Genomic DNA, 57,671 nt, shown 5'->3' with positions numbered 1-57,671 from the left:
CGACTCAATATTTGCCAGGTCGCTGGAAGTGGCGCGTTCCGCCGCCCAGCGGGCGATGGCCGGTTCCACCAGGTTTCGCACTTCACTCATCGCGCTGATTAAGCGCGGGTCGTAGTCATGCTCCAGCACCCATTGCAGCACCTCAGTATCGAGGTAGTTCCACTGGTTACGCGGGGCGACAAACGCGCCGCGATAACGCTTCATTTCAATCAGCCGCTTTGCCATCAGCGCGCGGTAGACCTCGCGGATGATGTTGCGCGAGGTTTCAAACTCTTCGCACAGCTCAGCTTCGGCGGGTAACGCCGAACCGGGGACATATTTGCCGCTGATAATCTGGCGGCCCAGCGAGACGATAATGCGGTCGGTTTTATTCATGGTCATAACGCGTCCTTAGCAACGGTTTCTCTGCCACTACTTTATCGCCTCTGCCGCAATTTCCCTCAACATTGAAGTACAAATATGCTGACTTCCCCGCAAGAGATGTCGCAATCGTAGTACAATCACTTTGTGTTGTACTACAATTTGGATCACAAAAACGACAATTGGTAAGCAAATTGTTATCAGAACGGCGCGCGGGGCAAAAAAAACCCGCGCAGAGCGCGGGTCGGGGAGAGTGGGACAGGTTTAGTTGAGGGCGAACTTCTCGATCGCGTAAGCAACGCCATCTTCGAGGTTGGTTTTGGTGACAAAATCTGCCGCCTCTTTCACCGACGGAATAGCGTTTTCCATCGCCACGCCAACGCCTGCGAACTCAATCATGGCGATATCATTTTCCTGATCGCCAATCGCCATAATCTCTTCCGGCTTGATGTTTAACACATCGGCAAGGGCTTTAACGCCGGTGCCTTTAGTGACGCTTTTATGCAGGATTTCCAGGAAGTAGGGCGCGCTTTTCAGCACCGTATACTTCTCTTTCACCTCTTGCGGAATGCGGGCGATCGCCTGGTCGAGGATCGTCGGCTCATCAATCATCATCACTTTCAGGAACTGGGTCTGCGGATCCATCTTCTCCGCTTCACAGAAGACCAGCGGAATAGTGGCGACAAAAGATTCATGCACGGTATAGGGGCTGATATCGCGGTTTGCGGTGTAGAGCGTGTTGCGATCCAGCGCGTGGAAGTGCGAGCCGACCTCGCGGGAGAGTTGCTCCAGATAGAGGTAATCGTCATAGCTCAGCGTAGTTTGCGCCACGGTACTGCCGTCGCTGGCATTCTGCACCAGCGCGCCGTTATAGGTAATGCAGTAGTCACCTTCCCGCTCCATATGCAGCTCTTTCATATAGCTGTGTACGCCAGCGTAAGGGCGTCCGGTGGTCAGCACGACATTGATGCCGCGTTCGCGCGCGGCGGCAATCGCATTTTTTACCGCAGGAGAGATAGTGTGGTCGGGCAGCAGCAGCGTGCCGTCCATATCGATTGCAATAAGTTTGATAGCCATGAGATCCCCAGATGAGAAGTGTTTGACCTCATGCTAACGCGATTCCGCTCAAAAAACAGCAGCGCGCCGGGGAGAAAAGGGGGAGAGAAAGGGGGATACGGGATCCCCCTTTTAATGCAGGATTACCTTAGATATCGATATTCGCCGCTTTCAGGGCGTTCTCTTCGATAAAGGCGCGGCGCGGTTCAACGGCATCGCCCATTAAGGTAGTGAAGAGCTGATCGGCTGCAATCGCATCTTTCACGGTAACGCGCAGCATGCGGCGGCTTTCCGGATCCATGGTGGTTTCCCACAGCTGATCCGGGTTCATCTCGCCGAGGCCTTTATAACGCTGAATGGAGAGACCGCGACGGGACTCTTTCACCAGCCACTCCAGCGCCTGCTCAAAGCTGGTCACCGGCTGGCGGCGTTCGCCACGCTCGATATAGGCATCTTCTTCAATCAGGCCGCGCAGCTTCTCGCCGAGCGTGCAGAGACGACGGTATTCACCGCCGGTCACAAACTCGTGATCGAGCGGATAATCGGTATCCACACCGTGGGTGCGCACGCGAATAATCGGCTCGAACTGGCTCAGCTCGCTGTTCACCCGGACATCATATTTCCAGGTGCTGCCGTGGGCTTCATTCTCATTCAGCACGGTAATCAGCTGAGAGACCCACTGCGTAACCGCGCGCTCATCGGCGAGATCCGCTTCTGCCAGCGTCGGCTGATAGACCAGCTCTTTCAGCAGCGCGCGCGGGAAGCGACGCTCCATGCGGCCAATCATCTTCTGCGCAGCGTTGTATTCGGACACCATTTTCTCCAGCGCTTCACCCTGCAGCGCAGGCGCGCCTTCGGTGGTGTGCAGCGTTGCGCCGTCGAGCGCGATAGAGATCTGATACTGATCCATCGCCTCGTCATCCTTGATGTACTGCTCCTGCTTGCCTTTCTTCACTTTGTAGAGCGGCGGCTGCGCGATGTAGACGTGGCCACGCTCAACGATTTCCGGCATCTGACGGTAGAAGAAGGTCAACAGCAGCGTACGGATGTGCGAACCATCGACGTCCGCATCGGTCATGATGATGATGCTGTGGTAGCGCAGTTTATCCGGGTTGTACTCGTCGCGACCGATGCCACAGCCGAGCGCGGTGATAAGCGTCGCCACTTCCTGAGAGGAGAGCATCTTGTCGAAACGCGCTTTCTCGACGTTGAGGATTTTACCTTTCAACGGCAGGATCGCCTGGTTCTTACGGTTACGGCCCTGTTTGGCAGAACCGCCCGCCGAGTCCCCTTCCACTAAGTAGAGTTCGGACAGCGCCGGGTCACGCTCCTGGCAATCCGCCAGTTTGCCTGGCAGACCAGCCAGATCCAGCGCGCCTTTACGGCGGGTCATTTCACGTGCTTTACGCGCCGCTTCACGGGCACGTGCAGCATCAATGATTTTGCCGACGACGATTTTGGCATCAGCCGGGTTTTCCAGCAGGTATTCGGCCAGCAGTTCGTTCATCTGCTGTTCCACCGCCGATTTCACCTCAGAGGAGACCAGTTTATCTTTGGTCTGTGAGGAGAATTTCGGGTCCGGCACTTTTACCGATACCACCGCAATCAGGCCTTCACGGGCATCATCACCGGTGGCGCTGACTTTGGCTTTCTTGCTGTAACCCTCTTTATCCATATAGGCGTTCAGCGTACGGGTCATCGCCGCGCGGAAGCCTGCAAGGTGGGTACCGCCGTCGCGCTGCGGAATGTTGTTGGTAAAGCAGTAGATATTTTCCTGGAAACCGTCGTTCCACTGCAGCGCTACTTCAACGCCGATACCGTCTTTTTCGGTGGAGAAGTAGAAGATATTCGGGTGGATCGGCGTTTTGTTTTTGTTGAGGTACTCGACAAACGCCCTGATGCCGCCTTCATAGTGGAAGTGGTCTTCTTTGCCGTCGCGCTTGTCGCGCAGGCGAATTGACACGCCGGAGTTCAGGAAGGAGAGCTCACGCAGGCGTTTCGCCAGAATTTCATATTCAAATTCAATGACGTTGGTGAAGGTTTCGTAGCTCGGCCAGAAACGCACCATGGTACCGGTTTTTTCCGTTTCGCCCGTCACTTCCAGCGGAGCCTGCGGCACGCCGTGAGTGTAGATCTGACGGTGAACTTTGTTATCGCGCTGGATAACCAGCTCCAGTTTCTGCGACAGGGCGTTTACTACTGAAACGCCAACGCCGTGCAGACCGCCGGAGACTTTATAGGAGTTATCGTCGAACTTACCGCCCGCATGCAGTACGGTCATGATCACTTCCGCGGCAGAAACGCCCTCTTCCGGGTGAATACCGGTCGGAATACCACGCCCATCATCCTGTACGGAGACAGAGTTATCGCTGTGAATGGTGACGATAATGTCTTTACAGTACCCTGCGAGCGCTTCGTCGATAGCGTTATCTACTACCTCGAATACCATGTGGTGCAGACCGGTGCCGTCATCCGTATCGCCGATATACATACCCGGGCGCTTACGCACTGCATCCAGCCCTTTGAGGACTTTGATACTGGAGGAGTCATAAGAATTCGACATCAACGTTTCTCGCTCATTTCAACTTGGGTTAATCGGCTATTTTACCCTTTTCCACGGTGAACATCTTCGAATTTTTGTCCGACATGTCCATAACGTGTTCAGCGCTGATGGCGCTGACGAAAACCTGTGACTGGGTGGCTTTTAACCGGCTGGCTAACAGCCCGCGCTTTTCGTCATCAAGCTCCGAGGCAAAATCATCTATCAGGTATAAACAGCGTCGCCCGCTTTCACGCGTTAAGAACTCCCCCTGCGCCAGGCGCAGCGCGCACATCAGGAGTTTTAACTGTCCGCGCGAAAGGGTGTCTTCAACGGGCGCGCCATCCGCACGAATGCGGAAATCCGCTTTATGCGGGCCGTGCGCGGTGTAAGTGAGCATGCGGTCGCGCTCAAAACTGCGCGCCAGCACCTCTTCATAATCGGTCTCTTTCTCCCAGCCGCGCTGGAAAGAGAAGGTCAGGGAAAATTCCGGTAAGAACTGCCGGCAGGTGTCGGCCATATCTTCCGCGATAGCGGCGCTGTACTCCGCGCGCCAGCGGCTGATCTGCTCGGCGAGCGGCACCAGCTCTTTGTCCCACGGACGCAGCTGGCCGTAATGGCTCACCTGGCGTAAAGCGGCGTTGCGCTGTTTTAACAGGCGCTTGAGATTGCTCCAGGCGGTAAAAAAGCCGCTTTCGTTGTGGAAGCATCCCCAGTCGAGAAAGGCACGACGGTATTTCGGGCCGCCGTTAAGCAGGGTAAACCCTTCGGGCGTAATAAGCTGCATCGGCATCAGCAGCGCCAGCTCTGCCACTTTATGGCCGTCGGTGCCGTCGATGCGCACTTTGCTGTCGCCGAGCTTATCTTTGGTCAGGCCAATGGCGATTTCGCGTGATTCGGCCTGCAAACGCCCGTGCAGGACAAACGCCTCCTGCTCATGGCGAATAACGCGACCAATTTGCAGGCTGCGAAACGCCCGGCCATGCCCGAGGGTGTAGATCGCCTCCAGCACGCTGGTCTTCCCGCTGCCGTTAGCGCCCACCAGAAAATTAAAGCCAGGGGAGAGCGCGAGATCCGCGCTTTCGATATTGCGGAAATCTTTTATCAGTAAGCGGGTTAGCGACATGATTCACTCATTACCAGGGCGTATCGTCGCAGTTAGCCTGTCAACAGCCAGCGCGCAGCAACCGCAGCGTACTGAAGTACGTGAAGATTGCGGGCGCTGCCCGAAGCCAGAGTAACCAGAAAGATAGCCCGCTATTTTCTACAACCGCATTGGCATAACGACATAGGCTGCGCTCTGGCTCGCCGCGTCTTCAATCTGCACGCTGGAAACGGAATCGGTCAGCAGAATGCGCACGTTCTCGCACTTCAGCGCGTTCAGCACATCAAGCACGTAGCTGACGTTAAAGCCGATCTCCATTTCGCTACCGCCGTAGGTGACATCGAGAAACTCTTCCGCTTCTTCCTGCTCCGGGTTATTGGCGGTGATTTTGATCTGGTTCTCGCTGACGTAGAGGCGCACACCGCGGAACTTCTCGTTAGAGAGGATCGCCGCACGGGCAAAAGCCTGCTTCAGCGAATCGCAGCCCGCTTCCAGCGTTTTGTCCGGGTTTTTTGGCAATACGCGGCGATAATCCGGGAAACGACCATCTACCAGCTTCGACGTGAAGATAAAGTCGCCGACGTGGGCGCGAATGTTATTGCTGCCGATCTGCACGCGCAGCGGCGTATCGCCACCGTCGAGCATACGCATCAGCTCAATCACCCCTTTACGCGGCACGATCACCGAATGGTTCGGCAATGTTTGCCCAATCGGCATCGAGCAGACGGCAAGACGGTGGCCGTCGGTAGCAACGGTACGCAGCTCTTCACCTTCGGTTTCAAACAGCATGCCGTTTAAGTAGTAACGGACGTCCTGGTGTGCCATCGAGAACTGCGTCGCTTCGATCAGGCGCTTCATGGTGGCCTGCGGCAGCGTAAACTCCACTTCGCTTTGCCAGTCATCCAGGTTAGGGAAATCTGCTGCGGGCAGGGTTGAGAGGGAGAAACGGCTGCGCCCGGAACGGATCAGCATGCGCTCACCCTCCAGCTGCATCGCAATTTCCGCCCCTTCCGGCAGGCCGCGACAGATGTCGAAGAATTTACGTGCCGGTACGGTTGTCGCGCCCTGTTCATGGGGCTGGACAAGCGCCACGCGGGCAACCATCTCCATTTCAAGATCGGTGCCGGTCAGCGAAAGCGCGCCGTCGGTAACCTGAAGCAGCAGATTACCGAGAATAGGCAACGTCGGGCGTCCGCCCAGCGGGCCGCTAACTTGTTGCAGCGGCTTTAATAAGTGTTCACGTTCAACGGTAAATTTCATAGCGTCACGAAGAGAGAGTTCGGATTAAATTGGAAAAATCTTCTTTGATATCATGGCTTTCTTCACGCAACTGCTCAATCTTACGGCAGGCATGCAGTACGGTGGTGTGGTCACGGCCGCCAAAGGCATCGCCGATTTCCGGCAGGCTGTGGTTGGTCAGCTCTTTCGCCAGCGCCATCGCCATCTGGCGCGGGCGGGCAACGGAACGGGAGCGTCGCTTCGACAGCAGATCTGCCACCTTAATCTTGTAATACTCCGCCACCGTCTTCTGAATATTGTCGATGGTGACCAGCTTCTCCTGCAGCGCCAGCAGATCGCGCAGCGCTTCGCGCACGAAATCAATGGTGATGGCGCGCCCGGTAAAGTTGGCGTTGGCGATAACGCGGTTCAGTGCCCCTTCCAGCTCACGCACGTTGGAGCGCAGGCGCTTGGCAATAAAGAAGGCCACTTCGCCCGGCAGACGGATATCGTTCTCGTCGGCCTTTTTCATCAGGATCGCAACGCGGGTTTCCAGCTCCGGCGGCTCGATCGCCACGGTCAGCCCCCAGCCGAAGCGGGATTTGAGACGATCCTCAACACCATTGATCTCTTTCGGATAACGATCCGAGGTGAGAATGATCTGCTGATTGCCTTCCAGCAGGGCGTTAAAGGTGTGGAAGAACTCTTCCTGGGATCGCTCTTTATTGGCAAAGAATTGAATATCATCGATCAGCAGGGCGTCAACGGAGCGGTAGTAGCGTTTAAACTCTTCGATCGCATTGTTTTGCAGGGCTTTTACCATGTCCTGGACAAAGCGTTCGGAGTGCATATACACCACTTTGGCATTCGGCTTACGCGCCACAATGCCGTTACCCACCGCGTGCAGCAGGTGCGTTTTACCGAGACCCGTGCCGCCATATAAAAAGAGCGGGTTGTAAGCGCCGCCGGGGTTATCTGCCACCTGACGGGCCGCCGCGCGGGCCAGCTGGTTCGACTTACCTTCGACGAAGTTATCAAAGGTGTGTTTGACGTTGACGTTTGAGCGGTAGGTCGGTTCCGCCGGGGCGGGCACGTTGTCCCAGCCTGAACGGGCGACAGGCGCGGCGCGCGGAATCACGATCTGCGCCGCCTGAGCGGGCGCAGCCACGGTGGCAGGCTCTCTCATTGTCTGGTTGGCCGGACGAGCGCCCACTTCAAAACGCAGCTGTGGCGCATCCGCCCCGCAAAATTCATTAAGCAGACCGTTGATATTATTAAGGTATTTGTCTCTTACCCAATCAAGCACAAAACGGTTTGGCGCATACAAAGCCAGCGTGTTGTCACTCAGTTCCGCCTGCAACGGGCGGATCCACATACTAAATTCAGTGGCTGGTAACTCATCCTGCAATCGGGCAAGACACTGCTGCCAAAGCGAAAGTGACACGGCGGACTCCACTCGAACGTAAATCGATAAATAGTAAAGACAGAGACATTAATCTTTTTTGACACACATCGATAAGACCCAGCGGGGTGATGTGCGAACCGCTGTTTACGGTTTTTGCCCCAGAGCGATCGTGGATCGCGATCGGGACCGCGGATCATAGCGTAAACCGCCGAAGAGATCTTCTGTTTCTCACAGATTCTTCACGATTTATCCACAGGCCGATCCGGAACGCGCTAAGTGTAAACGATCCAGGCGCGGGTGCGGGAAGATTTAGGCCGCATATTGGAAAATTAAATGGTTTTCGCCGAATAATCCCATAAACGATCTAAGGAAGATCCAGGCGGATCCTTGCGCTTTGCCATTTGCCCCGTATAATTCTGCCCCCGGCGCGTCTTACTCTTTTCAGGCGCCGGAAGCCGCTTAGTTTTTGCGCAGATCTGTGCAAAAATACGTGCGCTATAAGGAAAGAGAATTGACTCCGGAGTGTACAATTATTACAATCCGGCCTCTTTAATTACCCATGGCTTGCGCGCCGGTCGTTCGATATTCGTTCGGGCATACGCAAAAGTCAGTGAATTTATTCAAGTTTAGGTAGAAATCGCCATGAAACGCACTTTTCAACCGTCTGTACTGAAGCGCAACCGTTCTCACGGCTTCCGTGCTCGTATGGCTACTAAAAATGGTCGCCAGGTTCTGGCTCGTCGTCGCGCTAAAGGCCGCGCACGTCTGACCGTTTCCAAGTAATAAAAGCTAACCCCTGAGTGGTTAAGCTCGCTTTTCCCAGGGAGTTACGTTTGTTAACTCCCACTCATTTCACATTCGTCTTCCAGCAGCCACAACGGGCTGGCACGCCGCAAATCACCATCCTCGGCCGCCTGAATTCGCTGGGGCATCCCCGTATCGGTCTTACCGTCGCCAAGAAAAATGTCAAACGCGCACATGAACGCAATCGGATTAAACGTCTGACGCGTGAAAGTTTTCGTTTGCACCAACATGACCTGCCGGCCATGGATTTTGTGGTGGTGGCAAAGAAAGGGGTTGCCGACCTCGATAACCGTGCTCTCACGGAAGCGTTGGAAAAATTATGGCGCCGCCATTGTCGCCAGGCTCAAGGGTCCTGATAGCCCTTATACGGGTCTACCAACGCCTGATTAGTCCGCTACTCGGGCCGCACTGCCGTTTCACCCCTACCTGTTCTCACTATGGAATTGAGGCCTTGCGCAGGTTTGGGGTGTTAAAAGGCAGTTGGTTGACAGTGAAACGCGTATTAAAATGCCACCCTTTACATCCGGGTGGCGACGATCCCGTCCCGCCAGGACCTTCTAAAACCAGAGAACACTAACGATGGATTCGCAACGCAATCTTTTTATCATCGCTTTGTTGTTCGTGTCTTTCATGATCTGGCAAACGTGGGAGAAGGAACAAAATCCTCCTCCGGCGCAGCAGCAGACCACGCAGACTACGACCACCGCAGCGGGTAACGCAGCCGACCAGAGCGTTCCGGCCAGTGGCCAGGGGAAACTGATTACGGTTAAAACCGACGTGCTTGAGCTGACCATCAACACCCGTGGTGGTGATGTTGAGCAGGCACTGCTCCCGACGTACCCGAAAGAGCTGGGTGCGACCGAGCCGTTCCAGTTACTGGAAACCACGCCTGAGTTTGTCTACCAGGCGCAGAGCGGTCTGACCGGCCAGAACGGCCCGGACAACCCGGCTAACGGCCCACGCCCGCTGTATAACGTCGATAAAGATGCGTTTGTACTGGCAGAAGGCCAGAACGAGCTGGCGATTCCGCTGACCTATACCGATGCGGCAGGCAACACCTTCACCAAAACCTTCACCCTGAAACGCGGTGAATATGCGGTGAACGTTGGCTACAGCGTGAAAAACGCCGGTACAACACCGCTGCAGGTGGCTACCTTTGGTCAACTGAAGCAGACCATCAAACTCCCTTCTCACCGCGATACCGGCAGCAGCAACTTTGCGCTGCACACGTTCCGCGGCGCGGCGTACTCCACGCCGGACACCAAGTATGAGAAGTACAAGTTTGACACCATCGCCGATGACGAAAACCTGAACGTCAGCTCGAAAGGCGGCTGGGTTGCGATGCTGCAACAATATTTCGCCACGGCGTGGATCCCACGTAACGACGGCGCGAATAACTTCTACACCGCGAATCTGGGCAACGGCGTTGCGGCAATCGGCTACAAATCTCAGCCGATTACCATCGCAGCGGGCCAGACTGGCTTACTGAACAGCACCCTGTGGGTCGGCCCGGAGATTCAGGACAAGATGGCCGCTGCGGCGCCACACCTGGATCTGACCGTGGATTACGGCTGGTTGTGGTTCATCTCTCAGCCGCTGTTTAAGCTGCTGAAATGGATCCACAGCTTCCTCGGCAACTGGGGCTTCTCTATCATCGCGATCACCTTCATCGTGCGCGGCATCATGTACCCGCTGACCAAAGCGCAGTACACCTCGATGGCGAAAATGCGCATGCTGCAGCCGAAGATTCAGGCTATGCGTGAGCGTCTGGGCGATGATAAGCAGCGTATGAGCCAGGAAATGATGGCGATGTACAAAGCGGAGAAAGTGAACCCGCTGGGCGGCTGCTTCCCGCTGCTGATCCAGATGCCAATCTTCCTTGCGCTCTACTACATGCTGATGGGCTCCGTTGAGCTGCGCCATGCGCCGTTCGCGCTGTGGATCCACGATCTCTCTGCGCAAGACCCGTACTACATCCTGCCGATCCTGATGGGCGTAACGATGTTCTTCATTCAGAAGATGTCGCCGACCACCGTGACCGACCCGATGCAGCAGAAGATCATGACCTTTATGCCGGTCATCTTCACGGTGTTCTTCCTGTGGTTCCCGTCAGGTCTGGTGCTGTACTACATCGTCAGCAACCTGGTAACCATTCTGCAGCAGCAGCTGATTTACCGTGGTCTGGAGAAACGTGGTCTCCATAGCCGCGAGAAGAAAAGCTCTTAATACGCGTCATTCTTTAAGCTGCATGTGCGTTGGCTGCACTTGCTCCCCCCAGTCGTTTACTGATGTAAACTTCTGGGGACTCACAAGCTTGCCGCCTTCCTGCAACTTAAATTATTTTGCGTATTACTGGTAAGATTCAGACAAGGCGGTCAACTGACCGCCTTTCTTATTTTGAGATTTTGGAAAATAAACCATGAGCCATAACGACACTATCGTCGCCCAGGCAACCCCACCGGGACGCGGTGGTGTGGGCATCCTGCGTATCTCCGGCCTGAAAGCGCGCGACGTCGCGCAGGCGGTGCTGGGCAAGCTGCCGAAACCGCGTTATGCCGACTATCTTGCGTTTCAGGACGCCGATGGCAGCGCGCTGGACCAGGGCATTGCGCTGTGGTTCCCCGGCCCCAACTCTTTTACCGGTGAAGATGTACTGGAACTACAGGGCCACGGCGGCCCGGTGATCCTCGATCTGCTGTTAAAGCGTATTCTGACGCTGCCCGGGCTGCGTATCGCTAAACCGGGCGAGTTCTCTGAACGCGCGTTTCTCAATGACAAGCTCGACCTGGCGCAGGCAGAAGCGATTGCCGACCTGATTGACGCCAGCTCCGAGCAGGCCGCGCGTTCGGCGCTCAACTCTTTGCAGGGCGCGTTTTCAGCCCGCGTTAATCATCTGGTGGAAGCACTCACTCACCTGCGCATCTACGTCGAAGCGGCAATCGACTTCCCGGACGAGGAGATCGACTTTCTCTCCGACGGCAAAATCGAAGCGCAGCTTAATGATGTGATAAGCGATCTCGATGCGGTGCGTGCCGAAGCGCGCCAGGGCAGCCTGCTGCGTGAAGGGATGAAAGTGGTGATTGCCGGGCGTCCAAACGCCGGGAAGTCGAGCCTGCTTAACGCGCTGGCTGGTCGCGAAGCGGCGATCGTCACCGATATCGCTGGTACCACGCGCGATGTGCTACGTGAACATATCCATATCGACGGGATGCCGCTGCACATTATTGATACCGCCGGGCTGCGCGAAGCCAGCGACGAAGTAGAGCGCATCGGGATTGAGCGCGCCTGGCAGGAGATCGAACAGGCGGACCGCGTGCTGTTTATGGTTGACGGCACCACCACCGACGCCGTCGATCCGGCGGATATCTGGCCTGATTTTATCGCCCGTTTACCGGCGAAATTGCCAATTACCGTGGTGCGCAATAAAGCAGACGTCACCGGAGAACAGCCGGGTATCAGCGAAGTGAACAATCACTCACTTGTTCGCCTCTCTGCGCGTACCAACGAAGGGGTGGACGTGCTGCGTCAGCATCTCAAGCAGAGCATGGGTTTCGACACCAGCATGGAGGGCGGCTTCCTTGCGCGTCGTCGTCACCTGCAGGCGCTGGAAATGGCGGCTGAGCATCTGCAACAGGGCAAAGCGCAGCTACTGGGTGCCTGGGCGGGCGAGCTGCTCGCAGAGGAGCTGCGCCTGGCGCAGCAGAGCCTGAGCGAGATCACCGGCGAGTTTACTTCTGATGACCTGCTGGGCAGGATTTTCTCCAGCTTCTGTATTGGTAAATAATCCCTCATCCCACGGCTGGCGGGCGTTTTAGCGCTCGTTAGCCGTCATTTCATCACTTTTTCCGAAAGTGTTCCCTATTGACGAAAGAAAGTGTAAATATCACGCCTTAGGACTTTTCAGATGGGACTTTTCGCATTAAAACCTATTCATCACAGGCGATAATGTCGATTGTCGATTTGATTCACGCAGCCCATTATCACGGAGCGAAAAATGGCGACACACTTTGCAAGAGGGATCCTTTCAGAAGGCCATCTTGTCTCGACCCGGCTCCCTCAGGCGTGCCTTGATGCCGCAGGGCAGCTACCGGAACATCGCCGCTCCCGTTATATCGCTTCCCGGGCGCTGCTCGCAGAGATGATGTTTATGCTTTATGGCATCAGCGAACTGCCGGAGATGGTGGTTGAGGAGAGCGGACGACCGCGCTTCGCCGACAGCAGCCTGCCGAGCTTTTCACTGGCCTACGCCGGGAATTTGGTTGGCGTTGCCATCACGACCGAAGGCGAGTGCGGCCTTGATATGGAGCTACAGCGCGCGACGCGCAGCTTCCATAGCCCGCACGGGCATAAATATACCTTCAGCAACAATGAGCAGTTGTGGATAAACAACCAGAACGATGCCAGTGAAGCGCAAACGCAGCTGTTAACGCTGCGCCAGAGCGTGATGAAGCTGATTCACCAGATGCAGGACGACCCGATGCAGCTCCAGCTGCTGCCCGGCTCCGGGCGGCTTCGCGTCACGCGCCATGCGCAGGTAGAAGTGATGTGCGATGCCGAAGATGTGCTGATTTGGTCAGTTGCGGTCGCGCCTGCGATTGAGAGCCTGCGCATCTGGGAGTTCGATAGCCAGAAAGGGTGGCACTACCTGACTGATGTGCTGACCCGCGCCAACGATCCGGCTTCCCGCCTGATGCGTTTCACCAGCCTGCCCGCCGAAAAAGCGTTGATCTGAATAAGTGTTGGGATAAGGCTTTCCCTCCCCCAAATTGGGAGAGGGAGAAGGGATTAATGCGCGTCGATAAAGACGATTTTCAGCAGGAACAGCAGCGCCACGATCACCACGCACGGGCTAAGCTCACGCAGACGTCCGGTACCGATTTTCATCACGCAGTAGGAGATAAAGCCAAGTGCGATCCCCTCGGTGATGGAGAAGCTGAACGGCATCATCACGGCGGTAATAAACGCCGGCACCGCTTCGGTGAGATCGTCCCACTTCACACGCGCCAGGCTTGAGGTCATCAGCACCCCAACGTAAATCAGCGCGCCCGCAGCCGCGTAACCCGGCACCATTCCCGCCAGCGGCGAGAGGAAGATCACCAGCAGGAACAGCAAACCCACGACTACCGCCGTCAGGCCGGTACGCCCACCAACCGAGACACCCGAAGAGGATTCAATGTAGGCGGTAACCGACGAGGTACCGAAGAAGGAGCCGGTAACAGAGGAGATACTGTCAACGTAAAGCGCCTGCTTCATGCGCGGGAATTTGCCCTTCTCATCCACCAGCCCGGCTTTGTCGGTCACACCGATCAGCGTCCCGGAGGAGTCGAACAGGTTCACCAGCATAAACGAGAAGATCACGCCCGCAAGGCCGAGGTTAAAGGAGCCGGCGAGATCGACATTGCCTACCACCGACATCACGCTTGGCGGCTTAGAGATAATCCCGTGGTACTGCACATCGCCCAGCAGCCAGCCCAGAAGCGTGGTCACAACGATTGAGACCAGCACCGCGGCGTGAATATTGCGCGAGGCCAGAATGGCGATGATAAAGAAACCAAGCACGCCCAGCAGCACGCTGTGCGACGTCAGATTACCAATGCTGACCAGCGTCTCTTTATTGGCGACAATCACGCCCGCGTTCTTCAGGCCCATCATGCCGATAAACAGGCCGATCCCGCTGGTGATGCCAACGCGCAGGCTCATCGGGATATTGGCAATCATCCAGTAACGTACGCGGAAAATGGTCAGCAACAGCAGACCGACCGCACCCCAGAAGATCGCGCCCATACCGACCTGCCAGGAGAGCCCCATCGCGCCAACCACCACAAAGGCGAAGAAGGCGTTCAATCCCATTGCCGGAGCCAACGCGACCGGCAGGTTAGCCACCAGACCCATCAGGATGCTGCCGAACGCAGCAATCAGACAGGTGGTGACAAAAACTGCGCTGGTATCCATTCCGGCGACGCCTAAAATTTGCGGGTTAACGAAAACGATGTAGACCATCGTTAAAAACGTCGTGAAGCCGGCGATCACTTCGGTGCGCGCCGTTGTGCCGTGGTCACGCAGTTTGAACACGCGGTCAAGCAACCCCGGGCGAGAGGCCTGGGAAGTCTGTTGTTGGCTCATTATCAATTTCCGGAATAGGAGGGAAAATTCGTCGCTATCCTATACCAAAATGAGGCAGTATTGACGGTTATCACGCACTTTTTTTCATTGAATTTGCTTATACGGCAACGATTGCGTCCCGCAATCTGCGTTAAGTAATCGTTAAACTTGTAATCACAGGAAATGGCATGTCCCACATTGAAGCGATCTTTTTCGACTGTGACGGCACCCTGGTCGATAGCGAAGTAATCTGTTCCCGCGCATACGTTCATATGTTTCAAACCGTTGGCATTACGCTGGATCTCGAAGAGGTCTTTAAGCGTTTCAAAGGCATGAAACTGTATGAAATTATTGATGTTATCGGCGAAGAGCACGGTAAAGCGCTGGATAAAGCGCTACTCGAGCCGGTTTATCGCGCCGAAGTAGCGCGTCTGTTCGACAGCGAGCTGGAGGTGATTCCGGGTGCCAGCGCACTGCTTGACGCCGTTAGCGTTCCCATGTGCGTGGTCTCTAACGGGCCAGTGAGCAAAATGCAACACTCATTAGGTAAACTTGGGATGTTGCACCACTTTCCGGAAAAACTGTTCAGTGGCTATGACATCCAGCGCTGGAAGCCCGATCCAGCGTTAATGTACCATGCAGCAGAGGTACTCGATGTCTCGCCGGAGAAGTGCATTCTGGTGGATGATTCCGCCGCCGGAGCGCAATCTGGCATTGCGGCAGGGATGGAAGTCTTTTACTTCTGCGCCGACCCGCATAACGTACCTATCGATCACCCAAAAGTGACGACATTTACTGACTTAGCACAGCTGCCAGCATTGTGGCGCGCTCGCGGGTGGTCTGTTACGCGCTAACTTACCTACAAAACAGGATGTTTTTATGGACCAGAATAATCGCCCTCTCCCGGTATTCAAATACCATCCACAGCCCCTGGAAACGGGCGTCTTCTCTGAAGGCAAAACCGTGACCTGCGCCTGTTGCTCACAGCCAACAGACGTCTACTACACCAACCCGTTCTTTACTGCGGAAGATGTCGATACGCTCTGCCCGTGGTGCATTGCCGATGGCTCAGCAGCAGAGAAATTCAACGGCACATTTCAGGATGATTGCAGCCTTGAAGGTGTCGAAGGGGAGTTTGATGATGAGGGCGAATTTACCGGCTTTAGCAGTTCGTGGCCGGAAGCTACCGTTGCTGAGTTGACGCAACGCACACCCGGCTATTGCGGCTGGCAGCAGGAGCACTGGCTGGCGCACTGCAATGATTTCTGCGCCTTTATTGGTTACGTTGGCTGGAAAGAGATAGCCGACAAGCTGGATCAGTTTGCCGATCTGGACGCCGATTGCCGGGCCTTTGGTATGGATATCAACAAACTACAGGAGTATCTGCGCGACGGCGGCGACTGTCAGGGCTACCTCTTCCGCTGCCTCCACTGCGGGAAGCTGCGTCTGTGGGCAGATTTCTCCTGACGACTTGCCCGAAATAAGGAATAAATGATGTCGGATTTACTTGCGCGTTATCAGGGGTGTCTGCTCGGCCTCGCGGCCGGAGATGCGGTTGGCACAACGGTAGAGTTCAGTCCCAGAGAGAGCTTTACCCCGGTCACCGATATGGTCGGCGGCGGCCCGTTTCATTTAAAAGCCGGGCAGTGGACGGATGACACCTCCATGGCGCTCTGCCTCGCGCACAGCCTGATCGCCTGTAAAGGGTTTGATGCGACCGATCAGATGAACCGCTATCTGAACTGGTGGAAGTGGGGCTATTTAAGCTCCACGGGGACCTGTTTTGATATCGGGATGACTGTCTCATCCGCGCTGCAGCGCTTTGCGCACGACGGCGAGCCCTTTGCCGGCTCGAGCGATCCGCGCACGGCGGGCAACGGTTCATTGATGCGGCTGGCGCCGGTGGTGCTCTGGTACTATCCGGATGTGCCAAAGGCGCTGGAGTATGCAGAAGCCTCATCGCGGACGACGCACGCCGCGCCAGAAGCGCTGGCCAGCTGTCGTCTCTTCGCGCAGATGCTTATCAATGCGCTGCAGGGTAAGAGTAAATCCGACACGCTGACAGATATTGCGCAGCTGCCGGAACAGGCTAATCTGCGCCAGATCGCCGAAGGGCATTACCGGCAGAAATCGCGTGCGGAGGTGTTCGGCACCGGTTACTGCGTGCAAAGCCTGGAGGCGGCGCTTTGGTGCTTCGCCCACGGGGAGAGTTTCGAAGAGACGATCCTGCTGGCGACCAACCTTGGCGACGATGCGGATACCACAGCGGCGATTGCCGGGCAGCTGGCTGGTGCCTGGTACGGCGTGGAGGGGATCCCGCACCGCTGGCGGGAGAAGCTGTGGCAATGCGATGAGCTCGCAACGCTTGCCGGTCAGCTACTCAGTAAGTCAGCGTGAAGCAAAACCCCCTCATCACGAGGGGGTTTTTATTGTGCTTACTCTTTCGGATCTTTCCCGGCGAGCAGCTTGTCCAGCTCGTCGCCGCCAACGTGGCGGAAATCCTGGCCTTTAACGAAGTAGAAGATGTACTCGCAGATGTTCTGGCAGCGGTCGCCGATACGCTCGATAGAGCGGGCGCAGAAGAGGGCGGTCAACACGCTCGGAATAGTGCGGGAGTCTTCCATCATGTAGGTCATCAGCTGACGCACAATGCCTTCATACTCCTGATCCACCTTCTTATCTTCGCGATAGACGCGCACCGCTTCGTCAATGTCCATGCGCGCAAAGGCGTCCAGCACATCATGCAGCATCTGCACGGTATGGCGTCCTAACGACTCAAGGCTGACGAGCAGCGGCTGGTGCTGCTGGGAGAACTTCTCCAGCGCCGTACGGCAGATTTTATCCGCCACGTCGCCAATACGCTCCAGTTCGGCGATGGTTTTGATGATCGCCATCACCAGGCGTAAATCGCTCGCCGTCGGCTGACGCTTGGCGATAATGCGCACGCAGGCCTCATCGATGGCGACTTCCATCATATTGACCTGCTTATCCCCTTCAACAACGCGCTTTGCCAGCTCGCTGTCCTGGTTATGCATCGCAGTGATCGCATCCGAGAGCTGCTGCTCTACCATTCCACCCATCGTCATGACCTGAGTGCGAATACTTTCCAGCTCAGCGTTAAACTGCCCGGAAATATGTTTGTTAAGGTTCAGATTGTCCATGGTGCACTCCAAATGCCCGACAAATTTCACGTGGTAACGAGGTGGCTGCCACCTCTGTGGTTCGGCAATCAGCCGTAGCGCCCGGTAATGTAATCTTCCGTTTGCTTCTTCGCAGGCTTGGTGAACAGATCGTCTGTATTGCTGAACTCAATCAACTCACCGAGATACATAAACGCAGTGTGATCGGAACAGCGCGCCGCCTGCTGCATGTTGTGCGTCACGATAACCACGGTGTAATCCTGCTTAAGCTCGGTGATCAGCTCTTCGATACGGCCGGTTGAGATCGGATCCAGCGCCGAGCATGGCTCATCCAGCAGCAGCACTTCCGGGCGAATAGCAATGCCGCGCGCGATGCAGAGACGCTGCTGCTGGCCGCCGGAGAGAGAGTAGCCGCTCTGGTGCAATTTATCCTTGGTTTCATTCCACAATGCGGCCTTGGTCAAGGCCCACTGCACGCGCTCGTCCATATCCGGGCGCGAAAGCTTTTCAAACAGACGCACGCCAAAGGCGATATTGTCGTAAATCGACATCGGGAACGGCGTCGGTTTCTGGAACACCATGCCCACTTTCGCGCGCAGCAGAGCGATATCCTGGGTATTGGTGAGAATATTGTCGCCATCCAGCAGGATTTCGCCTTCCGCACGCTGCTCAGGATAGAGCTCATACATTTTGTTAAAGGTGCGCAGCAGCGTGGATTTACCGCAGCCAGACGGCCCGATAAACGCCGTCACCTGATTTTTGGCAATATCCAGGCTGATGTTTTTCAGTGCATGGAATTTGCCGTAATAGAAGTTCAAATCACGAACCTGAATCTTGCCCGGCGTAGTATCAACCATACTCATTTATCTCTTTCCTCAACTCGACGCCGCCTTCGCCGCGTCGCAAAAATTAACCGTGTCGATTCTTGGCGAAGACGACGCGCGCCAGGATGTTCAACAGCAGTACGCAGAGCGTGATAATCAGCACCCCGGCCCAGGCCAGCTGCTGCCATTCGGCAAACGGGCTCATGGCGAATTTGAAAATCGTCACCGGCAGGTTAGCGATAGGCTGCATCATGTCGGTGCTCCAGAACTGGTTAGAGAGCGCCGTAAAGAGCAGCGGTGCCGTTTCACCGGCGATACGCGCTATCGCCAGCAGTACGCCGGTCATGATGCCGGAGACAGAGGCTTTCAGCGTAATCGCGGAGATCATCTTCCACTTCGGCGTGCCCAGCGCGTAAGCCGCTTCACGCAGGCTATCCGGCACCAGTTTCAGCATGTTTTCCGTGGTACGAATGACAATCGGCACCTGCAGCAGCGCCAGCGCAATCACACCTGCCCAGCCGGAGAAGTGCTGCATCTGCGCCACCACGATGGTGTAGACGAACAGGCCGACCACGATAGAGGGGGCGGAGAGCAAAATGTCGTTGATAAAACGGATAATCTCGGCGAGCCAGGATTTACGGCCATACTCCGCCAGGTAGATCCCCGCCATAATGCCCAGCGGCGTACCGATTACCGTCGCCCAGAGGATCAGCAGGCCACTGCCCGCCAGGGCGTTCGCCAGACCACCGCCCGCGGTGTTTGGCGGCGGAGTCGATTCGGTAAACAGCGCCAGCGACATGCCGTCGATACCGCGCGTCACGGTAGAGAAGAGGATCCACACCAGCCAGAAGAGGCCGAACACCATGGTCGCCATTGAGAGCGTCAGGGCGATGCGGTTTTTCAACCGGCGGCGCGCCTGCATTTTGCGACGGGATTCAGCCAGCTCTGCGGTGTGCTGCATTTCAAGCGTAGCCATCAGCGTGCCCCCTCGTTTTTCGCCAGGCGCAGGATCATAAATTTCGAGATCGCCAGCACGATAAAGGTGATGACAAACAGAATCAGCCCCAGCTCCATCAGCGCCGCAACGTGCAGGCCCGATTCCGCTTCGGCAAACTCATTCGCCAGCGCAGAGGTAATGCTGTTGCCCGGCATATAGAGCGAGGCGCTGTCGAGCTGGTAGGTGTTGCCGATGATAAAGGTCACCGCCATGGTTTCACCCAGCGCGCGGCCGAGACCGAGCATGACGCCGCCTATCACCCCATTTTTGGTAAACGGCAGCACGATGCGCCAGATCACCTCCCAGGTGGTGCAGCCGATGCCGTAAGCCGACTCTTTCATCATCACCGGGGTCTGTTCGAAGACATCGCGCATCACCGCCGCAATGTAGGGGATGATCATAATCGCGAGGATCACCCCGGCGGCGAGGATCCCAATGCCGAACGCCGGGCCGGAGAAGAGGGCGCCGACAAACGGAATGTTGGAGAGCACATTGCCGACCGGCTCCTGGAAGTAGGTCGCGAACAGCGGGGCGAAGATAAATAGCCCCCACATGCCGTAAACGATACTCGGGATCGCCGCCAGCAGTTCAATGGCGATACCCAACGGGCGCTTCAGCCAGCCGGGCGAGAGTTCCGTCAGGAACAGCGCGATACCGAAGCTCACCGGCACGGCGATCAGCAGTGCGATAACAGAGGTCACGATGGTGCCGTAAATGGGCACCAGCGCGCCGTAAATTTCATTCGGCGCATCCCACTCTTTGGTCCACAGGAAGGAGAAACCAAATTTCTGGATGCTGGGCCAGGAGGAGAAAATCAGCGAAACGATGATGCCGCTCAGCAGCAATAGCACAATCAGCGCAGCCAGTCTTACCAGTGCGCTGAAGATCATGTCGCCTTTTTTACCCGGTGGGTTAAATGCCGGCTTGGTTGCAGCCATAAATTACTCTTCAGTTTGACGTCTTACGAAGTTGCCCGCAGGCGCTTGCGCTTACCGGGCCTACAGAGGATCTGTAAGGCGGATGGTGTAAGCGCCATCCGCCATGTTCTTCAAAAATCAGCGATTAGTAAACGGCTTTACCGCTGCTGTCTTTCACGTTGGTTTTCCATGCGGCGCGAACTTGTTCAACAACGCTGCCCGGCAGGGTGGCGTAATCGAGATCGTTAGCCTGTTTGCCGCCGTTTTTGTACGCCCAGTCAAAGAACTTCAGCACTTCAGCGCCCTGCTCAGGTTTCGCCTGCTCTTTGTGTACCAGGATGAAGGTGGTGGAGGTGATTGGCCACACATCAGCACCTTTCTGGTTGGTCAGGTCCTGGGCGAAGGATTTGCTCCAGTCGATATCTTTTGCCGCGTTAGAGAAGCTCTCTTCGGTCGGGCTAACGGCTTTGCCATCAGCAGACATCAGTTTGGTGTAGGTCAGGTTGTTCTGTTTAGCGTAAGCGTACTCAACGTAACCGATTGAGCCCGGCAGACGCTGAACGAAGGCGGCGATGCCGTCGTTACCTTTACCGCCCAGACCGGTCGGCCAGTTAACGGTAGAGCCAGAACCGACTTTAGATTTCCACTCTTCGTTCACTTTCGCCAGGTAGCTGGTGAAGACGAACGAGGTACCGGAACCGTCAGCGCGGCGAACCACGGCGATGTTCTGTGAAGGCAGTTTCAGGCCCGGGTTGAGTTTGGCGATAGCCGCGTCGTCCCATTTTTTGATTTTGCCGAGGTAGATATCGCCCAGGGTTTTACCGTCGAGAACCAGCTCGCCAGATTTTACGCCCGGTACGTTAATAGCCAGCACGATGCCGCCGATGACGGTCGGGAACTGGAACAGACCTTCCTGGGAGAGTTTTTCGTCAGACAGCGGTGCATCGGATGCACCGAAATCAACGGTTTTGGCGGTGATCTGCTTCACGCCACCGGAGGAGCCGATGCCCTGATAGTTGACCTTATTGCCCGTCTCTTTTTGGTAGGTATCAGCCCACTTGGCATACACCGGCGCAGGGAAAGTTGCGCCCGCACCAGTCAGGCTAGCTGCGGCATTGACAGCAAAAGCACTCAGAGAAAAGGTCGCGGCGACAACAGTTGCGACAGTGGTACGCATAACGTTCATAATGTCTCCTGCAGGAATCGTAAATCGTTGTTTGAGTTGCTACTCGGAGCAAAATAGGACACTTTGATGACAGTTATATGCAACGATTGTTACTGTTTGATGACAGCGGCAGCTTTTCGCAGCACCAATATTTATTAGCTATAAAAATCAAGGTATTAAGGTTAGAGAACACCTTAACAATTGGCTGATGTTTTATTTTTATGACAATCCAAATGTAGCTGAAAAGGCGAGGCTGCTCGCCCTGACCGAATAAAATTTACGCAAAACCTCCGCCTCTACCACGCGCTTTCCCACGCACTTCACAATCATCCAATGCTGATTTTTTATCCTTCATCGCTACTGAAAAGAGGTAGGAGACAAACCCTGGTTTTCATATGTATATAGCGGTGTTGAACAGGCGTTGTTAACACCACTGAGTGGACACTAAGGATGAGTATGAACAGAACAATTGTTTTCGCGACAGGATTGCTGATGTTGTTACCCGCTACCGCCAGCCAGGCAGCAGATGAACCCGTATATTTCATGTCCAACCACTATTCGGGCGATACACTGATGACCTATGAACAGGGCTCGTCTGCCCAAGGAAAAACGTATATCTCACCGGCATCTGATCTCAGCGCAAGAACCCTTTCCGAGATCCAGCGCGATTACCCTAAGCAGCAGGAAAAAATGAAGGATATGGAAAGAGATGTTGAGAAGATGGGCCGCGAAAGGGATGAGCTGAAAAGAAGCAATGACGATCTCAGCCGTAAAGTCGACGATATGCAGCGCAGCATCAGCACCCTTGAGAAACAGCTTGCTGACCTGAGCCAGAAAGTAAAATAGGGTCTAAAGAGGTTGCCGCCTGGCAGCCTCTTTTTAATCCCGCATTACCCCGGGTTCGCCGACGACTCCTGCTTATCAAAAATAAACAGAATATGCTGGTCATCGAGGTACTTAATATCGACCTTCTGCCCTTTCTGCATTTTCGGTGAGTTGAACGCAGCAATGGTCTCTTTCCCCTCGACCGAGCGCGTCACGCTCCCATCATGAATCGCCAGCCGGTAACGGATATTTTGAGTGCCGTTATCATTAGAGCTGATATAGCTCACCTCTTCGATGGTGGCCTGCAGGTCACGCCCCTGGGTCTGGATGCGGTGATCGCGATTAAACAGGTAAACGATGTAGGCGATCATCCCTACGATAAAGAGGACAGAAAAAGCGATCGCAATCTTCATACTCAATCCTTTACATAAACATCGTTAAGCCATGAACCGACGCCATGACCTGGCCATACTGCATCATCGCTTTGCCAAATGCGACGCGCCCTTCATGCGAGGCTAAATCAAATGCCGATTTATCGAACTTGAGGCTCGTTAAACCTACCTTGCTTATCGCTGACAGGGTGAATGAAGAGCCTTCGGTAGCGACCTTGAGGGCGGTGAAATCAAAAGAGAAAAGCGATGCCGTCTCTTTATGATCTTTATATTCAAACGCATGCGGCGTCTTTATATGGACCTTCTCCGCGCTCTCAATGGTGATCGTCTTCGGCGAGTAGATTTTCGCCCCTTCGGCGACGGTCTGATCCCACCTGCCGTTGATGGTGGCCGCGCTATTTCCCTCGATGGTCTGCGTCAGGTGTTGAGAAATCTGCTCTTGACGATCGCCGGTAATGGTCGAGGTGACGCCGCTATCAAAGGTATAGCTCACTAATGCAGTGACATGCTGTGAAGCCGCGCCTTCAATTTCCTCAACGCGTCCCCCTTTGATCGTCACCTTCTCCCCGCCGCTGGTGACGCTCTTCACGCGCCCATTGGTGACCGTCAGCTCTTCGCCATTATTCACCGTGCGCGTGTCCTTCTGCTCCACCAGCGTGGTGCGGGTAGCGTGGTATGTAAAGTCCGCTTTTTTTGTCACCTCATCGGCAAGCTCACCCGACACCGTCAGGCTTCTGTTGCCGCCAACGGTGATCGCCTGGTTGTTCTCAACGGAGATATTCATATCCTTTTCAGCATGCATATCGACCCGCTCAACGCCGAGCTTATCCTCAAACAGCAGATAGCTGGCGTTGTCACAGCTGCCGGTTTTCGAGCGCGTCATAAACCCCATCACCGTGGCGGCAGCGGGTAGCGCCCATGGCGGCATATTCGCATCGTTGTAGACGCGCCCGGTGACGATGGGCCGGTCGGGATCGCCATTAATAAAATCAATCACCACCTCATCGCCGACGCGCGGGATCTGCACGCCGCCGAATCCCTGTCCCGCCCACGCGCTGGAGACGCGCACCCAGCAGGAGCTGGTTTCATCACTCTTGCCCAACCGATCCCAGTGGAATTTCACCTTGATACGGCCATATTTATCGGTCCATATCGTCTCCCCGGCGGGGCCAACAACGCGGGCAGTCTGCGGACCATAGGTGCGAGGCCAGGCGGTTCGCTGCTCCGGCCGCCAGACCAGCGACGCAGGAATAACGCTGAAGTTTATCAACCGCGAGCTGGCGCCCTCATCACCGCTGGCATAGCGGTTCTCTTCAATGTGCAGCACGGTTTTTGTCACCAGATAACGCCCGTTATCCTGCGCAAACGGCGCATGGGTTAACTGGAAGGTATGACCGGCGGCAATGCCGCTTGCGGTGGCGGTGGCGGAAATCTGTTGATGATCAACCTGCCAGCGCTCCTGTTTGATGCGGGCATAATATTCGCCGTCATTTTGCTCAACAAAGCGACCGGGCCATTCGTAAACATCGATCTGGCCGGGAGAGGGCGAGGCGGGATTCTGCCGCGCCTGGAACAGCCAGGCGTTGGGCTTACGAAAATCATAATCTTCGGTGCTAAAAAGCCCTGGCGTGACGCGATCGTGCAGCGACCATTGGCTGATGCCTTCAAAATCAGCCACACCGCCTGCGGCAGTTTGAATATAGGGGATCACCTCATAACCTGGCGCAGAAGGAAAAGCGGTACCGGCATCCGCCAGCACCAGCGTGTGGCTATCCGGCTGGTGGCGGAAATACCAGCTGATCCCCTCCAGCTCCATCAGCCGACAGATAAAGTCCAGGCTGCTCTCCTGATACTGCACGCAATATTCCCACACCCGGTAACTTTGCGTCAGCTGATCGTCTACTTTCACGCCCTGTTCGGACATCATGGTCTGCACAATCTGCGGGATGGTTTGCGCCTGAAAGATACGCATATCGCGCGCCAGCCGCATTGGCCAGAGGTCGGACTCAACGCTGAGCTGATAGGCGGCGTAACGCTCCCCCGATAGCTCGACGGAAGAGACGGCAACACTGGTCACTCTGCCATTGATATAACGCCTTACCACGCCGCCCTGCGCAGGAATATCAATAGTGATGGGCTGCCCGAGGATCTGACTTCGGTCAATGCGGGCATCTTCACCCAATAGCGTAAGCGCATATTCAAAAGGCTCAGAGAGCGATTCACTGCCGGACATTTTCCAGAAAAGCAGGTCAGGTGCGGCAGCCAGGTTAACCGTGATACGAATTTGAGACATAAAAAAATCCGGTATGCTTTTTTAAGGAGCATATCCGGACTTATTTACACTACGGTTAACGTCACCCTCCCGATGGGCAGATGACGTTAGTTTAGGATTATTCCACCGTTACCGATTTTGCCAGGTTGCGCGGCTGGTCAACGTCGGTGCCTTTAATCAGCGCGACGTGATAGGCCAGCAGTTGCAGCGGCACGGTGTAGAAGATCGGTGCAATCGTCTCTTCTACGTGCGGCATTTCAATGATGTGCATGTTGTCGCTGCTGGTGAAACCGGCATCCTGATCGGCGAAGACGTACAGCACGCCACCGCGGGCGCGCACTTCTTCGATGTTGGATTTCAGTTTTTCCAGCAGTTCGTTGTTCGGTGCAACCACGATAACCGGCATATCGGCGTCAATCAGCGCCAGCGGGCCATGTTTCAGCTCGCCTGCGGCATAGGCTTCAGCGTGAATATAGGAGATCTCTTTCAGCTTCAGCGCGCCTTCCAGCGCGATCGGGTACTGATCGCCGCGGCCGAGGAACAGCGCGTGATGCTTGTCAGAGAAATCCTCTGCCAGCGCTTCAATGCGTTTATCCTGCGACAGCATCTGCTCGATACGGTTCGGCAGCGCCTGCAGGCCGTGCACGATATCGTGCTCAATAGATGCATCCTGGCCTTTCAGGCGGCTCAGTTTCGCCACCAGCATCAGCAGCACCGTTAACTGCGTGGTGAAGGCTTTGGTTGAAGCAACACCGATTTCGGTACCGGCGTTGGTCATCATCGCCAGATCCGATTCACGCACCAGCGAGGAGCCCGGTACGTTACAGATTGCCAGCGACCCCAGGTAACCCAGCTCTTTCGACAGACGCAGCGCCGCCAGCGTATCGGCCGTTTCACCGGACTGCGAAAGGGTGATCATCAGGCTGTTGCGACGCACGGCGGATTTGCGGTAGCGGAACTCTGACGCAATCTCCACATCGCACGGCACACCGGCCAGCGATTCAAACCAGTAGCGTGACACCATACCGGAGTTGTAAGAGGTACCGCAGGCGACGATCTGGATATGTTCGACTTTCGACAGCATTTCGTTCGCGTTCGGTCCCAGCTCGCTGAGATCGACTTCGCCATGGCTGATGCGGCCTGTCAGGGTGTTTTTGATGGCGTTCGGCTGCTCGTAGATCTCTTTCTGCATGTAGTGGCGATAGATACCTTTATCGCCCGCGTCGTACTGCAGACTCGATTCGATATCCGGGCGTTTGGTTTCCACGCCAGATTTATCAAATATCGTCACGCTACGGCGGGTCACTTCCGCAATATCACCCTCTTCGAGGAAGATAAAGCGACGGGTCACCGGCAGCAGTGCCAGCTGGTCAGAAGCGATAAAGTTTTCGCCCATGCCAAGACCGATAACCAGCGGGCTTCCGGAGCGCGCGGCCAACAGAGTCTCAGGATGACGGGTATCCATAATCACCGTGCCGTAGGCACCGCGTAACTGCGGGATGGTGCGCAGTACCGCTTCACGCAGCGTACCGCCCTGTTCCAGCTCCCAGTGCACCAGGTGAGCAATCACTTCGGTGTCGGTTTCGGAGACAAACACATACCCGCGCGCTTTCAGCTCTTCGCGCAGCGGTTCATGGTTTTCGATAATGCCGTTATGTACGACAACGATATGTTCAGAAACGTGCGGATGCGCGTTTCCTTCCGACGGTTCGCCATGGGTCGCCCAACGGGTGTGCGCGATACCGGTTCCGCCGTGCAGCGGATGATCTTCCGCCGCCTGCGACAGCATCTGCACTTTACCGAGGCGACGCAGACGGGTCATATGACCCTTTTCGTCGACGACTGCCAGACCGGCAGAGTCATAGCCACGGTATTCGAGGCGACGTAAGCCTTCGAGAAGAATTTCTGCAACATCACGCTGCGCGACTGCGCCTACAATTCCACACATAGTTTTTGATTCCGATTTTGGCATTATGCCTTTTGTTGTCGGTCAACCTGTTTACACGTCGCGATCGGGCCACCGTTTTGCGGCGCCGCGAATGCTTCCGTGTACGTGTCCGCTTTGCGGACGCCCCGAGCCTTGTAGAGAGTGGGGTTATTGTTATAGGTACTGCCTGGCGGGCGGAGGATTATCTTCCTCTCAACCCTGAATCTGTGCCGGATAGCGCTGAGCATATCCGGTCTTATTGCTTTACTTCTTCTTCACCGGACGTTGCCAGCCCTGCTTGTGCACCTGCGGCACACGGCTTAATACCAGCTCGTTTTCGGCGATATCGCGGGTAACGGTGGTACCAGCGGCGATGGTCGCGCCTTTGGCAACCGTGACCGGTGCCACCAGCTGCGTATCGGAGCCGACAAATACATCATCGCCAATGATGGTTTTGAATTTATTAGCACCGTCGTAGTTGCAGGTAATCACCCCTGCGCCGACGTTAACGTTATCGCCAATCTCCGCGTCGCCGAGGTAAGTCAGGTGACCTGCTTTTGAACCTTTGCCGAGACGCGCTTTTTTCATCTCAACGAAGTTACCCACGTGCGCGCCAGCCAGCAGCTCTGCGCCCGGACGTAAACGGGCAAACGGGCCGATGGTGCAATCCGCGTCCAGACGGGCATCTTCCACCACGCTGTAGGGGCTGATCTCGCAATCATCGCCAATCACGCAGTTCTTCAGGATCACGCCTGCGCCAATTTTTACGCGATTACCCAGCGTAACGTTGCCTTCAATGATGACGTTGGTGTCGATCTCAATATCGCGGCCATGAGAGAGCGTGCCGCGCAGATCGAACCGCGCCGGATCGCGCAACATCACGCCTGCCAGCAGCAGCTTCTCTGCCTGTTCAGCCTGGTATGCACGCTCGAGACGCGACAGTTGCAGGCGGTTATTCACCCCTTCCACTTCGCTTAAGCGCTGCGGGTGAACGGCGGCAATTTCACGCCCTTCGTGGTAAGCCAGGCTGATAATGTCAGTGATGTAGTATTCACCCTGCGCATTATTATTGGTCAGCTTAGCGAGCCAGCGCTTCAGGTCTGCGCCGTTGGCGATCAGAATGCCGGTGTTGATCTCATTAATCTGCCGCTGGGCTTCAGTGGCATCTTTCTGCTCAACGATGCCGGTGACCGCGCCGTTTTCACGGGTAATGCGGCCATAACCGGTCGGATCGTCGAGTTTAACGGTAAGCAGCCCAATGCCGCCCTGCGGTTTGGCTTCACGCAGGCGCTCAAGGGTTTCGACGGAGATCAGCGGCACATCGCCGTAGAGCATTAAAATATCTTCATCGTCAGCAAAGAAGGGCGCCGCCTGCTGCATGGCGTGACCGGTGCCGAGCTGTTCCGCTTGCAGCACCCAGTTAAGTTTGTCGTCTACGAGGCGCTGTTTAAGCAGTTCGCCACCGTGGCCGTATACGAGATGAACATGATCCGCACCCAATTTCGTAGCAGCATCAATGACATGCTGCACCATCGCTTTACCTGCAAGAGTATGCAGCACTTTGGGAAGATCGGAGTACATGCGTGTGCCTTTGCCAGCCGCAAGGATCACCACGCTCATTTTTGCGTTCAACATATTCGTCCTGACTATTATTTGGGAAAGAAGTTAACCTCTTTCATATTGAAAATACTACATATTTTGTAGCATGAAATGGAGTGCTGATGAAACGCGCAATATTCCATTTAAAGAGCGCTGTAGCGCGCCTTTTGCGGGCAAAGTAAAGCACTTTACCGGCTGAAAGTCGCTCCATTTTTCACTGCTGCTCATTTATACAATGAGTTAGCTGTTATTTTTCATCCTGAATAAAGATCGCACAAAACAAAACGATGTTTTATTAAGCAAAGAGTGTGAGCCATAAAAAAGAAACACCGTTTCATATTGATGATAATAAACGGCAATTATCCATCAGGAGAATAAAATGAATTATAAAATACCTCTGGCCCTCGCGATATGCAGTTCCCTTGTCTGCGCCCCAACCTTCGCTGAACCCACGGCAGAGTGGAGAGCCATTGCTTTCGGCCAGTCGACCGATCTCAATTTCTCATCAAACGTGCTTGCCGGAAAGATTGGCGTCAATGATGTGACAATTGCGGGTAAGAAGCTCACAGCCGAAACGATCGCCGATCTGTCAAAGCCCATCACCCTGGAGAGCCGCGGCGGCAAAATTGCCAACTCCCATGATGGCCTCACCTTCTTCTATACAACGCTGCCGGTCGGCAAAAATTTTACGCTGCAGGCGACCGTCACCGTCGATCAGTTTGGCCCGGAGAATGGCGCAAAGCCTGCGGCACAAGAGGGCGCGGGCTTGCTGGTGCGCGATGTGATCGGCCCCGCGCGCCAGCAGCCTTTGCAGGAGGGGTATGAAGAGTTTCCGGCCGCTTCCAATATGGTGATGAACGCCATTATGACCCAGGACAAAAAGGATAATTTCCGCGTCAAAATGCAGGCTATCAGCCGGGAAGGCGTCACGCAGCCGTGGGGCAACGCCGGCGCAGCGATTGTCAAAACCAGCTATCGGGAAGAGGTGGATCTGCGCAAAACACCGGCTTTCCGACTTAAGCTTGAGCGTACTGATAACGGCTTTGTCAGCAGCTGGGCGCCCGCCGGGAGCGAGCAATGGGTCAGCCAGCATATCCCACGCGCCAATCTCATCGCGGTACAGGACAAAGCATTTTATTACGTTGGTTTCTTCGCCTCGCGTAACGCGAAAATCACCGTTACCGACGCCTCGTTAACCACCTCTGAAGCCCATACGGTTGCTTCTGCGCCGTGGCAACCACCCGTATTACCGGTGGTGGTGCAAATCGCTTCGCCTGCCCAAAGTGGCAGTGAGAAATACCAGCTCCAGGCGCGGGCCAACTACGATGGCAGCTTCAGCGTGCGGGAGAATGAAGTGGTGATCGGTAATGATAAACCGGTAAAAGCGGGCGAGATGTACACCCTGCCGACACGGCTGAAACAAAACACCATTTTTGCGCTCACCTTCACCCCAAAAGCGGGAGGGGAAGCCGTGGTTCAACAGATCAAGGTTGAGAAGGTCGACCCGGTGGCACTGACGCTGCATGTTGCGCCGCAGGGTATGGCAGAGGGCTCCGGCACCGCCGCCGCACCGCTGGATATCGCCACGGCAATCCGCTTGCTGCCGCCGGGCGGCAAAATCGTGTTGCAGGCTGGCGATTACCCCTATACCGAAATTCCGCTGACGGCGAGCGGTCTGCTCAAACAGCGCAAAACGCTGGAAGCAGAAGGCAAAGTGGTGATCCATGGTCTGCTGCTTGATGCCAGCTACTGGCGGATCAAAGGGATTGAGGTGACGGAGAAGAGCCTGCGCATCCAGGGCAGCCATAACCTGATTGAAAAGGTCGTTGCCTGGCGTAACGATGACACCGGCATTCAGATCTCCTCCCCGGAGAAGATTGGCCGCGCGCTGTGGGCCAGCGATAACCGGGTGGTCGATTCAGAGTCGTGGGGCAATGAAGATGCGGGCAAGATTAACGCCGACGGCTTCGCGGTAAAAATGCGCGTAGGGGAGGGGAACCGGCTGATCCGCTGCTACGCCCATGACAACATCGACGACGGTTTCGACCTGTTTAACAAGATTGAAGATGGTGCCAATGGGGTAGTGGTGATCGAGAATTCAATTGCCCGCAACAATACCAGTAACGGTTTTAAGCTCGGCGGGGAAGGGCAGCCGGTAGCGCATCAGATCCGTAACAGTAAAGCGGTGGGTAACCATCTGGATGGGTTTACCGATAATTTCAATCCCGGCAGGCTGCTGGTGGAGAACAACATTGCGGCTGATAACCAGCGCTTCAATTTTATCTTCCGACCCAGCCCGTATGGCGACGCTTCAACGCAGGGGGTGTTTCGGGGCAACAAATCGGTGCGCAGCGCGCCGGGTCGCTATGACGATGCGGTGATCGGGAATATTGATAACACTAACTACTTTATCAGGCAGGGAAAAAGCGTGAACAGCGAAGGGAAGGAGCTGGAGAGCGCGGCGGTGGAGGCGGCGCTGAAGTGATAGCCCGATGGCGCTCGCTTCTCCAGGCGGAGTCAGCGCAGCGCCACACGGCATCACAGCAATCAGTGATTGAACGTGCCGAAAGAGACGTTCATGTTGCTGAACATAGCGATGATTTTGTTGATCAGTTTCATGATGGCTTCCTTTTTTGAATTTGGTTATGTGATGTACATCACAGAAAAGGAGTCTACGCCTCGCTGTTAAATCGATCAACATTTTTGTGACATTTATCACAAAATATTAAAACGCATTTTTAGTTTCATTTTTCCTGAAACGCAGCCATAAAAAAAGCCAGCCTGGAGACCAGACTGGCTTTTTAACGTTCAAGCCGGTGTTACATCGCTTTCTTCGTCAACTCGATAACACGCAGTTTCGCGATAGCTTTCGCCAGCTCTGCAGACGCCTGAGCGTAATCCACGTCACCGTGAGAGCCTTTAATGTGCTCTTCTGCTTTACGCTTCGCTTCCAGAGCTCGCGCTTCGTCGAGATCCTGGCCACGAATTGCTGTATCAGCCAGAACGGTCACGCTGCCAGGCTGCACTTCGAGAATGCCGCCGGACAGGTAGATAAACTCTTCATGACCGAACTGTTTAACGATGCGGATCATACCAGGCTTAATGGCGGTGAGCAGCGGGGCGTGACCCGGGAAAACACCCAGTTCACCTTCACTACCCGTTACCTGGATTTTCTCGACCAGACCAGAGAACATCTGTTGCTCTGCGCTGACGACATCCAGGTGGTAAGTCATTGCCATATCACCCTCCGATTAAGGCGTTAAAGTTTTTTGGCTTTTTCCACGGCTTCGTCGATGGAACCGACCATGTAGAACGCCTGCTCCGGCAGGTGATCGTATTCGCCTTCCATGATGCCTTTAAAGCCACGGATGGTGTCTTTCAGGGAGACGTATTTACCCGGAGAACCGGTGAATACTTCCGCAACGAAGAACGGCTGGGAGAGGAAGCGCTGGATCTTACGAGCGCGAGCAACCACCAGTTTGTCTTCTTCAGACAGCTCATCCATACCGAGGATGGCGATGATGTCTTTCAGTTCCTGATAACGCTGCAGCAGAGACTGTACGCCACGCGCGGTGTCGTAGTGCTCCTGGCCAACTACCAGCGGATCCAGCTGACGGCTGGTGGAATCCAACGGGTCAACGGCCGGGTAGATACCCAGAGAAGCGATCTGACGGCTCAGTACCACGGTTGCGTCAAGGTGCGCAAAGGTGGTTGCCGGAGACGGGTCAGTCAAGTCATCCGCCGGTACGTATACCGCCTGAACGGAGGTGATAGAACCGGTTTTGGTAGAGGTGATACGTTCCTGCAGAACACCCATCTCTTCCGCCAGCGTCGGCTGGTAACCTACCGCTGAAGGCATACGGCCCAGCAGTGCGGATACTTCAGTACCGGCGAGGGTATAACGGTAGATGTTGTCGACGAACAGCAGAACGTCACGACCTTCGTCACGGAACTTCTCAGCCATGGTCAGGCCGGTCAGTGCAACGCGCAGACGGTTTCCCGGCGGCTCGTTCATCTGGCCGTACACCAGGGATACTTTATCCAGTACGTTGGAGTCAGTCATTTCGTGGTAGAAGTCGTTACCCTCACGAGTACGCTCACCCACGCCCGCAAACACAGAGTAACCGGAGTGCTCGATCGCGATGTTACGGATCAGCTCCATCATGTTTACGGTTTTACCTACACCCGCACCACCGAACAGACCGACTTTACCGCCCTTGGCGAACGGACACATCAGGTCGATTACTTTGATGCCGGTTTCCAGCAGTTCCTGAGAGCTGGAGAGCTCTTCATAGGACGGCGCAGAACGGTGGATAGCCCAACGATCTTCTTCACCGATGTCGCCTTTCATGTCGATCGGCTGACCGAGCACGTTCATGATACGACCCAGTGTTGCTTTACCTACCGGGACTTCGATCGGGTGCTGGAGGTCTGTTACTTGCAGACCACGACGCAGACCGTCGGAAGAACCCATGGCGATGGTACGTACGATACCACCGCCGAGCTGCTGCTGAACTTCCAGCACCAGCGTCTCGTTACCATTCTGAACCTCAAGAGCATCGTACACGCGCGGTACGGCATCCTGAGGGAATTCGACGTCAACCACGGCGCCGATTACCTGGACAATTTTTCCAGTAGCCATCATGAATCCTCTACGAATTAACCTGGTTATACCGCGGATGCACCACCGACGATCTCGGTGAGTTCCTGAGTAATGCTGGCCTGACGAGCTTTGTTGTATACCAACTGCAGCTCTTTAATCAGGCTGCCGCCATTGTCGGTCGCGGCTTTCATCGCCACCATACGTGCGGCCTGCTCGCTGGCCAGGTTTTCAACAACACCCTGATAAACCTGAGATTCAACATAACGGCGCAGGAGCGTATCCAGCAGCGCTTTTGGATCGGGTTCATACAGGTAATCCCAGGATTTATGCTTCAACTCTTCATCTTCTGCAGCCGGTAAAGGCAGCAGCTGAGTGATGGTCGGAACCTGAGACATGGTGTTGATAAATTTATTGCTAACAATATAAAGCTTATCCAGACGACCTTCGTCGTAAGCCTGCAGCATGACTTTCACCGGGCCGATCAGTTCAGACAGGGACGGGTTATCACCCATACCGGTCACCTGAGCTACCACGTTGGCACCAACGGAATTGAAGAAAGAGACGCCTTTAGAGCCGATCATCGCGAGTTCGCTCTGAACGCCTTTATCGGACCATGCTTTCATATCCGCCAGCACTTTTTTGAACAGGTTAATGTTCAAGCCACCGCACAGACCACGGTCGGTCGACACTACCAGGTAGCCCACGCGTTTTACATCGCGCTCTTCCAGATAGGGGTGCTTATATTCCAGATTACCGTTCGCAAGGTGACCAATCACTTTGCGCATGGTATCTGCATAAGGACGGCTGGACGCCATGCGATCCTGCGATTTACGCATTTTGGAAGCGGCGACCATCTCCATCGCTTTAGTGATCTTTTGCGTGTTCTGGACGCTTGCGATCTTACTACGTATCTCTTTTGCGCCGGCCATGAGCTTCTCCTCAATGCCTTACGGCCTGCCCTAAGACAGGCCGCCAGACGTTACCAGGACTGGGTTGCTTTGAAGGAATCGAGGATGCCTTTCAGCTTGCCTTCGATTTCGTCGTTATAGCCACCGGACTGGTTGATCTCTTGCATCAGCGGAGCGTGTTCACGGTCAACGTACGCCAGCAGAGCGGCTTCGAAGCTACCGATTTTCGCCAGTTCCACATCTTCGAGGTAACCGCGTTCAGCCGCGAACAGCACCAGGCCCTGTTGTGCAACAGACATAGGGGCATACTGTTTCTGTTTCAGCAGCTCGGTCACTTTCTGACCGTGGCTCAGCTGTTTACGGGTTGCTTCGTCCAGATCGGATGCGAACTGAGAGAACGCCGCCAGCTCACGATACTGTGCCAGCGCGGTACGGATACCACCGGACAGTTTCTTGATGATCTTGGTCTGCGCTGCGCCACCTACACGGGATACGGAGATACCCGGGTTAACTGCCGGACGAATACCGGAGTTAAACAGGTTGGTTTCCAGGAAGATCTGACCATCGGTAATGGAGATTACGTTGGTCGGAACGAACGCGGAAACGTCACCCGCCTGCGTTTCGATAATCGGCAAGGCAGTCAGGGAGCCGGTTTTACCTTTCACTTCACCTTTGGTGAAGTTCTCTACGTATTCCGCGTTTACGCGGGATGCGCGCTCCAGCAGACGGGAGTGGAGGTAAAATACGTCGCCCGGGAACGCTTCACGTCCTGGCGGACGACGGAGCAGCAGGGAAACCTGACGGTAAGCAACGGCCTGTTTAGACAGGTCATCGTATACGATCAGCGCATCTTCACCGCGGTCACGGAAGTATTCGCCCATTGCGCAACCGGCATACGGCGCCAGGTATTGCAGTGCAGCGGATTCAGAGGCAGTTGCCACAACAACGATGGTGTTGGACAGTGCGCCGTGCTCTTCCAGTTTACGAACCACGTTAGCAATGGTGGACGCTTTCTGGCCGATGGCCACGTACACACATTTGATGCCGGAGTCGCGCTGGTTGATGATGGCATCGATAGCCATCGCCGTTTTACCGGTCTGACGGTCGCCGATGATCAGCTCACGCTGACCACGACCGATTGGGATCATGGCGTCGACGGATTTGTAACCGGTCTGAACCGGCTGGTCGACGGACTGACGATCGATAACGCCTGGTGCGATAACTTCGATTGGCGAGAAGCCATCGTTATCAACCGGACCTTTACCGTCGATTGGCGCACCCAGGGTGTTCACCACACGACCCAGCAGGCCACGGCCAACCGGAACTTCAAGAATACGGCCAGTACATTTGACCTTCATGCCTTCGGCGAGGTCAGCGTACGGACCCATCACAACTGCACCTACGGAGTCGCGCTCCAGGTTCAGTGCGATAGCGTAACGGTTACCCGGCAGAGAAATCATCTCGCCCTGCATACAGTCGGCCAGGCCGTGGATGCGGATAACACCGTCGCTTACAGAAACAATAGTACCTTCGTTGTGAGCTTCACTCACAACACTGAACTGAGCAATGCGCTGCTTGATCAGTTCGCTGATTTCGGTGGAATTCAGTTGCATGCTCCAGTCCCCTTAAGACTGCAAGACGTCTGCAAGGCGCTCAAGACGGCCGCGTACGCTGCCATCAATGACCATATCACCCGCTCGGATGATTACGCCTGCCATTACAGACTTATCGATATTGCAATTCAGCTTCACTTTACGTGACAGACGTTTTTCCATCGCTGTGCTGATTTTCGCAAGCTGTTCTTCACTCAGTGCGGAGGCGGAAGTCACTTCGACTTCGGCGATAGCCTCGCTGGCCGCGCGCAATTGAATGAACTGCTCAAGAACATCAGGGAGCACCTTAAGACGACCATTTTCGGCCATCACACGAATCAGGTTTTGGCCTTTTTCGTCCAGTTGCTCACCACATACGGCGATAAACGAGTCGGCGAGCGTTTCCGGTGCAATCGCACCGGAGAGCAGCTCGGCCATTTGTTCGTTTTTCGTCACCTCGGCGGCGAACGCCAGCATATCCTGCCAGCGGTCAACGCTTTGGGTTTCGACGGCAAAGTCAAAAGCTGCTTTGGCGTAGGGGCGAGCTACCGTTACAAATTCAGACATCAGCCCCTCCTCCTTACAGTTCAGCGACCAGTTTATTCACGATGTCGCTGTTAGCAGCTTCATCCACGGAACGCTCGATGATCTTCTCGGCGCCAGCAACAGCCAGCAGAGCCACTTGTTTACGCAGCTCTTCGCGAGCGCGTTTACGTTCGGCGTCAATTTCCGCCTGCGCCTGCGCCACGATTTTGTTACGTTCCTGCTCGGCTTCAGCTTTCGCTTCGTCCAGGATCTGAGCACGGCGTTTGTTCGCCTGTTCAATGATAACCTGAGCTTCAGCTTTCGCTTTTTTCAGCTGGTCGGTCGCATTGGCCTGTGCAAGATCCAGGTCCTTTTTGGCCCGTTCTGCGGAAGCGAGACCGTCAGCAATCTCTTTCTGACGTTTTTCGATGGCAGCAATCAACGGCGGCCATACATACTTCATGCAGAACAGAACGAACAGGACAAACGCGATGGCCTGGCCGAGGATTGTTGCGTTTAGATTCACAGCACAATGCCTCTTATCTGGTTAACGTTCTAAACAATTGCTTGAAAAGCAACCCTTACTACGCGACAGCAAACATCACGTACAGACCCAGACCCACAGCGATCATCGGGATTGCATCCACCAGACCCATAACGATAAAGAACTGAGTACGCAGCAGAGGAATCAGATCCGGCTGACGCGCAGCGCCTTCCAGGAATTTACCCCCGAGGATGCCGATACCGATCGCAGCACCGATCGCCGCCAGACCCATCATCACAGCGGCAGCCAAGTACAGCAGATCCATATTCAGGTTTTCCATGACAGTCTCCAGTTTGTTTCAGTTAAAACGTAGTAGTGTTGTTAAAAATCAGTGCTCTTCAGACGCCATCGACAGATAGACGATCGTCAGAACCATGAAGATAAAGGCTTGCAGCGTAATGATCAGGATGTGGAAAATGGCCCATGGCACATTCAGAATCCACTGTGACCACCACGGCAGAAGACCCGCGATCAGAATGAAAATCAACTCACCCGCGTACATGTTACCGAACAGTCGCAGACCGAGAGAGACCGGTTTGGACAGCAGGCTCACGCCCTCAAGGATAAGGTTTACCGGAATAAATACCGGATGGTTGAACGGCTGGAGAGTCAGCTCTTTAGCGAAACCGCCAATACCCTTCATTTTGATGCTGTAGAACAGAATCAGGATAAACACGCCCAGTGCCATTGAGAGCGTGATGTTAACGTCAGCAGACGGCACCACACGCAGCGCAGGCAGACCGAACACATGCTCACCGATATACGGCAGCAGGTCGATAGGCAGCAAATCCATCAGGTTCATCAGGAATACCCAGACGAAAATCGTCAGGGCCAGTGGCGCGATAAGCTTGCTTTTGCCGTGGTACATGTCTTTGACGCTACCATTAACAAAACCAATCACCAGCTCGATCGCCGTCTGGAATTTCCCCGGTACGCCGCTGGTCGCTTTCTTCGCTACGCTACGGAACATCACCAGGAACAACAGACCCAGGACCACCGAGAAAAACATGGAGTCGATATTGAGCGTCCAGAACGTGGCCGGGGGGTTATGCGGATCCACCAGCGAGAAGGTACGCAAGTCAATCTGAAGGTTATTCAGATGGTGACCGATGTACTCCTGCGGTGTTGAAATTTCTCCTGCAGACATGATGCCTCTTACCCTTTGTTGTTAATTACAGCAGGTGCCAGTATCTGAACCACTAGCACCGAAACCCACGTGACTATCAGCGGCAAAAAAACCGCCTTCAAAACTGCCAGCGCCACCACCAGTAACACGAATGTCAGTAACACCTTGAGCGCCTCACCGAGGGCGAAGGTCCAGGCCACACGGCCTTTAGAAGGTGTATTCGCCTGATGACGCCAGGCAAAAATCATAAACAACATATTCGGCAATAAGACTGCCATACCTCCGCTCACGGCGGAAATGCCCCAGAAGGGGTCTTTGAGGCTAAACAGCAATCCACTTGCCATTACTGCCAGAAACTGAATAAGCAGAAGCCTGCGAGCAACGTTTCGGCTAAAGAGCGACACAGACATAATCTTTCTTAACTCCTGCTCCCTTTGAGGTATGTCGCGTGTCGTATAAAACGTTCTTTACGGCCCGGAGTCAAGCATCAAAAAGCGGTCAAATTATACGGTGCGGCCTCGTGATTTCAAACAATAAGTAGCGAAAAGGTGAATAAATGTTTAAATATTTTTCCCGAGGTCTATTTTTAAACTTTTGCACAAACGATGAACCTTCGAGCAAAAGTGCAAATAACGCGAAAAACCCGGCGATAAAGCGTGCACCAGGTCACAAATTAAACATATATGCCGTCATCGATTTAAAAGGCCGCAGATTTTAATGCTTTTCATCTTTATGAAAATAAAGACGATTTATCACAACTCTTTTTAAAACACTCGCCTCTACAACAAAAACCTTTGTTTGACATTTTTAATAATTATTTTACAAGTCGCTCTAGTTTTGCAGGCCGATTTTTAGCGGACTGATATTTTCATTGTTGATTATTCTGATGCTGAATGAAAAAAAGCGACGTTAAATGTCAGATAAATCCTGGTTAAATTTAAGTTAAATGTAACCGGAAGTATCACTCTTTTTCGCCGCCTTTTTTAACATTCATGCAACAGCATCAATGCAACATTTTTTGATAAAAATTAAACTTTGTTTGCTTTAACGATCACCAGATGGCGCTCGCCTTCGAGGTGCGGAACTTTTAATTCAACAATCGACTCCACGGCTAAGCCCGCAGGTAACAGCGCAATCTCATCTTCCGGCAATTGTCCTTTCAGGGCATAAAAGCGACCCGCGTCGCCCGGAAGGTGATGGCACCAGCTCACCATATCGTTCAGTGAAGCAAAAGCGCGGCTGATTACACCGTCAAAAGGCGGCTCAGCGGGGAAGTCCTCGGCGCGGCTCTGCACCGGCTCGATATTGGTCAGCTTCAGTTCATGCTGCACCTGGCGCAGGAAGCGAACGCGCTTGCCGAGGCTGTCGAGCAGGGTGAAGTGGGATTCCGGACGCACGATGGAGAGCGGAATTCCCGGCAGGCCGGGGCCGGTGCCGACATCGATAAAACGCGTTCCCTGCAGATGCGGCGCGACAACGATGCTGTCGAGGATATGGCGCACCAGCATCTCGTTCGGGTCGCGAACCGAGGTGAGGTTGTAGGCTTTGTTCCACTTGTGCAGCATTTCAACGTACGCCACCAGCTGCTGTTGTTGCTGATCGGACAGCGAAATGCCGGCTTCGGCCAGCAGACGAGAGAGTTTATTGAGCACAACGAATACCTGTTGAGAGACGACATGGCGAATAGCGCGATGCTTATCCGCCTTTTAGCGTTATCAGGCCCGGCGTGCGGGCCTGAGTGATACGGTTATGCGCTGCGGCGCAGCATCCCTTGCTTCTTCAGCCACACCAGCAGAATGGAGATTGCCGCTGGCGTAATACCTGAGATCCGCGAAGCCTGACCGATGGAAGAGGGTTTATGATCGTTAAGCTTCGCGATCACCTCATTCGACAGGCCGTTTACCTGGCGGTAATCAAGGGTCGCCGGCAGGATCGTATTCTCATTGCGCTGCTGCTTTTCGATCTCATCCTGCTGACGGGCGATATAGCCTTCGTACTTGACCTGGATTTCAACCTGTTCCGCAGCCTGCTTATCTTCTAAGCCCGGTGCGAACGGCGTCAGCTGCACCAGCTGCTCGTAGGTCATCTCCGGGCGACGCAGCAGATCTTCGCCGCTGGCTTCGCGGGACAACGGCGCGGTCAGCTGTGCGTTAACGATCGGCGCATGTTCAGAAGCCGGTGACACCCACTGGGATTTCAGGCGCTGACGTTCGCGCTCGATGCTTTCCAGTTTCTCGTTGAAGCGCGCCCAGCGCTCGTCATCCACCAGACCGAGCTCGCGACCCGCTTCGGTCAGACGCAGATCGGCGTTATCTTCGCGCAGCATCAGGCGATACTCCGCGCGGGAGGTAAACATGCGGTAGGGCTCTTTGGTGCCCAGCGTGCAGAGATCGTCCACCAGTACGCCCAGGTAAGCCTGATCGCGACGCGGTGCCCAGCCCTCTTTATCCGCCGAGTAGCGCCCGGCGTTCAGACCTGCCAGCAGCCCCTGCGCAGCAGCTTCTTCGTAACCGGTGGTGCCGTTAATCTGGCCGGCGAAGAAGAGGCCGTTGATATATTTGCTCTCGAGCGTCGGTTTCAGATCGCGCGGGTCGAAGAAGTCATACTCAATGGCGTAGCCCGGACGAACAATCTTCGCGTTTTCCATCCCCTGCATTGAGCGGACGATCTGCATCTGCACATCGAACGGCAGGCTGGTAGAGATGCCATTCGGGTAAATTTCGTTGGAGGTAAGCCCTTCCGGCTCAAGGAAAATCTGATGCTGGTTGCGATCGGCAAAGCGCATCACTTTATCTTCGATCGACGGGCAGTAGCGCGGGCCGATCCCTTCAATCACGCCGGCATACATCGGGCTGCGATCGAGGTTATTGCGGATCACCTCATGGGTCTTTTCGTTGGTGTGCGTGATATAGCACGGCACCTGACGCGGATGCTGAGCGGCATTGCCCATAAACGAGAAGACCGGCATCGGATCGTCGCCGTGCTGCTGTTCCAGCACGCTGAAATCGATGGTGCGCGCATCAATTCGCGGCGGCGTACCGGTTTTCAGACGGCTGACGCGCAGCGGCAGTTCACGCAGACGGCGGGAGAGGGGGATCGACGGCGGATCGCCTGCACGGCCACCGCTGTAGTTATCCAGCCCGATATGGATCTTGCCATCCAGGAAGGTGCCGACGGTCAGTACCACCGCTTTCGCGCGGAACTTCAGCCCCATCTGGGTAACGGCACCAACCACGTGATCGTTTTCGACGATCAGATCCTCAACCGCCTGCTGGAAGATCATCAGGTTCGGCTGGTTCTCCAGCGCAGTGCGTACCGCCTGGCGATAGAGCACGCGATCCGCCTGAGCACGGGTCGCCCGAACGGCAGGGCCTTTGCTTGCGTTTAGTATCCTAAACTGGATCCCGGCATGATCGATCGCTTTCGCCATCAGCCCGCCCAGAGCATCCACTTCTTTAACCAGGTGTCCTTTCCCAATACCGCCGATCGCCGGGTTGCAGCTCATCTGCCCCAGGGTGTCGATATTGTGTGTCAAAAGCAGAGTCTGCTGACCCATACGCGCTGCGGCCATTGCGGCCTCAGTGCCTGCATGACCCCCGCCAATGATGATGACGTCAAAAGGATCCGGATAAAACATGGTGGTATGCCTCGCCTGAGCGGTTAGAAAGTGAATTTGTGGCCGGGCCGTGGATTCTACTCAACTTTAGTCCAGTGAGAAAGACTCCGGATCCCGGCTATTAAAAAGAAGATCTTTATATAGAGAGATCTGTTCTATTGTGATCTCTTATTAGGATCGCGATGTCTTGTGGATAAGCCGGATCATCGCTTTAAGATCAGTTCATTAGGAAGGATCATTAACTGTGAATGATCGGTGATCCTGCAACGTATAAGCTGGGATCAAAAGGGCTAGTTATACACAGGGCGGATCGGTGAGCAGAGTTATTCATTGGATAACTACCGGTTAATAAGCGCTTTTAAGCCTAGTTATCCACTGCTGATCGCACGATCTTTACACAATATTGAGCAATTTAATCCAGGATCCCAGCCACTCTTCGGCCGGATCCTCCGGAATATCGTGATCGAGGATGTTGATCTTCAGCGTTTCACCGATCTGTTTGGCACCATTTTTCTTCAGCCCGGCTTCCATTTTTTCGATCGCCTGGCAGAAAGTGTCATATTCACGGCTGCCGATACCGATCGCGCCAAAGCGAATCTGCGACAGATCCGGTTTCAGTTCATCAAGCTCTTCATACATTGGCAGCAGGTTGTCCGGGATATCGCCCGCGCCGTGGGTGGAAGTGACCACCAGCCAGAGCCCCTGCTGCGGCAAATCCTCTAATAACGGCCCATGGAACGTAAAGGTATTGAACCCTGCTTCCTCCAGCTTTTCAGCCAGATGTTCTGCCACGTATTCCGCACCGCCAAGGGTGCTGCCGCTAATAAGAGTAATGTCTGCCATGAATCCGCTCCGTTATAGTCGCCCTGCGGCGACAAAGTGGGGCGTATTGTACGCTGTGAATGAGCTGGGATCTACCTGTGGACAATGCGGGTATTGATCGTGGATGAAAACGCCCGGTTACGGGCGGATCGTGCGCATGATGGGGTTTTGCAAGGAGATCAATGTCTCGGTGGACTGGATTTCATCAATGGTCTGGATCTTGTTGATAAGTACCTGTTGCAGTGCGTCGATCGAGCGGCACATCACTTTAATAAAGATGCTGTAGTGCCCGGTGGTGTAGTAGGCTTCCGTCACTTCTTCCAGACTCTCCAGTTTGGCCAGCGCTGAGGGGTAATCTTTGGCGCTCTTCAAAATGATGCCGATAAAGCAGCAGACATCATAACCGAGTTGCTTCGGGCTGACGTCGATGCGCGCGCCGGTGATAATACCCGCCTGCTTCATCTTCTCTACCCGCACATGAATGGTGCCTGGGCTGACGCCGAACTGCTTCGCCAGTTCAGCATACGCCGTACGGGCATTGGCCATTAACGCTTCGAGGATGCCGCGATCCAGATTGTCGATCTGATAATTTTCCATACGTTTTTCTTATGTAGATTAATGATTCATTCTATTTTAGCCGGCTATTTTAGCGATTCAAAAGCCTGTTGGCCTTTTTAATTGTGGATTATTGAACTTACGCCTGTTTCTGTTGCTTAATTGCAAGCCTACGCAGACAGGAGTTAAAAAAATGAAAACCGCCTACATCGCAAAACAACGCCAGATTACCTTCGTGAAATCCTTCTTCTCTCGCCAGCTGGAAGAGAAACTGGGCCTGATTGAAGTGCAGGCACCGATCCTCAGCCGGGTAGGGGATGGCACGCAGGATAACCTGTCGGGTTGCGAGAAAGCGGTACAGGTCAATGTGAAAACGCTGCCGGATGCCCGCTTTGAGGTGGTGCACTCGCTGGCAAAGTGGAAACGTCAGACGCTGGGGCAACACGATTTCAGCGCGGGTGAGGGGCTTTACACCCATATGAAAGCCCTGCGCCCCGATGAAGATCGCCTCTCTCCCATTCACTCCGTGTATGTGGATCAGTGGGACTGGGAGCGCGTATTGGGTGACGGTCAGCGCCAGCTGGCGACCCTGAAATCGACCGTTGAAGCGATCTGGTCCGGGATCAAAGCGACTGAAGCAGCAGTTAGCGAAGCGTTTGGTCTGGCACCGTTCCTGCCAGAGCAGATCCACTTCGTGCACAGCGAAACGCTGCTCAGCCGCTTCCCGCACTTAGATGCGAAAGGGCGCGAAAAAGCGATCGCTAAAGAGTTGGGCGCCGTCTTTTTGATGGGGATTGGCGGCAAGCTTAGCGATGGCAAGCGTCACGATGTTCGCGCGCCGGATTATGATGACTGGAGCACGCCAGCCGAAGCCGGTTTCAGCGGCCTCAACGGCGATATCCTGGTGTGGAACCCGGTGCTGGAGGATGCACTGGAGCTTTCATCGATGGGAATCCGCGTTGACGCCGAAGCGCTGAAGCGCCAGCTGAAACTGACCGGCGATGAAGAGAGGCTGCAACTCGACTGGCACCAGGCGCTGCTGCGCGGTGAGATGCCGCAAACCATCGGCGGCGGCATTGGTCAGTCGCGCCTCACCATGCTGCTGTTACAACTCTCGCACATCGGCCAGGTGCAGTGCGGCGTATGGCCCGCCGCCGTGCGCGACGAGATTGCCGGCCTGCTTTAACGCCGCCAGCGGCGCAGCAAGCGGCTGCGCATCCCGGTATCAAAGCGCCAGATATGGTCAAAGATGCGCATGATGCCGGGTTTACCGTGGGCTGACATCGCCACCGCGTGAAAGCGGTGTTGATGCAGCTGTTGTAGCTCCTTTACCTTACCGATCACCTCGTCCGGCAGCCGCTGGGCGATAAAGTCAGAGATCACCACCGCGTCGGCGTCATACCATTCGCCGCCCTGCATCCGCTCGATCACCGCCCGAAAGCAGCTCGCCAGATCGGTGCCGCCGCGAAAGCGCTGGCTCAGAAAGCGGATCGCCTGCTCCAGCCCGCTATCGCAGGTCAGTTCATAACGCACCACTTCGCTGGAGAAGAGCATAATAAAGCAGCGCCGTTTGTCGGCCAGCGCCACGCGCATCAACGCCAGGCAGAAGGCTTTCGCGCACTGTTCGTTGAAGCCGCCCATGGAACCGGAGGTGTCGACGCAGACAATAAATGGCCCGCGCGGCTGCTCATCAAAATCCTGATGAATCACCGGACGCTCAGTGATCTTTTCGTGCCAGGCATCGCCGTGAAGCCGGTAGGTCAGCAGCTGCTTCTCCACCAGCCGCCGATAAAACTCATACTCCAGCTCGGTGATGCCGAGGGTCGCCAGTTCAGGCGGCAGCAGGCGCAGGATATCGTCGCTTTGATGCAGGCCATCGACCTGCTCCGGCACCGTTGACGGCTCGCGCACCATGCTGCGGAAGGTCTCCATCGGAGCATCTTTGCGCGGTACCGAACGCGCCTCCCGCGAACGGCCCAGTTGCTCTGCCAGCTGCTGGAGTTCGGGCTGCTCTTTAAGGAAATCACCATATTTGACGATCAGCTGGTAATCACCGCGTTTAAGCTGCCCGGCGCTCATATCCCATAACCTGCCGGCCGCGTTCTCATTTTCAATCAACACCGGTTCAAGCTGGCCGCTGAGGGTCATGCGCGCCTGCACTTCACTCAGCAGTTGTTCGCGCTCCTCCTCCAGCAGTTGCTGGTTAAAGGCGGTAGTTTGCACCACCAGGCTCAGACGCCAGCGCTGAAGAAAGAGCGTATGCAGTGCCGGGGTGAAAGCGGGGTTATCGGTGACCATCTGGCGAGCCTGCGCCGCGAAAGGGGATTGCACCTTATCAAGCAGGGCCAGGGTTTGCGGCAGCTGAACGGTAAACTGCGAGGTGGAGAGCAACTGGCTCTGCTGAAAAGCGAGCACCTCTTCCGCCAGCGTTTTGGGTACTTCCGCCTCTTTAAGGTGCTTTTTTAGCGCTTCGCGCCAGCGCGGCAGATCTTCCGTAATGGCATGCTTGAGCTTGGGAAACTTTTCAAAAAAGATCGCCAGCTGCGGCGAGGCCAGTAAGAGGATAATAAGATCCTCTATCAACGCCTCTTCGCTGATGGTCAGCATCACATTGAGCGTATCGAGTGGGATCATTGACGCGCCTGTTGGATCTGCGCTCTGACATCCTGCAGGCTGGCTTCAATGCGACCCAACCAGTCGCTGGAGATAAACAGACACTTCTGCTGTTCGCTAAAGCGGGTGTGCTGCTGGTGCCAGGTGGTGTCCAGCGCCTCCAGCTGCTGCCTGATCTCATCCGGCACGTTCTCTGACGCCGTGCCCGGCAGCGCCAGGCGCGAACTCTGCAAACTGACATCGCGCACCAGCAGGTGCTGACTGGCATCCACTTCCATATTAAGCGGCTGAGCAAAGCCAATCCCGTTAAGCTTGCCGCGGATCTCGCCCCCTTTCGCCAGCCACTGCTCCAGCGCGCTGCGCTCAAGGGTAATGTGGATAACGTTAAGATCGTGCAGTTTCAGCGGTTGCTGTAGCAGAAGCGTCAGCACCGGCTCGGTCAGATCCGCAGGAAGTTCGTAATGGGGACGACGGCTGAACATGCCGCCCTGACGTTCCACTCTGAGGGCGGTTTTATCGCTTTGCTGCTGCTGAAGTTGCAGGTGTCGCTGGGCTATCGCACTCAGTTGCGTCACCATCGCCTGTTGCTGCCAGGCGTGCCCGGTCATCAAAACGTCAAGCTGCTGTTGCAGCAGGCGCAGGCTTTCCGCGTCGTGCCACAGGCAATCTTTCAGCAAAATCAGATCGATGGGGGCCACCGCGTCGCGGCCGCTGAACAGGGCGCTGGCCTGCAACAGGCGAATCGCTTTTTTCCAGCGCCGGTCGGAAACATACGGCGCGTTCGGCAGGGTATCGAGCTGCTGGCGCAGGGTGTAAATCAGCTCAAACACCGGTTCCGGCAGCGCCACCTGCGAAATGTCATGCTGCCAGCGGATGTACTCTTCATCGGTGATTTGCAGCTCTGCCGGTACCGGGTTTTCACTCTCACTCTGCTGGCTGATAAGCATTGAGCGGAAGTTGCTCTTCTCCTGTACTTTGTCGAGCCAGAGACGAATCAGCATGCGGTCATAGAGCGCTTCGAGGCTGCTGTCCGCTTCCGGGAGTTCGTTAGAGGCCGCCACCAGCAAGCGCATCGGAATGTGATCTTCGCTGGCGCCGTTACGAAAACGGCGTTCGTTAATGGCGGTCAGCAAGGTGTTAAGGATCGCCGGGCCTGCTTTCCAGATTTCATCCAGAAAGACGATTTCCGCTTCCGGTAAATAGCCGCTTGTGAGACGCTCATAGCGACCTTCATCTTTCAGCGCCTGAATGGAAAGTGGGCCGAAAACCTCTTCCGGCGTGGAGAAACGGGTCATTAAATATTCAAAAGCGCGGGCATCTTTAAAGGCGAATTTCAGGCGGCGGGCAATCAGGCTTTTGGCGATGCCCGGTGGACCCAGCAGGAATACGCTTTCGCCGCTCAGGGCGGCGAGTAAACAGAGCCTGATCGCATGGCTGCGCTCAAACAGGCCTTTCTCCAGCGCGCTGCTGAGGCGGGAAATTCTTTCTGCTAATAGATGTAAGTGAGCCATAATGAATCTGCGTCCTTTCGCCGTGGTTTCCGGCTTGTCAGAGCGATTATAAACGTTCCTGAAAGTGCCTGTAATAGACTGAAGAACGGCTTTGTTTTCATTGAGCCAGATTAATGTGGTTGCATTTAGGGGTACGATTCCGTCGATAATCGTGCATACTGTGCGCTTTTTGTGGGCCAAGGGACTAAGCACACATAATTGCATTCAATCAAAAGATTAGTCTATGAGCACTGATAAGAAACAATCGTTACCCGCGGTCACTCTCGCGGCAATTGGGGTTGTCTACGGTGATATTGGTACCAGCCCACTCTATACACTGCGTGAATGTTTATCTGGCCAGTTCGGCTTCGGCGTTGAGCGCGATGCCGTCTTTGGCTTCCTGTCGCTGATTTTCTGGCTACTGGTTTTTGTCGTCTCGATTAAGTACCTCACCTTCGTAATGCGGGCGGATAACGCCGGTGAAGGCGGGATCCTGACGCTGATGTCGCTGGCCGGGCGTAACACCTCCGCCAGGATGACCTCGGTGCTGGTGATTATGGGCCTGATCGGCGGCAGCTTCTTCTATGGCGAAGTGGTAATTACGCCCGCCATCTCGGTGATGTCGGCCATCGAAGGCCTTGAGATTGTCGCCCCCTCCCTCGACACGTGGATTGTGCCCCTTTCCATCGTGGTGCTGACGCTGCTGTTTGCGATTCAAAAACATGGCACCGGGCTGGTGGGCAAACTCTTCGCGCCGATTATGCTGGCGTGGTTTTTGATTCTGGCGGTGCTCGGCGTACGCAGCATTATTGCCAACCCGGAAGTGCTGCAGGCGCTTAACCCGATGTGGGCGGTTAACTTCTTCTTGCAGTACAAAGCCATTTCGTTTGTTGCCCTCGGTGCGGTAGTGCTCTCTATTACCGGCGTGGAAGCGCTCTACGCGGATATGGGCCACTTCGGTAAGCTGCCGATCCGCGTGGCGTGGTTTAGCGTGGTGCTGCCATCGCTGGTGCTGAACTACTTTGGCCAGGGCGCGCTGCTGCTGAAAACTCCCGAAGCGATTAAAAACCCCTTCTTCCTGTTAGCCCCTGAGTGGGCGCTGATCCCTATGCTGATTATCGCCACGCTGGCGACGGTGATTGCTTCGCAGGCGGTAATTTCCGGTGTCTTCTCCCTGACGCGCCAGGCGGTACGCCTTGGTTATCTGGCGCCGATGCGGATTATTCACACCTCGGAGATGGAGTCCGGGCAGATCTATATTCCGTTTATCAACTGGCTGCTTTACTTCGCGGTGGTGCTGGTGATTGTCAGCTTTGAACACTCCAGCAACCTGGCGGCGGCGTATGGTATTGCGGTGACCGGTACCATGGTGCTGACCACCATGCTCTTCACCACCGTGGCGCGCAAAAACTGGCACTGGAATAAGATTCTGGTCGGCATGCTGCTGCTCTTCTTCCTCTGCATCGATGTGCCGCTCTTCTCGGCGAACCTCGATAAGATTGTCTCCGGCGGCTGGCTGCCATTGAGCCTCGGTCTGGTGATGTTCCTGGTGATGACCACCTGGAAGAGCGAGCGGTTCCGCCTGCTGCGCCGGATGCATGAGCACGGTAACTCGCTGGAAGCGATGATCGCTTCATTGGAGAAATCGCCGCCGGTACGTGTGCCGGGAACAGCGGTCTATATGTCCCGCGCGCTTAACGTCATTCCTTTTGCGATGATGCATAACTTGAAGCACAACAAGGTGCTGCATGAGCGTGTGATCCTGCTGACGCTGCGTACTGAAGATGCGCCGTATGTGCATAACGTTCGCCGCGTGCAGATTGAGCAGCTTTCGCCCACTTTCTGGCGCGTAGTGGCAAGCTACGGCTGGCGCGAAACGCCGAACGTCGAAGAGGTGTTCCACCGCTGCGGGCTGGAAGGGCTGAGTTGCCGGATGATGGAAACCTCCTTCTTTATGTCCCACGAGTCGCTGATCCTCGGCAAACGCCCGTGGTATCTGCGCCTGCGCGGCAAGCTCTACCTGGTATTGCAGCGCAACGCCCTGCGCGCGCCGGACCAGTTTGAGATCCCACCTAACCGGGTTATCGAACTCGGTACGCAGGTCGAAATTTGACACCTCTCAAACCCCTCCCTAAGAGGGGTTTTTGCTCTCATTTGCTATAAATTTACCTTAAGAGAGTCGCGCTGCTTTTTTCACCACTCTGTTGAGCGAAACGTTTCGATTCCGATCACACTTCTTCAATCAGGCGATAGTTTTCAGAACATTCTTCGTACTACACTGCCGTCAGCGAAACGTTTCGCTCATGGAGCAAAAATATGAAAAAAGGTTGTGTTCTGAACGCTGATATTTCGTCTGTCATCTCTCGTCTTGGTCATACCGATACGCTGGTGGTGTGTGATGCCGGGTTGCCGGTGCCGCGCAGTGCGCAACGCATTGATATGGCGTTAACCCAGGGCGTGCCTTCCTTTATGCAGGTGCTGGAAGTGGTGACCGCAGAAATGCAGGTTGAGGCCGCAATCATCGCGTCGGAGATCAAGCAGTTGAATCCGCAACTCCACGAAACGTTGCTCACTCACCTTGAGCAGCTGCAGCAACACCAGGGGAATACCATCGAAGTGCGGTACGTTACGCACGAACAATTCAAAAAAGAGACCGCAGGTAGTCAGGCGGTTATTCGCAGCGGGGAGTGTTCCCCGTTTGCGAATATCATTCTCTGTGCCGGCGTCACCTTCTGAGGCGATCATGGACGCATTACTGCAACTTAAAGGCATTGATAAATCCTTTCCCGGCGTTAAAGCCCTCTCTGGCGCGGCGCTGAACGTCTATTCCGGCCGCGTGATGGCGCTGGTCGGCGAAAATGGCGCCGGAAAGTCGACAATGATGAAAGTGCTGACCGGCATCTACAGCCGTGACGCCGGTTCGCTGCTCTGGCTGGGTAAAGAGACCACCTTCAGCGGGCCAAAATCCTCTCAGGAAGCGGGCATCGGCATTATTCACCAGGAGCTGAACCTGATTCCGCAGCTCACCATTGCTGAGAACATCTTTCTTGGCCGCGAGTTTGTTAACCGCTTCGGCAAAATCGACTGGAAAAAGATGTTCGCCGAAGCCAACACCCTGCTGACCAAACTCAATCTGCGCTTTAAAAGCGATCGCACGGTAGGTGAACTCTCCATCGGCGATCAGCAGATGGTCGAAATCGCCAAAGTGATGAGCTATGAGTCGCAGGTCATCATTATGGATGAGCCGACCGATGCGCTGACCGATACCGAAACCGAGTCGCTGTTTCGCGTGATCCGCGAACTGAAAGCGCAGGGGCGCGGCATCGTCTATATCTCCCACCGTATGAAAGAGATCTTCGAGATTTGCGATGACGTCACCGTGTTTCGCGACGGGCAGTTTATTGCCGAGCGCGAAGTGGCAACGCTAACGGAAGATACGCTGATTGAGATGATGGTTGGCCGCAAACTGGAAGATCAATACCCGCGGCTGGACAAAGCGCCGGGCGAGGTGCGTTTGACGGTCGATAATCTCTGCGGGCCCGGGGTTAATAACGTCAGCTTTACGCTGCGCAAAGGCGAGATCCTCGGCGTGGCCGGGCTGATGGGCGCCGGGCGTACGGAGCTGATGAAAGTGCTGTATGGCGCACTGCCGCGTACCAGCGGATATGTCACCCTCGACGGTCACGAAGTGATCACCAAAACGCCGCAGGATGGGCTGGCGAACGGCATTGTCTACATCTCTGAAGACCGTAAGCGCGACGGGCTGGTGCTCGGCATGTCGGTAAAAGAGAACATGTCGTTGACCGCGCTGCGCTACTTCAGCCGCACGGGCGGCAACCTTAAGCATAAAGAAGAGCAGCAGGCGGTAAGTGATTTTATTCGTCTCTTCAATGTTAAAACGCCATCAATGGAGCAGCCGATCGGTCTGCTCTCCGGTGGTAATCAACAAAAAGTGGCGATTGCGCGCGGTCTGATGACTCGCCCGAAAGTGCTGATCCTCGATGAGCCCACGCGCGGCGTGGACGTCGGAGCGAAGAAAGAGATTTACCAACTTATTAACCAGTTCAAGGCCGATGGCCTGAGCATCATTCTTGTTTCGTCGGAAATGCCGGAGGTGTTGGGCATGAGCGATCGCATCATGGTGATGCATGAAGGGCATCTCGGCGGGGAATTCACGCGCGAGCAGGCCACTCAGGAAGTGTTGATGGCTGCCGCTGTGGGCAAGCTTAATCGTGTGAATCAGGAGTAAGAGAGATGACTACCCAGGCCGTTTCTGGTCGCCGCTATTTCAGCAAAGCGTGGCTGATGGAACAAAAATCGCTGATCGCCCTGCTGGTGCTGATCGCCATCGTTTCGACCATGAGTCCCAACTTTTTTACCGTCAATAACCTGTTGAATATTCTCCAGCAGACCTCTGTGAACGCCATTATGGCGGTGGGCATGACGCTGGTGATCCTGACCTCGGGGATCGATCTGTCCGTCGGTTCTCTGCTGGCGCTCACCGGTGCGGTCGCCGCTTCGCTGGTGGGTATGGAGGTGAATGCGCTGGTGGCGGTCGCCGGTGCGCTGGCGCTGGGTGCGGCGGTGGGTGCTGTGACCGGCACCATCGTCGCCAAAGGCCGCGTGCAGGCATTTATTGCCACACTGGTGATGATGCTGCTGCTGCGCGGCGTGACGCTGGTTTACACCAACGGCAGCCCCGCCAACACCGGCTTTACCGCTAACGCCGATATTTTTGGCTGGTTCGGTATCGGTCGCCCGCTCGGCGTGCCAGCGCCGGTGTGGATCATGGCCGTGGTCTTTATTGCCGCCTGGTATCTGTTACATCACACCCGTCTGGGGCGCTACATTTATGCGCTGGGCGGTAACGAAGCGGCGACCCGTCTCTCGGGTATCAGCGTCGATAAAGTCAAAATCATCGTCTACTCCCTGAGCGGCCTGCTGGCTTCGCTGGCGGGCATTATCGAAGTTGCGCGTCTCTCCTCAGCGCAGCCGACTGCGGGCGCGGGTTATGAACTGGATGCGATTGCCGCAGTCGTGCTGGGCGGTACCAGCCTTGCCGGCGGGAAAGGTCGTATTGTTGGGACATTGATCGGCGCATTGATTCTTGGCTTCCTCAATAATGGCCTGAATTTGTTGAGCGTTTCTTCCTATTACCAGATGATCGTTAAAGCAGTGGTGATTCTGCTGGCGGTGCTGGTAGACAACAAAAAGCAGTAATTCCCTACACAACAGGACTCATGAACATGAACATGAAAAAACTGGCCACTCTGGTTTCTGCTGTTGCCCTGAGCGCCACGGTAAGTGCGAACGCGATGGCGAAAGACTCTATTGCTCTGGTGATCTCGACCCTGAATAACCCGTTCTTCGTCTCGCTGAAGGATGGCGCGCAGAAAGAGGCCGACAAACTGGGTTATGACCTGGTGGTGCTGGACTCGCAGAACAACCCGGCGAAAGAGCTGGCCAACGTCCAGGATTTAACCGTTCGCGGCACCAAGCTGCTGCTGATCAACCCGACCGATTCCGATGCGGTTGGTAACGCCATTAAGATGGCTAACCAGGCCAAAATCCCGGTGATCACGCTTGACCGCGTCGCTAGCAGCGGTGAAGTAGTAAGCCATATCGCCTCTGATAACGTGCTCGGCGGTAAAATCGCTGGTGATTACATCGCCAAGAAAGCGGGCGAAGGCGCGAAAGTGATCGAGCTGCAGGGCATTGCCGGGACCTCCGCCGCGCGTGAGCGTGGTGAAGGCTTCCAGCAGGCGGTCGCTGCGCACAAATTCAATGTCCTTGCCAGCCAGCCGGCTGACTTCGACCGCACCAAAGGTCTGAACGTGATGCAGAACCTGCTGACCGCGCATCCGGATGTGCAGGCGGTATTCGCCCAGAACGATGAGATGGCCCTCGGTGCGCTGCGCGCGCTGCAGACCGCGGGCAAAAGCGACGTGATGGTAGTCGGTTTTGACGGTACGCCGGATGGCGAAAAAGCGGTAAACGATGGCAAACTGGCCGCCACCGTTGCCCAGCTGCCGGAGCAGATTGGCGCGAAAGGCGTTGATACCGCAGACAAAGTGTTGAAAGGCGAAAAAGTTTACGCTAAAAATCCGGTTGACCTGAAACTGGTCATCAAGCAGTAACAGAACGTTCAGGCTCGATGTACGTTCTGTCAGCCTGAGGGACAAGGTAATAAAAGAAAAGCATGGCACGCGCCACCGTTCGCGGTGGCGCACTTTATGGACACGCTCATCATGAAAACCGCAGGCAAACTCGTCGTTCTTGGCAGTATCAATGCCGATCACATTCTTAACCTTGAATCTTTCCCGACACCCGGCGAAACCGTAACCGGCAACCACTATCAGGTTGCGTTCGGCGGCAAAGGGGCCAATCAGGCGGTGGCGGCCGGACGCAGCGGCGCGGATATCGCCTTTATCGCCTGCACCGGCGATGACGATACCGGCGCGCGGGTGCGTAAGCAGCTCGCCAGCGACAACATTGATGTGGCGCCTGTCAGCGTGGTTGCGGGTGAGTCGACCGGCGTGGCGCTGATTTTCGTTAACGGCGAAGGGGAGAATGTCATCGGTATTCATGCCGGCGCGAATGCCGCGCTCTCCACCGAACGCGTGGCAGAGCAGCAGACCTTAATTGCAGAGGCGTCGGCGCTGTTAATGCAACTGGAATCACCGGTTGAGAGCGTGCTGGCGGCAGCCCGTATTGCTCAGCAGAACCAGACTACGGTCGCGCTAAACCCCGCGCCCGCCCGGCAACTCTCCGATGAGCTGCTGGCGCTGGTGGATATCATTACCCCTAACGAAACCGAAGCAGAAAAACTCACCGGCATCGCGGTTTCCAGTGATGAAGATGCGGCGCGTGCCGCGCGGGTGCTGCATGATAAAGGCATCCGTACGGTCATCATTACTCTCGGCAGCCGCGGCGTGTGGGCCAGCGTAAACGGTGAAGGCAAGCGCGTACCGGGTTTCAAGGTGAAAGCCATTGATACCATCGCCGCGGGCGACACCTTTAACGGCGCGCTGATGACTGCACTACTGGAAGAGAAACCGCTGGATGAAGCGATCCGCTTCGCCCATGCGGCGGCGGCTATTGCCGTGACGCGCAAAGGGGCGCAGCCTTCGGTTCCGTGGCGTAATGAGATTGATGATTTTCTTGCTCAGCAGGGGTGACGCGTGGCCACCATGAAGGATGTTGCCCGCCTGGCGGGCGTTTCTACCTCTACCGTCTCCCACGTTATTAATAACGATCGCTTTGTCAGTGAGGCGATTCGCGAGAAGGTAGACGCCGCGATCACGTCGCTGAACTATGCGCCTTCCGCGGTGGCGCGCAGCCTGAAGCTTAAACAGACGCGCACGATTGGGATGCTGATCACCGCCAGTACCAACCCTTTTTACTCTGAGCTAGTGCGCGGGGTAGAGCGCAGCTGCTTCGAGCGTGGCTACAGCCTGGTGTTATGCAATACCGAAGGCGATGAGCAGCGAATGAATCGCAATCTGGAAACGCTGATGCAAAAGCGCGTCGACGGGCTGCTTCTGCTCTGCACCGAAACGCATCAGCCTTCGCAAGTCATCATGAGCCGTTACCCCTCAATTCCCACCGTGATGATGGACTGGGCGCCGTTCGATGGCGACAGCGATCTGATTCAGGATAACTCGCTGCTGGGCGGCATGATGGCGACGGAGTATCTCATTCATAAAGGGATGACGCGTATCGCCTGTATTACCGGCCCGCTGGATAAAACGCCCTCCCGGCTGCGACTGGAGGGGTACCGCGAGGCGATGGCGCGCGCCGGGCTAACGATTCGCGACGGCGACGAGATCGAGAGTGATTTTGAGTTCGGCGGTGGCCTGACGGCGATGCAGCGTTTGCTGGCGATGGATGAGCGCCCGCAGGCGGTGTTTATCGGCAATGATGCGATGGCGGTCGGCGCTTATCAGGCGCTCTACCAGGCGGGGCTGTCGATCCCGCAGGATATGGCGATTGTCGGTTACGACGATATCGAGCTGGCGCGCTATATGACGCCGCCGCTCACCACCATCCATCAGCCAAAGGATGAACTGGGTGAGCTGGCGATTGATGTGCTGATCCACCGTATTGCCGACCCGAGCCTGCAACAACAGCGTCTGCAACTGACACCGGTCTTGATGGAGCGCGGCTCAGCCTGATTTTTTGTGGCGCTCCTTGATCAGGTTGCGGCCATCTTTCGCCTTCAGCAGCATAAAGGTTAAAGCGGAGACCACCGTTACTGCGCCCATCGTAATAAAGGTGTAGTGGAACTGCTCAACGGTGTTGGTGCCATCCACCCCTTCATAAAAACGCAGCACCGCTGCGCTCACGGCTACACCGAGGCTTATAGACAACTGCTGCGTTACCGCCAGCACGCTATTGCCACTACTGGCGTTTTCATCCGTTAAGTCGGCAAGGGAGATGGTGTTCATGGCGGTAAACTGCGTCGACATCGCCATGCCTAATATGAACAGCGGCAGCACCAGCATCCAGATCGCCATCGCCTGAGTTTGCAGGGCGAACTGCGCAATCATTACGCCAATAAAGAGCGTGACGCCAACCAGCGTTTTGCGATAGCCAAACCAGCGCAGGATCTGCGTGACGGTCGATTTTGCCAGAATAGAACCCAGCGCGGTCGGTGCCATCATGCAGCCAGCAATTAGCGCCGGATAGCCAAAGCCCACCTGCAACATCAGTGGCATTAAGAAAGGAACGCACCCGGTACCGAGGCGCGAGGCGATATTCCCGGCGATACCGACGGAGAAGGTGCGGGTCTTAAACAGGTTGAGCGAGATGAGCGGCGTCGGGTGGCGGCGGGCATGGCGAATATAGAGCAGCAGTAGGGCGATGCCGCTGAAGATAATGCTCAGGGCAAGCCAGGTTTCGACCACTTTCTCACCGAACAGCTCCATCCCGCTGGAGAAGAGCACCAGGCTTAAGCCGAATAACAGGAAGCCCCACATATCAAAGCTGCGGCGCGGGGTGGTGAAGTTCGGCATATATTTACGCGCGTAGAGCAACCCGGCGACACCAATGGGAATATTAATCAGGAAGATCCAGTGCCAGCTTGCCCAGGTAACCAGCACGCCGCCCATTACCGGGCCAAGAATCGGCCCGACCAGCCCCGGCATGGTGACAAAGTTGAGCACCGGCAGTAATTCACTGCGCGGATAGGCGCGCAGCAGGGCGAGGCGCGCGACCGGCATCATCATCGCCCCGCCAATCCCCTGAATCACGCGGAAGACAACCAGCATGCCCAGGGAGTTGGAGAGGGCGCAAGCCAGCGAGCCGAGGGTGAAGAGGCTGACGGCTAACATAAAGATACGTCGCGTGCCGAAGCGGTCGGCCAGCCAGCCGCTGACGGGGATCAGCATCGCGACGGTCAGGGTGTAGCTAATGATCGCGGACTGCATCGCCAGCGGCGAACGGTTAAGACTTTGTGCAATAGCGGGGAGGGCGGTGTTAAGGATGGTGGCGTCGAGCGCCTGCATAAAAAAGGCCATCGCGGCTATCCACGGCAGCCCGGCCATACTGCGCCCTTTCTTCTTTGTCATACTCATTCCTTTAATTAGGCGAATTCAACAATCTCTGGCACGCCTGAAACGCACTATCCCCGTCGCTTTCCTGAATCGCATCGACGATAGCCTGGTGAAGGTCCAGCTTAATCACTTCGTTTTCAGTAATAGAGGTGAAGTAAGTATGGTAAACCGAGTGGAAAAGTGTGGCGAAAGACATAAGGAAAGGATTACCGCTCATGGTGTAGATATGTTCATGCCACGCCATGTCCACCTCTATCCAGCGTTCCCGGTTAAACGTCTTCTTCAGACACACCATCTCTTCCATTAATGTATTCAGATACGCCTTTTGCCCGGCACTTGCCAGTGTGGCAGCGAGAAGGCACGCCTGCGGCTCGAGGCTGGCGCGCATAACGAGAAAGTGTTGGATCACTTCCTGGAAATTGTCTTCACTCATCCACCATGAGAGAAGTTCGGTATCAAGGAAGTTCCAGTTCCCCTTCGGCATCACGCGCGTGCCGATACGCGGGCGGGGTAAGACCATCCCCTTCGCGGTTAATGTCTTTATTGCCTCTCTTACTGCGGTACGGCTTACGCCAAACGTCTCACCGAGCTCCATCTCGCCGGGCAAAATGGTTCCCGGCGCGTACTCACCTTTCAGGATCTGCTGCGCCAGTTTCTCGGCTATGACCCAGGAGATGTTTTTCTGCGCGGCAAGTTGCTGTGCGTTTAAAGGCATTTCTCACTTCCTTCTTCTTTATTTCACTCGGTAGTATGCCATTCGATATCTATAAGTGGTGGTAAAAACAGCGATACCTGCTATTTATGCCGCTTTTAACCGCACTTTGTTGAAAAAAAACACGGTTGAAAAGTTTTTTGAAATTAGGGGTTGTCAGCAGGAATTAACTCCCTATAATGCGCCTCCACTGACACGGCACAACGGCAAACACACCGGCCTGTCAGGTGAAGAATTCTGAAAATAATCAGTTGACTTCACAGCGGGAAAGCGTAATATGCACACCCCGCGCCGCTGCGAAAAGCGAAGCGGCACTGCTCTTTAACAATTTATCAGACAATCTGTGTGGGCACTCAGGTGACAT

The 57,671-nt window shown here is 55.3% G+C and carries 52 protein-coding genes (1 of these 52 running past the window's edge); 19 read left to right on the top strand and 33 right to left on the bottom strand.

Translation table 11 applies throughout. From position 1 onward, the window contains the following. The 6 genes from dgoR to dnaA form a co-directional block, all read right to left on the bottom strand. Window positions 1-381: the 5' portion of a D-galactonate utilization transcriptional regulator DgoR gene (gene dgoR, locus IAE50_RS11025; RefSeq protein WP_042715123.1), read on the bottom strand. It extends 309 nt beyond the left edge of the window; the window shows 381 of its 690 coding nt (coding positions 1-381); its start codon is at window positions 379-381; its stop codon lies off the left edge, out of view. A 243-nt stretch (window positions 382-624) separates the two neighbouring features. Continuing rightward, complete coding sequence (gene yidA / locus IAE50_RS11020) at window positions 625-1,437, bottom strand: sugar-phosphatase (RefSeq protein WP_124966927.1); 813 nt, start codon at window positions 1,435-1,437, stop codon at window positions 625-627. Window positions 1,438-1,564: 127 nt separating this feature from the next. Further along, window positions 1,565-3,979, bottom strand: coding sequence for a DNA topoisomerase (ATP-hydrolyzing) subunit B (gene gyrB, locus IAE50_RS11015; protein ID WP_054803534.1), 2,415 nt, complete (start codon window positions 3,977-3,979; stop codon window positions 1,565-1,567). 28 nt (window positions 3,980-4,007) lie between these two features. Then, window positions 4,008-5,081, bottom strand: a complete 1,074-nt coding sequence (recF, locus tag IAE50_RS11010) for a DNA replication/repair protein RecF (protein ID WP_042715128.1) — start codon at window positions 5,079-5,081, stop codon at window positions 4,008-4,010. A gap of 138 nt (window positions 5,082-5,219) precedes the next feature. After that, window positions 5,220-6,320, bottom strand: a complete 1,101-nt coding sequence (gene dnaN, locus IAE50_RS11005) for a DNA polymerase III subunit beta (protein ID WP_042715130.1) — start codon at window positions 6,318-6,320, stop codon at window positions 5,220-5,222. A 4-nt stretch (window positions 6,321-6,324) separates the two neighbouring features. After that, window positions 6,325-7,722, bottom strand: a complete 1,398-nt coding sequence (gene dnaA, locus IAE50_RS11000) for a chromosomal replication initiator protein DnaA (protein WP_200580264.1) — start codon at window positions 7,720-7,722, stop codon at window positions 6,325-6,327. A gap of 603 nt (window positions 7,723-8,325) precedes the next feature. Between dnaA and rpmH the strand changes: the two genes are divergently transcribed. The 6 genes from rpmH (at window position 8,326) to IAE50_RS10970 (ending at window position 13,219) form a co-directional block, all read left to right on the top strand. Beyond that, window positions 8,326-8,466: a 50S ribosomal protein L34 gene (rpmH, locus tag IAE50_RS10995; RefSeq protein WP_000831330.1), complete on the top strand. Its 141-nt coding sequence runs from the start codon at window positions 8,326-8,328 to the stop codon at window positions 8,464-8,466. A gap of 17 nt (window positions 8,467-8,483) precedes the next feature. Further along, entirely contained in the window at window positions 8,484-8,843 is a 360-nt protein-coding gene (gene rnpA, locus IAE50_RS10990; protein ID WP_076769290.1) for a ribonuclease P protein component, read from the top strand. Beyond that, window positions 8,807-9,064: a membrane protein insertion efficiency factor YidD gene (gene yidD, locus IAE50_RS10985; RefSeq protein WP_076769289.1), complete on the top strand. Its 258-nt coding sequence runs from the start codon at window positions 8,807-8,809 to the stop codon at window positions 9,062-9,064. The genes rnpA and yidD overlap by 37 nt, the downstream gene beginning before the upstream one ends. A 2-nt stretch (window positions 9,065-9,066) precedes the next feature. Further along, complete coding sequence (yidC, locus tag IAE50_RS10980; protein WP_200580263.1) at window positions 9,067-10,713, top strand: membrane protein insertase YidC; 1,647 nt, start codon at window positions 9,067-9,069, stop codon at window positions 10,711-10,713. Window positions 10,714-10,906: 193 nt separating this feature from the next. Continuing rightward, on the top strand, window positions 10,907-12,271 hold the full coding sequence (gene mnmE, locus IAE50_RS10975; protein WP_094422653.1) for a tRNA uridine-5-carboxymethylaminomethyl(34) synthesis GTPase MnmE: 1,365 nt from the start codon (window positions 10,907-10,909) through the stop codon (window positions 12,269-12,271). 210 nt (window positions 12,272-12,481) lie between these two features. Continuing rightward, the gene (locus IAE50_RS10970) at window positions 12,482-13,219 is read left to right on the top strand and encodes a 4'-phosphopantetheinyl transferase superfamily protein (protein ID WP_200135081.1); all 738 of its coding nucleotides are present in this window, start codon (window positions 12,482-12,484) and stop codon (window positions 13,217-13,219) included. A gap of 53 nt (window positions 13,220-13,272) precedes the next feature. Here IAE50_RS10970 and IAE50_RS10965 read toward each other — a convergent pair whose 3' ends face one another. Then, entirely contained in the window at window positions 13,273-14,610 is a 1,338-nt protein-coding gene (locus IAE50_RS10965; RefSeq protein ID WP_200135080.1) for an NCS2 family permease, read from the bottom strand. Between the two features lie 167 nt (window positions 14,611-14,777). On the opposite strand from IAE50_RS10965, the gene yieH reads away from it, so the two are divergent. Genes yieH through IAE50_RS10950 form a run of 3 tightly spaced genes read left to right on the top strand, consistent with a single transcriptional unit; the run spans window position 14,778 to window position 16,986 of the window. Next, window positions 14,778-15,443 (top strand): 6-phosphogluconate phosphatase, encoded by a 666-nt coding sequence (gene yieH, locus IAE50_RS10960; protein WP_042714857.1) that lies wholly within the window; start codon window positions 14,778-14,780, stop codon window positions 15,441-15,443. Between the two features lie 25 nt (window positions 15,444-15,468). Further along, window positions 15,469-16,056 carry a PF03691 family colicin E2 tolerance protein CbrC gene (gene cbrC / locus IAE50_RS10955; protein WP_042714856.1) on the top strand — a complete coding sequence of 196 codons (588 nt, stop codon included), beginning with the start codon at window positions 15,469-15,471 and terminating at the stop codon, window positions 16,054-16,056. 27 nt (window positions 16,057-16,083) lie between these two features. Continuing rightward, window positions 16,084-16,986, top strand: a complete 903-nt coding sequence (locus tag IAE50_RS10950; protein WP_200580262.1) for an ADP-ribosylglycohydrolase family protein — start codon at window positions 16,084-16,086, stop codon at window positions 16,984-16,986. 38 nt (window positions 16,987-17,024) lie between these two features. Here IAE50_RS10950 and phoU read toward each other — a convergent pair whose 3' ends face one another. From phoU to pstS, 5 genes are all read right to left on the bottom strand, one after another. After that, complete coding sequence (phoU, locus tag IAE50_RS10945) at window positions 17,025-17,750, bottom strand: phosphate signaling complex protein PhoU (protein WP_042714854.1); 726 nt, start codon at window positions 17,748-17,750, stop codon at window positions 17,025-17,027. 68 nt (window positions 17,751-17,818) lie between these two features. Next, on the bottom strand, window positions 17,819-18,592 hold the full coding sequence (gene pstB, locus IAE50_RS10940; RefSeq protein WP_042714852.1) for a phosphate ABC transporter ATP-binding protein PstB: 774 nt from the start codon (window positions 18,590-18,592) through the stop codon (window positions 17,819-17,821). A gap of 46 nt (window positions 18,593-18,638) precedes the next feature. Then, window positions 18,639-19,529, bottom strand: a complete 891-nt coding sequence (gene pstA / locus IAE50_RS10935) for a phosphate ABC transporter permease PstA (protein WP_076769286.1) — start codon at window positions 19,527-19,529, stop codon at window positions 18,639-18,641. Then, complete coding sequence (gene pstC, locus IAE50_RS10930; RefSeq protein ID WP_076769285.1) at window positions 19,529-20,488, bottom strand: phosphate ABC transporter permease PstC; 960 nt, start codon at window positions 20,486-20,488, stop codon at window positions 19,529-19,531. The genes pstA and pstC overlap by 1 nt, the downstream gene beginning before the upstream one ends. A 124-nt stretch (window positions 20,489-20,612) precedes the next feature. Then, window positions 20,613-21,653, bottom strand: coding sequence for a phosphate ABC transporter substrate-binding protein PstS (gene pstS, locus IAE50_RS10925; protein ID WP_200580261.1), 1,041 nt, complete (start codon window positions 21,651-21,653; stop codon window positions 20,613-20,615). A 435-nt stretch (window positions 21,654-22,088) separates the two neighbouring features. Between pstS and IAE50_RS10920 the strand changes: the two genes are divergently transcribed. Further along, entirely contained in the window at window positions 22,089-22,478 is a 390-nt protein-coding gene (locus IAE50_RS10920; RefSeq protein WP_200580260.1) for a hypothetical protein, read from the top strand. A 44-nt stretch (window positions 22,479-22,522) separates the two neighbouring features. Here the strand turns inward: IAE50_RS10920 and IAE50_RS10915 are convergent, their stop codons facing one another. The 4 genes from IAE50_RS10915 to glmU all read right to left on the bottom strand — a co-directional run bounded on the left by IAE50_RS10915 (window position 22,523) and on the right by glmU (window position 28,683). Then, window positions 22,523-22,870: a hypothetical protein gene (locus tag IAE50_RS10915; RefSeq protein WP_042714846.1), complete on the bottom strand. Its 348-nt coding sequence runs from the start codon at window positions 22,868-22,870 to the stop codon at window positions 22,523-22,525. 10 nt (window positions 22,871-22,880) lie between these two features. Further along, entirely contained in the window at window positions 22,881-25,142 is a 2,262-nt protein-coding gene (locus IAE50_RS10910; protein WP_200580259.1) for a type VI secretion system Vgr family protein, read from the bottom strand. Window positions 25,143-25,239: 97 nt separating this feature from the next. Beyond that, window positions 25,240-27,069: a glutamine--fructose-6-phosphate transaminase (isomerizing) gene (glmS, locus tag IAE50_RS10905; protein WP_200580258.1), complete on the bottom strand. Its 1,830-nt coding sequence runs from the start codon at window positions 27,067-27,069 to the stop codon at window positions 25,240-25,242. 243 nt (window positions 27,070-27,312) lie between these two features. Further along, complete coding sequence (gene glmU / locus IAE50_RS10900; protein WP_200580257.1) at window positions 27,313-28,683, bottom strand: bifunctional UDP-N-acetylglucosamine diphosphorylase/glucosamine-1-phosphate N-acetyltransferase GlmU; 1,371 nt, start codon at window positions 28,681-28,683, stop codon at window positions 27,313-27,315. Between the two features lie 343 nt (window positions 28,684-29,026). On the opposite strand from glmU, the gene IAE50_RS10895 reads away from it, so the two are divergent. Beyond that, on the top strand, window positions 29,027-31,132 hold the full coding sequence (locus IAE50_RS10895) for a right-handed parallel beta-helix repeat-containing protein (RefSeq protein WP_200580256.1): 2,106 nt from the start codon (window positions 29,027-29,029) through the stop codon (window positions 31,130-31,132). A 334-nt stretch (window positions 31,133-31,466) separates the two neighbouring features. Here IAE50_RS10895 and IAE50_RS10890 read toward each other — a convergent pair whose 3' ends face one another. The 13 genes from IAE50_RS10890 to asnC form a co-directional block, all read right to left on the bottom strand. Then, window positions 31,467-31,886 (bottom strand): F0F1 ATP synthase subunit epsilon, encoded by a 420-nt coding sequence (locus tag IAE50_RS10890; RefSeq protein ID WP_042714842.1) that lies wholly within the window; start codon window positions 31,884-31,886, stop codon window positions 31,467-31,469. A 20-nt stretch (window positions 31,887-31,906) separates the two neighbouring features. Further along, on the bottom strand, window positions 31,907-33,289 hold the full coding sequence (atpD, locus tag IAE50_RS10885) for a F0F1 ATP synthase subunit beta (protein WP_042714841.1): 1,383 nt from the start codon (window positions 33,287-33,289) through the stop codon (window positions 31,907-31,909). Between the two features lie 26 nt (window positions 33,290-33,315). Next, the gene (gene atpG / locus IAE50_RS10880; RefSeq protein ID WP_042714839.1) at window positions 33,316-34,179 is read right to left on the bottom strand and encodes a F0F1 ATP synthase subunit gamma; all 864 of its coding nucleotides are present in this window, start codon (window positions 34,177-34,179) and stop codon (window positions 33,316-33,318) included. Window positions 34,180-34,229: 50 nt separating this feature from the next. Next, a complete protein-coding gene (gene atpA / locus IAE50_RS10875; protein WP_042714836.1) occupies window positions 34,230-35,771 on the bottom strand; it encodes a F0F1 ATP synthase subunit alpha in 1,542 nt (513 codons plus the stop codon). Window positions 35,772-35,783: 12 nt separating this feature from the next. Further along, the gene (atpH, locus tag IAE50_RS10870) at window positions 35,784-36,317 is read right to left on the bottom strand and encodes a F0F1 ATP synthase subunit delta (protein WP_042714834.1); all 534 of its coding nucleotides are present in this window, start codon (window positions 36,315-36,317) and stop codon (window positions 35,784-35,786) included. 13 nt (window positions 36,318-36,330) lie between these two features. Further along, complete coding sequence (gene atpF, locus IAE50_RS10865; RefSeq protein WP_042714832.1) at window positions 36,331-36,801, bottom strand: F0F1 ATP synthase subunit B; 471 nt, start codon at window positions 36,799-36,801, stop codon at window positions 36,331-36,333. A gap of 58 nt (window positions 36,802-36,859) precedes the next feature. Further along, window positions 36,860-37,099, bottom strand: coding sequence for a F0F1 ATP synthase subunit C (atpE, locus tag IAE50_RS10860; RefSeq protein ID WP_007369368.1), 240 nt, complete (start codon window positions 37,097-37,099; stop codon window positions 36,860-36,862). A 48-nt stretch (window positions 37,100-37,147) separates the two neighbouring features. Next, on the bottom strand, window positions 37,148-37,966 hold the full coding sequence (gene atpB / locus IAE50_RS10855; RefSeq protein WP_076769280.1) for a F0F1 ATP synthase subunit A: 819 nt from the start codon (window positions 37,964-37,966) through the stop codon (window positions 37,148-37,150). 8 nt (window positions 37,967-37,974) lie between these two features. Further along, window positions 37,975-38,355, bottom strand: a complete 381-nt coding sequence (gene atpI, locus IAE50_RS10850) for a F0F1 ATP synthase subunit I (protein ID WP_054803523.1) — start codon at window positions 38,353-38,355, stop codon at window positions 37,975-37,977. 618 nt (window positions 38,356-38,973) lie between these two features. Beyond that, window positions 38,974-39,597: a 16S rRNA (guanine(527)-N(7))-methyltransferase RsmG gene (gene rsmG, locus IAE50_RS10845; protein ID WP_200580255.1), complete on the bottom strand. Its 624-nt coding sequence runs from the start codon at window positions 39,595-39,597 to the stop codon at window positions 38,974-38,976. A 95-nt stretch (window positions 39,598-39,692) separates the two neighbouring features. Continuing rightward, a complete protein-coding gene (gene mnmG, locus IAE50_RS10840) occupies window positions 39,693-41,582 on the bottom strand; it encodes a tRNA uridine-5-carboxymethylaminomethyl(34) synthesis enzyme MnmG (protein WP_200580254.1) in 1,890 nt (629 codons plus the stop codon). Between the two features lie 372 nt (window positions 41,583-41,954). After that, entirely contained in the window at window positions 41,955-42,404 is a 450-nt protein-coding gene (gene mioC / locus IAE50_RS10835) for an FMN-binding protein MioC (RefSeq protein WP_200580253.1), read from the bottom strand. A 117-nt stretch (window positions 42,405-42,521) separates the two neighbouring features. Continuing rightward, window positions 42,522-42,980, bottom strand: coding sequence for a transcriptional regulator AsnC (gene asnC, locus IAE50_RS10830; RefSeq protein WP_039054911.1), 459 nt, complete (start codon window positions 42,978-42,980; stop codon window positions 42,522-42,524). A 151-nt stretch (window positions 42,981-43,131) separates the two neighbouring features. Here asnC and asnA point away from each other — a divergent pair, with 151 nt between their 5' ends. Next, a complete protein-coding gene (asnA, locus tag IAE50_RS10825) occupies window positions 43,132-44,124 on the top strand; it encodes an aspartate--ammonia ligase (protein ID WP_200580252.1) in 993 nt (330 codons plus the stop codon). On the opposite strand, the gene viaA is transcribed toward asnA, so the two are convergent. Then, window positions 44,121-45,572, bottom strand: a complete 1,452-nt coding sequence (viaA, locus tag IAE50_RS10820; RefSeq protein WP_200580251.1) for an ATPase RavA stimulator ViaA — start codon at window positions 45,570-45,572, stop codon at window positions 44,121-44,123. The genes asnA and viaA overlap by 4 nt on opposite strands. Further along, complete coding sequence (gene ravA / locus IAE50_RS10815; RefSeq protein ID WP_094422627.1) at window positions 45,569-47,062, bottom strand: ATPase RavA; 1,494 nt, start codon at window positions 47,060-47,062, stop codon at window positions 45,569-45,571. The genes viaA and ravA overlap by 4 nt, the downstream gene beginning before the upstream one ends. 223 nt (window positions 47,063-47,285) lie before the next feature. Here ravA and kup point away from each other — a divergent pair, with 223 nt between their 5' ends. The 7 genes from kup to rbsR all read left to right on the top strand — a co-directional run bounded on the left by kup (window position 47,286) and on the right by rbsR (window position 55,215). Next, the gene (gene kup, locus IAE50_RS10810; RefSeq protein ID WP_076769276.1) at window positions 47,286-49,154 is read left to right on the top strand and encodes a low affinity potassium transporter Kup; all 1,869 of its coding nucleotides are present in this window, start codon (window positions 47,286-47,288) and stop codon (window positions 49,152-49,154) included. 203 nt (window positions 49,155-49,357) lie between these two features. Then, a complete protein-coding gene (gene rbsD / locus IAE50_RS10805) occupies window positions 49,358-49,777 on the top strand; it encodes a D-ribose pyranase (RefSeq protein ID WP_042711919.1) in 420 nt (139 codons plus the stop codon). A gap of 7 nt (window positions 49,778-49,784) precedes the next feature. After that, window positions 49,785-51,290, top strand: a complete 1,506-nt coding sequence (gene rbsA / locus IAE50_RS10800) for a ribose ABC transporter ATP-binding protein RbsA (protein WP_200580250.1) — start codon at window positions 49,785-49,787, stop codon at window positions 51,288-51,290. 5 nt (window positions 51,291-51,295) lie between these two features. Further along, window positions 51,296-52,261: a ribose ABC transporter permease gene (gene rbsC, locus IAE50_RS10795; protein ID WP_200580249.1), complete on the top strand. Its 966-nt coding sequence runs from the start codon at window positions 51,296-51,298 to the stop codon at window positions 52,259-52,261. Window positions 52,262-52,287: 26 nt separating this feature from the next. Next, window positions 52,288-53,178: a ribose ABC transporter substrate-binding protein RbsB gene (gene rbsB, locus IAE50_RS10790; RefSeq protein ID WP_042711907.1), complete on the top strand. Its 891-nt coding sequence runs from the start codon at window positions 52,288-52,290 to the stop codon at window positions 53,176-53,178. A gap of 111 nt (window positions 53,179-53,289) precedes the next feature. After that, complete coding sequence (gene rbsK / locus IAE50_RS10785; RefSeq protein ID WP_200580328.1) at window positions 53,290-54,219, top strand: ribokinase; 930 nt, start codon at window positions 53,290-53,292, stop codon at window positions 54,217-54,219. A 3-nt stretch (window positions 54,220-54,222) separates the two neighbouring features. Beyond that, window positions 54,223-55,215 carry a ribose operon transcriptional repressor RbsR gene (rbsR, locus tag IAE50_RS10780; RefSeq protein WP_094192957.1) on the top strand — a complete coding sequence of 331 codons (993 nt, stop codon included), beginning with the start codon at window positions 54,223-54,225 and terminating at the stop codon, window positions 55,213-55,215. On the opposite strand, the gene mdtD is transcribed toward rbsR, so the two are convergent. Together mdtD and IAE50_RS10770 are read right to left on the bottom strand one after the other, a co-directional pair. Further along, complete coding sequence (mdtD, locus tag IAE50_RS10775; RefSeq protein WP_042711905.1) at window positions 55,207-56,610, bottom strand: multidrug transporter subunit MdtD; 1,404 nt, start codon at window positions 56,608-56,610, stop codon at window positions 55,207-55,209. The two genes, rbsR and mdtD, sit on opposite strands and share 9 nt — an antisense overlap. 10 nt (window positions 56,611-56,620) lie before the next feature. After that, window positions 56,621-57,310 (bottom strand): FadR/GntR family transcriptional regulator, encoded by a 690-nt coding sequence (locus IAE50_RS10770; RefSeq protein WP_200580248.1) that lies wholly within the window; start codon window positions 57,308-57,310, stop codon window positions 56,621-56,623. Between the last annotated feature and the right edge of the window lie 361 nt (window positions 57,311-57,671).

This window comes from Kosakonia sp. S42 (assembly GCF_016624785.1).
Lineage (GTDB): Bacteria > Pseudomonadota > Gammaproteobacteria > Enterobacterales > Enterobacteriaceae > Kosakonia > Kosakonia cowanii.
The sequence above is the reverse complement of the archived record's forward strand: the minus strand, read 5'-3'. Positions and strand labels throughout refer to the sequence as shown.

What these genes read in the sequence shown, in the direction of transcription:
- pstB (WP_042714852.1), bottom strand. Translation starts at nt 18,592, where the DNA reads ATGAGTATGGTTGATACTACGCCGGGCAAGATTCAGGTTCGTGATTTG.
- mioC (WP_200580253.1), bottom strand. Translation starts at nt 42,404, where the DNA reads ATGGCAGACATTACTCTTATTAGCGGCAGCACCCTTGGCGGTGCGGAA.
- mdtD (WP_042711905.1), bottom strand. Translation starts at nt 56,610, where the DNA reads ATGACAAAGAAGAAAGGGCGCAGTATGGCCGGGCTGCCGTGGATAGCC.
- phoU (WP_042714854.1), bottom strand. Translation starts at nt 17,750, where the DNA reads ATGGACAATCTGAACCTTAACAAACATATTTCCGGGCAGTTTAACGCT.
- glmU (WP_200580257.1), bottom strand. Translation starts at nt 28,683, where the DNA reads ATGTTGAACGCAAAAATGAGCGTGGTGATCCTTGCGGCTGGCAAAGGC.
- rbsB (WP_042711907.1), top strand. Translation starts at nt 52,288, where the DNA reads ATGAACATGAAAAAACTGGCCACTCTGGTTTCTGCTGTTGCCCTGAGC.
- IAE50_RS10895 (WP_200580256.1), top strand. Translation starts at nt 29,027, where the DNA reads ATGAATTATAAAATACCTCTGGCCCTCGCGATATGCAGTTCCCTTGTC.
- IAE50_RS10890 (WP_042714842.1), bottom strand. Translation starts at nt 31,886, where the DNA reads ATGGCAATGACTTACCACCTGGATGTCGTCAGCGCAGAGCAACAGATG.
- IAE50_RS10770 (WP_200580248.1), bottom strand. Translation starts at nt 57,310, where the DNA reads ATGCCTTTAAACGCACAGCAACTTGCCGCGCAGAAAAACATCTCCTGG.
- glmS (WP_200580258.1), bottom strand. Translation starts at nt 27,069, where the DNA reads ATGTGTGGAATTGTAGGCGCAGTCGCGCAGCGTGATGTTGCAGAAATT.
- IAE50_RS10910 (WP_200580259.1), bottom strand. Translation starts at nt 25,142, where the DNA reads ATGTCTCAAATTCGTATCACGGTTAACCTGGCTGCCGCACCTGACCTG.
- atpG (WP_042714839.1), bottom strand. Translation starts at nt 34,179, where the DNA reads ATGGCCGGCGCAAAAGAGATACGTAGTAAGATCGCAAGCGTCCAGAAC.
- yidD (WP_076769289.1), top strand. Translation starts at nt 8,807, where the DNA reads ATGGCGCCGCCATTGTCGCCAGGCTCAAGGGTCCTGATAGCCCTTATA.
- rpmH (WP_000831330.1), top strand. Translation starts at nt 8,326, where the DNA reads ATGAAACGCACTTTTCAACCGTCTGTACTGAAGCGCAACCGTTCTCAC.
- IAE50_RS10970 (WP_200135081.1), top strand. Translation starts at nt 12,482, where the DNA reads ATGGCGACACACTTTGCAAGAGGGATCCTTTCAGAAGGCCATCTTGTC.
- rbsC (WP_200580249.1), top strand. Translation starts at nt 51,296, where the DNA reads ATGACTACCCAGGCCGTTTCTGGTCGCCGCTATTTCAGCAAAGCGTGG.
- rbsA (WP_200580250.1), top strand. Translation starts at nt 49,785, where the DNA reads ATGGACGCATTACTGCAACTTAAAGGCATTGATAAATCCTTTCCCGGC.
- IAE50_RS10915 (WP_042714846.1), bottom strand. Translation starts at nt 22,870, where the DNA reads ATGAAGATTGCGATCGCTTTTTCTGTCCTCTTTATCGTAGGGATGATC.
- IAE50_RS10965 (WP_200135080.1), bottom strand. Translation starts at nt 14,610, where the DNA reads ATGAGCCAACAACAGACTTCCCAGGCCTCTCGCCCGGGGTTGCTTGAC.
- IAE50_RS10950 (WP_200580262.1), top strand. Translation starts at nt 16,084, where the DNA reads ATGTCGGATTTACTTGCGCGTTATCAGGGGTGTCTGCTCGGCCTCGCG.
- asnC (WP_039054911.1), bottom strand. Translation starts at nt 42,980, where the DNA reads ATGGAAAATTATCAGATCGACAATCTGGATCGCGGCATCCTCGAAGCG.
- atpA (WP_042714836.1), bottom strand. Translation starts at nt 35,771, where the DNA reads ATGCAACTGAATTCCACCGAAATCAGCGAACTGATCAAGCAGCGCATT.
- gyrB (WP_054803534.1), bottom strand. Translation starts at nt 3,979, where the DNA reads ATGTCGAATTCTTATGACTCCTCCAGTATCAAAGTCCTCAAAGGGCTG.
- rbsD (WP_042711919.1), top strand. Translation starts at nt 49,358, where the DNA reads ATGAAAAAAGGTTGTGTTCTGAACGCTGATATTTCGTCTGTCATCTCT.
- mnmE (WP_094422653.1), top strand. Translation starts at nt 10,907, where the DNA reads ATGAGCCATAACGACACTATCGTCGCCCAGGCAACCCCACCGGGACGC.
- rbsK (WP_200580328.1), top strand. Translation starts at nt 53,290, where the DNA reads ATGAAAACCGCAGGCAAACTCGTCGTTCTTGGCAGTATCAATGCCGAT.
- cbrC (WP_042714856.1), top strand. Translation starts at nt 15,469, where the DNA reads ATGGACCAGAATAATCGCCCTCTCCCGGTATTCAAATACCATCCACAG.
- ravA (WP_094422627.1), bottom strand. Translation starts at nt 47,062, where the DNA reads ATGGCTCACTTACATCTATTAGCAGAAAGAATTTCCCGCCTCAGCAGC.
- atpH (WP_042714834.1), bottom strand. Translation starts at nt 36,317, where the DNA reads ATGTCTGAATTTGTAACGGTAGCTCGCCCCTACGCCAAAGCAGCTTTT.
- asnA (WP_200580252.1), top strand. Translation starts at nt 43,132, where the DNA reads ATGAAAACCGCCTACATCGCAAAACAACGCCAGATTACCTTCGTGAAA.
- kup (WP_076769276.1), top strand. Translation starts at nt 47,286, where the DNA reads ATGAGCACTGATAAGAAACAATCGTTACCCGCGGTCACTCTCGCGGCA.
- atpI (WP_054803523.1), bottom strand. Translation starts at nt 38,355, where the DNA reads ATGTCTGTGTCGCTCTTTAGCCGAAACGTTGCTCGCAGGCTTCTGCTT.
- yidC (WP_200580263.1), top strand. Translation starts at nt 9,067, where the DNA reads ATGGATTCGCAACGCAATCTTTTTATCATCGCTTTGTTGTTCGTGTCT.
- viaA (WP_200580251.1), bottom strand. Translation starts at nt 45,572, where the DNA reads ATGATCCCACTCGATACGCTCAATGTGATGCTGACCATCAGCGAAGAG.
- recF (WP_042715128.1), bottom strand. Translation starts at nt 5,081, where the DNA reads ATGTCGCTAACCCGCTTACTGATAAAAGATTTCCGCAATATCGAAAGC.
- pstC (WP_076769285.1), bottom strand. Translation starts at nt 20,488, where the DNA reads ATGGCTGCAACCAAGCCGGCATTTAACCCACCGGGTAAAAAAGGCGAC.
- atpB (WP_076769280.1), bottom strand. Translation starts at nt 37,966, where the DNA reads ATGTCTGCAGGAGAAATTTCAACACCGCAGGAGTACATCGGTCACCAT.
- yidA (WP_124966927.1), bottom strand. Translation starts at nt 1,437, where the DNA reads ATGGCTATCAAACTTATTGCAATCGATATGGACGGCACGCTGCTGCTG.
- mnmG (WP_200580254.1), bottom strand. Translation starts at nt 41,582, where the DNA reads ATGTTTTATCCGGATCCTTTTGACGTCATCATCATTGGCGGGGGTCAT.
- atpE (WP_007369368.1), bottom strand. Translation starts at nt 37,099, where the DNA reads ATGGAAAACCTGAATATGGATCTGCTGTACTTGGCTGCCGCTGTGATG.
- IAE50_RS10920 (WP_200580260.1), top strand. Translation starts at nt 22,089, where the DNA reads ATGAACAGAACAATTGTTTTCGCGACAGGATTGCTGATGTTGTTACCC.
- yieH (WP_042714857.1), top strand. Translation starts at nt 14,778, where the DNA reads ATGTCCCACATTGAAGCGATCTTTTTCGACTGTGACGGCACCCTGGTC.
- atpD (WP_042714841.1), bottom strand. Translation starts at nt 33,289, where the DNA reads ATGGCTACTGGAAAAATTGTCCAGGTAATCGGCGCCGTGGTTGACGTC.
- dnaN (WP_042715130.1), bottom strand. Translation starts at nt 6,320, where the DNA reads ATGAAATTTACCGTTGAACGTGAACACTTATTAAAGCCGCTGCAACAA.
- pstA (WP_076769286.1), bottom strand. Translation starts at nt 19,529, where the DNA reads ATGGCTACGCTTGAAATGCAGCACACCGCAGAGCTGGCTGAATCCCGT.
- pstS (WP_200580261.1), bottom strand. Translation starts at nt 21,653, where the DNA reads ATGAACGTTATGCGTACCACTGTCGCAACTGTTGTCGCCGCGACCTTT.